The sequence below is a fragment of the Pseudomonas sp. KBN12P06040 genome (genome assembly GCF_037574965.1).
GTDB classification, from domain to species: domain Bacteria; phylum Pseudomonadota; class Gammaproteobacteria; order Pseudomonadales; family Pseudomonadaceae; genus Pseudomonas; species Pseudomonas aeruginosa.
The window spans coordinates 4,152,617-4,208,075 of sequence record NZ_JBBELS010000001.1; the positions used below are offsets into that span (position 1 = coordinate 4,152,617).

The 55,459-nt window shown below is 69.5% G+C and carries 51 protein-coding genes, 1 pseudogene and 1 riboswitch (2 of these 53 cut by a window edge); of the genes and pseudogenes, 24 read left to right on the forward strand and 28 right to left on the reverse strand.

The features are described from left to right. Positions 1–81, reverse strand: the start of a protein-coding gene (rnd, locus tag VQ067_RS19475) for a ribonuclease D (RefSeq protein WP_003086813.1). 1,044 nt of this gene lie to the left of the window's left edge; only the first 81 of its 1,125 coding nucleotides appear in the window; it begins with the start codon at positions 79–81; its stop codon lies beyond the left edge, outside the window. A 140-nt stretch (positions 82–221) separates the two neighbouring features. Here rnd and VQ067_RS19480 point away from each other — a divergent pair, with 140 nt between their 5' ends. After that, positions 222–1,283 carry an SMP-30/gluconolactonase/LRE family protein gene (locus VQ067_RS19480; RefSeq protein WP_033990195.1) on the forward strand — a complete coding sequence of 354 codons (1,062 nt, stop codon included), beginning with the start codon at positions 222–224 and terminating at the stop codon, positions 1,281–1,283. Positions 1,284–1,583: 300 nt separating this feature from the next. Further along, positions 1,584–2,438, forward strand: coding sequence for a sulfurtransferase (locus tag VQ067_RS19485; protein ID WP_033954477.1), 855 nt, complete (start codon positions 1,584–1,586; stop codon positions 2,436–2,438). Positions 2,439–2,459: 21 nt separating this feature from the next. Here the strand turns inward: VQ067_RS19485 and VQ067_RS19490 are convergent, their stop codons facing one another. Next, positions 2,460–3,299, reverse strand: a complete 840-nt coding sequence (locus VQ067_RS19490; RefSeq protein WP_003116035.1) for an alpha/beta hydrolase family protein — start codon at positions 3,297–3,299, stop codon at positions 2,460–2,462. 111 nt (positions 3,300–3,410) lie between these two features. Between VQ067_RS19490 and VQ067_RS19495 the strand changes: the two genes are divergently transcribed. From VQ067_RS19495 to VQ067_RS19505, 3 genes are all read left to right on the forward strand, one after another. Further along, on the forward strand, positions 3,411–4,004 hold the full coding sequence (locus VQ067_RS19495; protein WP_023092061.1) for a TetR family transcriptional regulator: 594 nt from the start codon (positions 3,411–3,413) through the stop codon (positions 4,002–4,004). A 221-nt stretch (positions 4,005–4,225) separates the two neighbouring features. Continuing rightward, on the forward strand, positions 4,226–4,705 hold the full coding sequence (locus VQ067_RS19500) for a hypothetical protein (protein WP_003082640.1): 480 nt from the start codon (positions 4,226–4,228) through the stop codon (positions 4,703–4,705). A 205-nt stretch (positions 4,706–4,910) separates the two neighbouring features. Next, positions 4,911–6,185: an outer membrane protein transport protein gene (locus VQ067_RS19505; protein WP_003133490.1), complete on the forward strand. Its 1,275-nt coding sequence runs from the start codon at positions 4,911–4,913 to the stop codon at positions 6,183–6,185. Between the two features lie 54 nt (positions 6,186–6,239). Here VQ067_RS19505 and VQ067_RS19510 read toward each other — a convergent pair whose 3' ends face one another. The 3 genes from VQ067_RS19510 to VQ067_RS19520 all read right to left on the reverse strand — a co-directional run bounded on the left by VQ067_RS19510 (position 6,240) and on the right by VQ067_RS19520 (position 8,681). Continuing rightward, positions 6,240–6,794 (reverse strand): glutathione peroxidase, encoded by a 555-nt coding sequence (locus VQ067_RS19510; protein WP_003086801.1) that lies wholly within the window; start codon positions 6,792–6,794, stop codon positions 6,240–6,242. Between the two features lie 164 nt (positions 6,795–6,958). Continuing rightward, positions 6,959–8,158, reverse strand: a complete 1,200-nt coding sequence (locus VQ067_RS19515; protein WP_004348787.1) for an MFS transporter — start codon at positions 8,156–8,158, stop codon at positions 6,959–6,961. A gap of 73 nt (positions 8,159–8,231) precedes the next feature. Beyond that, positions 8,232–8,681 carry a MarR family winged helix-turn-helix transcriptional regulator gene (locus VQ067_RS19520; protein ID WP_003082614.1) on the reverse strand — a complete coding sequence of 150 codons (450 nt, stop codon included), beginning with the start codon at positions 8,679–8,681 and terminating at the stop codon, positions 8,232–8,234. Between the two features lie 130 nt (positions 8,682–8,811). Here VQ067_RS19520 and VQ067_RS19525 point away from each other — a divergent pair, with 130 nt between their 5' ends. Further along, the gene (locus VQ067_RS19525) at positions 8,812–10,632 is read left to right on the forward strand and encodes an acyl-CoA dehydrogenase C-terminal domain-containing protein (RefSeq protein ID WP_003109278.1); all 1,821 of its coding nucleotides are present in this window, start codon (positions 8,812–8,814) and stop codon (positions 10,630–10,632) included. A 30-nt stretch (positions 10,633–10,662) separates the two neighbouring features. Here VQ067_RS19525 and VQ067_RS19530 read toward each other — a convergent pair whose 3' ends face one another. Then, the gene (locus tag VQ067_RS19530) at positions 10,663–11,223 is read right to left on the reverse strand and encodes a TetR/AcrR family transcriptional regulator (protein ID WP_003109279.1); all 561 of its coding nucleotides are present in this window, start codon (positions 11,221–11,223) and stop codon (positions 10,663–10,665) included. Positions 11,224–11,341: 118 nt separating this feature from the next. Between VQ067_RS19530 and VQ067_RS19535 the strand changes: the two genes are divergently transcribed. Next, complete coding sequence (locus VQ067_RS19535; RefSeq protein ID WP_033954474.1) at positions 11,342–12,847, forward strand: MFS transporter; 1,506 nt, start codon at positions 11,342–11,344, stop codon at positions 12,845–12,847. Here VQ067_RS19535 and VQ067_RS19540 read toward each other — a convergent pair. From VQ067_RS19540 to VQ067_RS19595, 12 genes are all read right to left on the reverse strand, one after another. Further along, positions 12,810–13,547, reverse strand: a complete 738-nt coding sequence (locus VQ067_RS19540; RefSeq protein WP_003158254.1) for an adenosylcobinamide-GDP ribazoletransferase — start codon at positions 13,545–13,547, stop codon at positions 12,810–12,812. The genes VQ067_RS19535 and VQ067_RS19540 overlap by 38 nt on opposite strands. Before the next feature lie 2 nt (positions 13,548–13,549). Further along, the gene (cobC, locus tag VQ067_RS19545; RefSeq protein WP_033990199.1) at positions 13,550–14,134 is read right to left on the reverse strand and encodes an alpha-ribazole phosphatase family protein; all 585 of its coding nucleotides are present in this window, start codon (positions 14,132–14,134) and stop codon (positions 13,550–13,552) included. Beyond that, positions 14,131–15,186 (reverse strand): nicotinate-nucleotide--dimethylbenzimidazole phosphoribosyltransferase, encoded by a 1,056-nt coding sequence (cobT, locus tag VQ067_RS19550; protein WP_033990201.1) that lies wholly within the window; start codon positions 15,184–15,186, stop codon positions 14,131–14,133. Before cobT ends, cobC begins: the two co-directional genes overlap by 4 nt. Continuing rightward, positions 15,183–15,704 (reverse strand): bifunctional adenosylcobinamide kinase/adenosylcobinamide-phosphate guanylyltransferase, encoded by a 522-nt coding sequence (cobU, locus tag VQ067_RS19555; protein WP_019484513.1) that lies wholly within the window; start codon positions 15,702–15,704, stop codon positions 15,183–15,185. Before cobU ends, cobT begins: the two co-directional genes overlap by 4 nt. Next, positions 15,697–17,169 carry a cobyric acid synthase gene (locus VQ067_RS19560; RefSeq protein WP_033941070.1) on the reverse strand — a complete coding sequence of 491 codons (1,473 nt, stop codon included), beginning with the start codon at positions 17,167–17,169 and terminating at the stop codon, positions 15,697–15,699. The genes cobU and VQ067_RS19560 overlap by 8 nt, the downstream gene beginning before the upstream one ends. Further along, the gene (cobD, locus tag VQ067_RS19565) at positions 17,162–18,157 is read right to left on the reverse strand and encodes a threonine-phosphate decarboxylase CobD (protein ID WP_003158252.1); all 996 of its coding nucleotides are present in this window, start codon (positions 18,155–18,157) and stop codon (positions 17,162–17,164) included. The genes VQ067_RS19560 and cobD overlap by 8 nt, the downstream gene beginning before the upstream one ends. Beyond that, a complete protein-coding gene (cbiB, locus tag VQ067_RS19570; RefSeq protein ID WP_003111871.1) occupies positions 18,150–19,088 on the reverse strand; it encodes an adenosylcobinamide-phosphate synthase CbiB in 939 nt (312 codons plus the stop codon). Before cbiB ends, cobD begins: the two co-directional genes overlap by 8 nt. Beyond that, complete coding sequence (gene bluB, locus VQ067_RS19575; RefSeq protein WP_003082592.1) at positions 19,085–19,741, reverse strand: 5,6-dimethylbenzimidazole synthase; 657 nt, start codon at positions 19,739–19,741, stop codon at positions 19,085–19,087. The genes cbiB and bluB overlap by 4 nt, the downstream gene beginning before the upstream one ends. A 1-nt stretch (position 19,742) precedes the next feature. Beyond that, positions 19,743–21,050, reverse strand: a complete 1,308-nt coding sequence (locus tag VQ067_RS19580; RefSeq protein WP_003086772.1) for a cobyrinate a,c-diamide synthase — start codon at positions 21,048–21,050, stop codon at positions 19,743–19,745. A gap of 31 nt (positions 21,051–21,081) precedes the next feature. Then, on the reverse strand, positions 21,082–21,693 hold the full coding sequence (gene cobO / locus VQ067_RS19585; RefSeq protein WP_003086769.1) for a cob(I)yrinic acid a,c-diamide adenosyltransferase: 612 nt from the start codon (positions 21,691–21,693) through the stop codon (positions 21,082–21,084). 63 nt (positions 21,694–21,756) lie between these two features. Continuing rightward, the gene (btuB, locus tag VQ067_RS19590; RefSeq protein ID WP_033990203.1) at positions 21,757–23,607 is read right to left on the reverse strand and encodes a TonB-dependent vitamin B12 receptor; all 1,851 of its coding nucleotides are present in this window, start codon (positions 23,605–23,607) and stop codon (positions 21,757–21,759) included. A gap of 96 nt (positions 23,608–23,703) precedes the next feature. Then, positions 23,704–23,911, reverse strand: a riboswitch (cobalamin riboswitch). A gap of 47 nt (positions 23,912–23,958) precedes the next feature. Then, positions 23,959–25,998 (reverse strand): FUSC family protein, encoded by a 2,040-nt coding sequence (locus tag VQ067_RS19595; protein ID WP_033990324.1) that lies wholly within the window; start codon positions 25,996–25,998, stop codon positions 23,959–23,961. 300 nt (positions 25,999–26,298) lie between these two features. On the opposite strand from VQ067_RS19595, the gene VQ067_RS19600 reads away from it, so the two are divergent. The 5 genes from VQ067_RS19600 (at position 26,299) to VQ067_RS19620 (ending at position 30,623) form a co-directional block, all read left to right on the forward strand. Further along, entirely contained in the window at positions 26,299–26,967 is a 669-nt protein-coding gene (locus VQ067_RS19600; RefSeq protein WP_003086767.1) for a GntR family transcriptional regulator, read from the forward strand. A gap of 116 nt (positions 26,968–27,083) precedes the next feature. Further along, complete coding sequence (locus tag VQ067_RS19605) at positions 27,084–28,028, forward strand: 4-hydroxyproline epimerase (protein WP_003107552.1); 945 nt, start codon at positions 27,084–27,086, stop codon at positions 28,026–28,028. Beyond that, positions 28,025–29,140, forward strand: a complete 1,116-nt coding sequence (gene lhpB, locus VQ067_RS19610; RefSeq protein WP_033990205.1) for a D-hydroxyproline dehydrogenase subunit beta LhpB — start codon at positions 28,025–28,027, stop codon at positions 29,138–29,140. The genes VQ067_RS19605 and lhpB overlap by 4 nt, the downstream gene beginning before the upstream one ends. After that, entirely contained in the window at positions 29,137–29,373 is a 237-nt protein-coding gene (locus VQ067_RS19615; RefSeq protein WP_014603678.1) for a (2Fe-2S)-binding protein, read from the forward strand. The genes lhpB and VQ067_RS19615 overlap by 4 nt, the downstream gene beginning before the upstream one ends. Beyond that, positions 29,370–30,623 carry an NAD(P)/FAD-dependent oxidoreductase gene (locus VQ067_RS19620; protein WP_033990207.1) on the forward strand — a complete coding sequence of 418 codons (1,254 nt, stop codon included), beginning with the start codon at positions 29,370–29,372 and terminating at the stop codon, positions 30,621–30,623. Before VQ067_RS19615 ends, VQ067_RS19620 begins: the two co-directional genes overlap by 4 nt. Here the strand turns inward: VQ067_RS19620 and VQ067_RS19625 are convergent. Continuing rightward, positions 30,620–31,522 carry a DMT family transporter gene (locus VQ067_RS19625; protein ID WP_033990209.1) on the reverse strand — a complete coding sequence of 301 codons (903 nt, stop codon included), beginning with the start codon at positions 31,520–31,522 and terminating at the stop codon, positions 30,620–30,622. The two genes, VQ067_RS19620 and VQ067_RS19625, sit on opposite strands and share 4 nt — an antisense overlap. Before the next feature lie 99 nt (positions 31,523–31,621). Between VQ067_RS19625 and VQ067_RS19630 the strand changes: the two genes are divergently transcribed. Further along, positions 31,622–32,488 carry a LysR family transcriptional regulator gene (locus tag VQ067_RS19630; RefSeq protein WP_003082572.1) on the forward strand — a complete coding sequence of 289 codons (867 nt, stop codon included), beginning with the start codon at positions 31,622–31,624 and terminating at the stop codon, positions 32,486–32,488. A gap of 137 nt (positions 32,489–32,625) precedes the next feature. On the opposite strand, the pseudogene VQ067_RS19635 reads toward VQ067_RS19630, so the two are convergent. Next, positions 32,626–32,775, reverse strand: a pseudogene (locus VQ067_RS19635) (HTH domain-containing protein); the annotation flags it as partial. 9 nt (positions 32,776–32,784) lie between these two features. Next, positions 32,785–33,729, reverse strand: a complete 945-nt coding sequence (locus VQ067_RS19640; protein ID WP_073665459.1) for a helix-turn-helix transcriptional regulator — start codon at positions 33,727–33,729, stop codon at positions 32,785–32,787. A 38-nt stretch (positions 33,730–33,767) separates the two neighbouring features. On the opposite strand from VQ067_RS19640, the gene VQ067_RS19645 reads away from it, so the two are divergent. The 10 genes from VQ067_RS19645 (at position 33,768) to VQ067_RS19690 (ending at position 44,769) form a co-directional block, all read left to right on the forward strand. Then, positions 33,768–35,210, forward strand: a complete 1,443-nt coding sequence (locus VQ067_RS19645; RefSeq protein ID WP_033990211.1) for an MFS transporter — start codon at positions 33,768–33,770, stop codon at positions 35,208–35,210. 41 nt (positions 35,211–35,251) lie between these two features. Then, positions 35,252–36,049: an AraC family transcriptional regulator gene (locus VQ067_RS19650; protein ID WP_023086476.1), complete on the forward strand. Its 798-nt coding sequence runs from the start codon at positions 35,252–35,254 to the stop codon at positions 36,047–36,049. Between the two features lie 257 nt (positions 36,050–36,306). After that, on the forward strand, positions 36,307–37,128 hold the full coding sequence (locus VQ067_RS19655; protein ID WP_003082561.1) for an ABC transporter substrate-binding protein: 822 nt from the start codon (positions 36,307–36,309) through the stop codon (positions 37,126–37,128). Between the two features lie 58 nt (positions 37,129–37,186). Further along, complete coding sequence (lhpI, locus tag VQ067_RS19660) at positions 37,187–38,929, forward strand: cis-3-hydroxy-L-proline dehydratase (RefSeq protein WP_031686050.1); 1,743 nt, start codon at positions 37,187–37,189, stop codon at positions 38,927–38,929. Further along, entirely contained in the window at positions 38,929–39,594 is a 666-nt protein-coding gene (locus VQ067_RS19665) for an amino acid ABC transporter permease (protein WP_031686052.1), read from the forward strand. Before lhpI ends, VQ067_RS19665 begins: the two co-directional genes overlap by 1 nt. Before the next feature lie 10 nt (positions 39,595–39,604). After that, positions 39,605–40,249: an amino acid ABC transporter permease gene (locus VQ067_RS19670; RefSeq protein WP_003082557.1), complete on the forward strand. Its 645-nt coding sequence runs from the start codon at positions 39,605–39,607 to the stop codon at positions 40,247–40,249. Beyond that, positions 40,246–40,968, forward strand: coding sequence for an amino acid ABC transporter ATP-binding protein (locus VQ067_RS19675; protein WP_003086746.1), 723 nt, complete (start codon positions 40,246–40,248; stop codon positions 40,966–40,968). Before VQ067_RS19670 ends, VQ067_RS19675 begins: the two co-directional genes overlap by 4 nt. A gap of 25 nt (positions 40,969–40,993) precedes the next feature. Next, positions 40,994–42,028, forward strand: coding sequence for a trans-3-hydroxy-L-proline dehydratase (locus VQ067_RS19680; RefSeq protein WP_033984982.1), 1,035 nt, complete (start codon positions 40,994–40,996; stop codon positions 42,026–42,028). 150 nt (positions 42,029–42,178) lie between these two features. After that, positions 42,179–43,096: a dihydrodipicolinate synthase family protein gene (locus VQ067_RS19685; RefSeq protein WP_003105052.1), complete on the forward strand. Its 918-nt coding sequence runs from the start codon at positions 42,179–42,181 to the stop codon at positions 43,094–43,096. Between the two features lie 92 nt (positions 43,097–43,188). Continuing rightward, positions 43,189–44,769: an aldehyde dehydrogenase (NADP(+)) gene (locus VQ067_RS19690; protein WP_033990213.1), complete on the forward strand. Its 1,581-nt coding sequence runs from the start codon at positions 43,189–43,191 to the stop codon at positions 44,767–44,769. Between the two features lie 103 nt (positions 44,770–44,872). Here the strand turns inward: VQ067_RS19690 and lhpD are convergent, their stop codons facing one another. Continuing rightward, complete coding sequence (lhpD, locus tag VQ067_RS19695) at positions 44,873–45,877, reverse strand: bifunctional delta(1)-pyrroline-2-carboxylate/delta(1)-piperideine-2-carboxylate reductase (RefSeq protein ID WP_003082545.1); 1,005 nt, start codon at positions 45,875–45,877, stop codon at positions 44,873–44,875. 239 nt (positions 45,878–46,116) lie between these two features. Here lhpD and VQ067_RS19700 point away from each other — a divergent pair, with 239 nt between their 5' ends. Beyond that, positions 46,117–47,742: a methyl-accepting chemotaxis protein gene (locus VQ067_RS19700; RefSeq protein ID WP_033957093.1), complete on the forward strand. Its 1,626-nt coding sequence runs from the start codon at positions 46,117–46,119 to the stop codon at positions 47,740–47,742. 12 nt (positions 47,743–47,754) lie between these two features. Here the strand turns inward: VQ067_RS19700 and aprI are convergent, their stop codons facing one another. From aprI to aprX, 6 genes are all read right to left on the reverse strand, one after another. After that, complete coding sequence (aprI, locus tag VQ067_RS19705; protein ID WP_003082543.1) at positions 47,755–48,150, reverse strand: alkaline proteinase inhibitor AprI; 396 nt, start codon at positions 48,148–48,150, stop codon at positions 47,755–47,757. A gap of 246 nt (positions 48,151–48,396) precedes the next feature. After that, positions 48,397–49,836 carry a serralysin family metalloprotease AprA gene (aprA, locus tag VQ067_RS19710; RefSeq protein ID WP_003159842.1) on the reverse strand — a complete coding sequence of 480 codons (1,440 nt, stop codon included), beginning with the start codon at positions 49,834–49,836 and terminating at the stop codon, positions 48,397–48,399. Positions 49,837–50,194: 358 nt separating this feature from the next. Continuing rightward, on the reverse strand, positions 50,195–51,640 hold the full coding sequence (aprF, locus tag VQ067_RS19715) for an alkaline protease secretion protein AprF (protein WP_003110827.1): 1,446 nt from the start codon (positions 51,638–51,640) through the stop codon (positions 50,195–50,197). Between the two features lie 3 nt (positions 51,641–51,643). Continuing rightward, on the reverse strand, positions 51,644–52,942 hold the full coding sequence (aprE, locus tag VQ067_RS19720; protein ID WP_003082540.1) for an alkaline protease secretion protein AprE: 1,299 nt from the start codon (positions 52,940–52,942) through the stop codon (positions 51,644–51,646). Then, positions 52,939–54,720 (reverse strand): alkaline protease secretion ATP-binding protein AprD, encoded by a 1,782-nt coding sequence (gene aprD, locus VQ067_RS19725; RefSeq protein WP_019485219.1) that lies wholly within the window; start codon positions 54,718–54,720, stop codon positions 52,939–52,941. The genes aprE and aprD overlap by 4 nt, the downstream gene beginning before the upstream one ends. A gap of 86 nt (positions 54,721–54,806) precedes the next feature. After that, positions 54,807–55,459, reverse strand: the 3' portion of a protein-coding gene (gene aprX / locus VQ067_RS19730; protein ID WP_003082538.1) for a type I secretion system-dependent protein AprX. The gene runs 592 nt beyond the window's last position; the window shows 653 of its 1,245 coding nt (coding positions 593–1,245); the start codon falls outside the window, past its right edge; its stop codon occupies positions 54,807–54,809.

Sequence of the window (55,459 nt, forward strand, 5' to 3'; positions counted from 1 at the left end):
GTACGGCTGTGTGCGCCATTCCCGGCATTGCTGCGCCAGGCTGGCATCATCGCGGATCCACTGGATTTCGGGCGCGGTCACGAACATCTCCTTGGTCAAGTGCGGCGCATTATATAGAGCCTCGCGCCCTGCGAGCATTCCGCTCGGCACCGCGCTTGCCGATGAACGTAGCGAATGTCCATACTCTGCCCCTTGTCCGACAATCCGAACAAGGGAACTGCATGAAGAAGCTCAGCGGAATAATCGTCCTCCTGCTGGCTGGCGCGGCTCTTTACCTGGCCCTGAAGACCAGCCCGATCGACCCGCTCGCCTGGGATGCCCCGGCCGCTCCGCAGATGACCGGGGTCCTCGAACCCAACGACACCCTGATGAAGGCCGAGCTGCTTGGCCAGGGCCAACTGCACGGCCCCGAGGACACCGCCGTGGACAGCCAGGGCCGCGTCTATGCCGGTCTCGCCGACGGCCGCGTGGTACGCCTGGACGCCAGCGGCAAGGTCGAGACCTTCGTCGACACCGGCGGCCGCCCGCTGGGCATGGACTTCGATGCCGCCGGCAACCTGATCCTCGCCGACGCCTGGAAAGGCCTGCTTCGCATCGATCCGCAGGGCAAGGTGGAAACCCTCGCCACCGATGCCGACGGCGTCCCCTTCGCCTTCACCGACGACCTCGACATCGCCAGCGACGGCCGCATCTACTTCAGCGACGCTTCCAGCAAGTTCCACCAGCCCGACTACATCCTCGACCTGCTCGAGGCCCGACCGCACGGCCGGCTGCTGCGCTACGACCCGTCCACCGGCAAGACCGAGGTGCTGCTCAAGGACCTGTACTTCGCCAATGGCGTGGCACTCTCGGCAAACGAGGACTTCGTACTGGTCAACGAGACCTACCGCTATCGCATCACCCGCTACTGGCTGAAAGGCGAGAAGGCCGGCCAGCACGAGGTGTTCATCGACAACCTGCCGGGCTTGCCGGACAACCTCCAGGGCGACCGCAAGGGTACCTTCTGGGTGGCCCTGCCGACCCCGCGCAAGGCCGACGCCGACTTCCTCCACCGGCATCCCTGGCTGAAGGCGCAGCTGGCCAAGCTGCCGCGCATGTTCCTGCCCAAGCCGACCGCCTACGGGCTGGTCATCGCCATCGACGAACAGGGCAGGATCGTCCGCAGCCTGCACGACACCAGCGGCCACCACCTGCGCATGATCACCTCGGCGAAGCCGGTGGGCGACCAGCTCTACTTCGGCAGCCTGGAAAACGATCGGATCGGCCGTCTGGCGATTCCCTGAAAAAGCCGAGGCGAAAAAAAGCCCGGCGCAAGCGTCGGGCCAAGCCAATCGGACAAGCGTCCCGAGGGATAGAACACAGGAGCGGGTATCTCGGAACGAGCCGATTCTGCATGTCTGGACAAATCCCCCGCTGCCGGGCGAGGCTGATGACCGAGTAGGAATCTTCCTCGCCTGGAGCCAGCCCTTTCCTTTCGCCATTTCTCCGCCTCGCCGCGCGACGCCGGGATGACGCGACGCGGTCCAAGGGGCATGATCCACCCATCCGCCACCGGCTTTGCTTCCCGACCCAAGGAGTCCGCGATGTCGTCCGCCCAACTGCTGACCGCGCACCAACTGGCCGCCCGCCTCAGCGAACCCGACCTGCTGGTCCTCGACTGCCGTTTCGCCCTCGAAGACCCGTCCTACGGTGCCCGCGTCTATCAGGAGAACCACATTCCCGGCGCGCATTTCGCCGACCTCGAACGGGATCTTTCCGCTCCCGTGCGCAAGGGCGTGACCGGTCGCCATCCGCTGCCGGATCCCACCGAGCTAGCGCTCAAGCTACAAGCCTGGGGCCTGCGCCAGGATAGCCAGGTGGTGCTCTACGACGACGGCCCCGGCGCATTCGCCGCCCGCGCCTGGTGGCTGTTGCATTGGCTGGGCAAGCGCGATGGGGTCTACCTCCTCGATGGCGGCCTGGCGGCCTGGAAGGCTGCGGGGCTGGCACTGACCAATGGCGAAAGCAGTCTTCGACCCGGCGATTTCCAGGGCCAGCCCGATGCCTCGCTGCTGATCGACGCCGCCACCCTCCAGGCCCAACTGGGCCAACCCGGACTGGCGCTGCTCGATGCTCGCGCGCAGCCGCGCTTCCGTGGCGAAGTCGAGCCCATAGATCCGGTCGCCGGGCACATTCCCGGTGCCCAGTGCGCCGCCTTCACCGACAACCTCGGCAGCGACGGCCGCTTCCTTCCGCCGGAACAATTGCACCAGCGGTTCTCCGCCCTGCTGCGCGGTCGCCCGGTGGACGAGCTGGTCGCCTACTGCGGCTCCGGCGTCACCGCCTGCCACAACCTGTTCGCCCTGAGCCTCGCCGGCTTCCCGCTTCCGCGCCTCTACGCCGGCTCGTGGAGCGAGTGGATCACCGACCCGCGCCGCCCGGTCGCCACCGGCGACTGACGCCATACGCTCGGACGCGGCTTACGCCGCGTCGGGCAGCTTCCTGAAGTAGTCGAGCAACTCCTTCTGCAACGCCTCGTTGCGGAACAGCCCGAAATGCCCGACCGCCCCCTCGGCCCGTCCCTTGCGACGCAACTCCAGGTGCGCCGCGGCATAGACCTGGTGAAGCTTTTCCGCCGCAGCCCAGGGCACGTAGTCGTCGTCCTCGAACAGGAAGCTGGCGACGGGGATGTCCAGCGCCTCGTAACCCTGCCGCTGCAATCCGAAGCGCGGTGCCAGGAGGTAGTCCGGCTGCCGCACCCAGCGCGCCCAGTCGCGCATGAAATGACTCGGCATATCCAGGCTGCCGAGGCCGAAGAAACGACTGGGAAAGCGTCGGAGCAGTCCGGTCAGTAGCGGCACCGCCACGCAGAACAGGCCGAACATCTGCCAGCGTTGCCTGCCTCGCCAGCGCCTCCAGTACGGAAACGAACCGGCGACGAACGCGGCGCCGCTCAATCCGCTGGCCTGACCAGCCAGACCGAGCAACTGCGCGCCGATGCTGTGGCCGACGAAATAGCGCGGTAGCTCCGGCGCGCGCGCTCGGCACCAGGCCAGCGCCGCATCGATGTCCTCGCGTCCCCAGTCGGCCAGGCGATAGCTAGCCACGGCAGGGTCGTCGCCTTCGCTGCCGCGGTAGCTGAACAACAGCACCTCGTAGCCGGAAGCCGCGGCCAGGACGGCGAAGCGCTGGTAGAAGGCGCGCCTGACGCCGAGCGCGCAGGCCACCACGATGCTCCCCTGCGCATCGCCGACGGCCGGGAAGTGGTCGCCGGCCAGGCGCACGCCGTCACGGCAGGCGATCTCCACTGCGGTACTCATTCGCGCTCTCCTTTGCCGTGCGGGTTCGAGCAGCCGGGACGGACGCAATGCTCGACGGATCGCCAGGCGTGCTAGCATGAACATACCGACGGTATGTAAGAAGGCAACAGTATGAATGTCAAGAGCAGGCAGCAGGAAAATGCCGAGGCGACCCGCGAGGCACTGCTGGAAAGCGCCCTCTCCGCCTTCATCGAACATGGCTACGGCGGCGTCTCCATCGACGCCATCGCCCGCGAGGCGCGCGTGACCAAGGGCGCGTTCTACCACCACTTCGGCAGCAAGCAGGAACTGCTCGCCGAATGCTACGAACGCCAGGTACGGACGATCGCCGAGGACCTGGACAGGGTGCCGGCGCATGTCGACAAGTGGGCGGAGGCCGCCGCACTGGCCGAGGCCTTCATCGACAGCGTGATGGCGCGCGGCAAGCGGCAACTGTCGCTGCAGGAGGTGATCACGGTCGTCGGCTGGGAGCGATGGAAACGCATCGACTCGCGCCATACGCTGCGCTACGTCGGGCGCCTGGTGGACGAACTGGCGGCCAGTGGCGAACTCAAGGACTACCGCCGGGAAACCCTGGTCGGCCAGCTCTACGGCTTCCTTACCCAGGCCGCGATGAGTCTTCGCGATGCACGCAACAAGCGGCAAGCGGCCAATGAAGTGAAAGCCATCCTCCGCGACTTCCTCTACAGCCTGCGCAGGGGCTGAGTATGCCGCCCAGCACAAGCGAAGCAAGGACGCGCCGGTTTAATTTCCAGCGGGCATATCAGCCGTTCTCTAAAGCTGGAAACAATTTAAAAACAGTCCTTTACAGCTGACTTGTTTCACTACACTTCAAATCAAGCGGCTAAGTCCGCTATCGGCGGGGCCATCGGAATAGAAGCTGCCAAACTGCCCGGCCCCGCCGATCCACCTTGCGCGAGGCCGTCATGGGTATTTCCGCCAACGATCTTTGCCAGCACGTGATACGCCCGACCCTGGACTACCTGTCCTGCCACAGCCCCGCCGCCGAAGCGCTGCTGCTGGGCGCGGCGGCCTGCCAGTCGGCGCTGGGGAGCGCCCTCGACGACCGCCGTGGCCACGGCCTGTACCGGATCGCCAGCGAACGCCACCAGCAGCTCTGGGACCAGTACCTGGCGCTGGACCCGGAGCGCGCCAGCCGGGTCCGCGGCCTGGCCAGCCAGCATGCCTTCCTTGCCGCGCCGCACCTGGAACTGACGGTGAACCTGCGCTACAGCACGGCCATCGCCTGGTCGCTGGTGGAAGCCGCGCGACTCCCGCTGCCCGACCAGCACGACCACCTCGCCCAGGCTCGCGTGTGGCGCCAGGTATTCCAGCCGCACGGTCGCCTGCACGAGTTCATCGACGCCTGGCAACGCTGCATCGGCAGCCTCAGCCAGGTCGCCTGACGGCGAATGGAAAAATCCCGCGTCCGAAACAGACCAACCGGTCAGAAAATTTTTTACATACAGACACGAACGGTTGCGCTACCTTCGCTTCACTGGCACCGGAGCCAACCGCTCTGTTCCGCACCCTGCGGAACTTCGGAACACTGGCGCCGGTCTGGGAATCTTGGTAGTTTGCGCGCCGTTATACACAGGAGTTGCTCCAACAATGAAAACAATATGGTTTAAAACCTCTCTCGCACTGACCATTAGCGCTGTCTCCACCTACACCCTCGCCAACGGCATCGCCATCAACGAACAGAGCGCCAGCGGCGCCGGCACCGCGTACGCCGGCCGCGCCTCGTCCGCGCTCGATGCCAGCACCATCTACGGCAACCCGGCCGGCCTGTCCAAGCTGAAACGCACCGAAGTCAGCGGCGGTCTGGCCATCGTCAAGGCCAAGGACGACATCAGCCAGGCCCACAGCACCGCCCAGGGCAGCAACAAGGGCGACTCGGTACCGCTGGCCGCCGTACCGTTCGGCTACTTCTCCACGCCGATCAACGAAGATTTCACTTTCGGCCTGGGCATCTACGTGCCCTACGGCATCATCAACGATTACGAAAACGGCTTCATGGGCAGCTCCCACGGCTCCTATAGCAAGGTGCAGGTGATCACCGTGCAGCCGACCATCGCCTGGAAGATCAACGACAAGGTTTCCGTCGGCTTCGGTCCGACCTTCAACCGCATCGACGGCCAGTTGAAGAACACCCTGGCCACCAATGGCCTGCTCGGCAGCAACGGCGATACCAAGATCAACATCAAGGGCGACGACACTGCCATCGGCTACAACGTCGGCGTGATGGTCGACCTGACCGACGACACCACCTGGGGCCTGACCTACCACTCCAAGGTCAAGTACCATCTGGGCGGCAACACCGAAGTGAAGAACGCTCCGGGTGCCCTGGGCCTGAACGGCAAGTACGACGCCAAGCTGGACATCACCCTGCCGGAATCGGTGGATACCTCCATCACCCACAAGTTCGACGACAAGTGGACGGGCTACCTGGGCGCCGTCTGGACCCGCTGGAGCCGCCTGGAGAAGATCGAAGTGCGCAACAGCGGCGTACCGGCGCTCGGCCAGGCCCTGGGCTTCAACACCATCGGCGAAGACCTGAACTGGCGCGACACCTGGTCCTTCTCGGTAGGTACCTCCTACCAGGCCACCCCGGAGTGGGTGCTGCGTACCGGCTTTGCCTACGAGCCCTCGCCGACCACCAACGAGGACCGCAACGTGCGCATCCCGGTGGGCGACCGCAAGGTCTTCACCGTCGGTGCCGGCTGGTCGCCGAACCAGGACCTGACCGTCGACGTGGCCTACGCCTACCTGTGGGAAACCACTGCCGGCGTCAACCAGGAAGGCAGCGCCCTGCAGCCGGCCTACAGCGCCAAGTACGACAACAGCGCGCATGGCCTGACCGCCCAGGTCACCTATCGCTTCTGATCGCACGCGCCAACGAAGAAGCCGGGCATTGCCCGGCTTTTTCATGCCTGCTCCTCAGGGCTGGCTGGCGATGGCTTTCTCGATGGCGGCCTGGAGCTGCGGATCGTCCGGGGTGGTCTTGCTGGAGAACTGCGCGACCACCCTGCCCTGGCGATCCACCACGTACTTGTAGAAATTCCAGCGCGGCGCCTGGCCGCTCTGCTCGGCCAACTGGCGGAACAGCGGGATCGCCTCGTCGCCGCGCACGTGCTGCGGCTGGGTCATGGCGAAGGTCACGCCGTAGTTGCCATAGCAGATCTTCGCGGTCTCGGCGGTATCCGCGGCTTCCTGCTTGAAGTCGTCGGAGGGTACCCCGAGCACTTCCAGGCCCTGCCCCTTGTAGCGCTGGTAGAGCGCCTCAAGCCCCTTGAACTGCGGGGTGAAGCCACAGTGGCTGGCAGTGTTGACCACCACCAGCGGCTTGCCGGCGTAACGCTGGCAAAGATCGATGCTTTCCTTGGAACGCAGCTTGGTCAACTGGCCCTGCAACAGTTCCGGGCAATCGGCGGCCCAGCCGCTCAGCGGCAGCCCGGCGAGCGCCAGGGCGGACAACAGCACGCGAGGTTTCATGGAATGGCTCCTTGGCGACGAATGTCCCAGCTTACCCTTCCCCGCGCCTATCGCCACCTATCAGCATGCGCCCATGCCCAGTTCCAGCAGCGCCAGTCCGCCACGCTGCCAGCCCCACCAGGCGAGTCCCAGCAGCGCCCCGGCGGCGAGCAGCCAGGCCAGCTTCACGCCGCGCCTCCGGCCACCTGCAGGCGCGCCACCGGACGCTCGCGCACCGGCCAGTTGAGCAGCGCCGCGAGCAGGCTTAGAAGGATCGACAACTGCCAGACCAGGTCGTAGCTGCCGGTGCGGTCGTAGACCACCCCGCCCAACCAGCCGCCGAGGAAGGCGCCCAACTGGTGGAAGAGGAACACGATGCCGCCGAGCATCGACAGGTTGCGCACGCCGAACAGGGTCGCCACGGTGCCGTTGGTCAGGGGCACCGTGGACAGCCACAGCAGCCCCATGGCCACGCCGAAGGCGTAGGCGCTGTAGACGCTCAGCGGCAGCCAGAGGAACAGCACGATCACTACCCCGCGCACCAGGTACAGCGCGGTCAGCAGGCGCGGCTTCGACCAGCGCCCGCCGAGCCAGCCGGCGATGTAGGTGCCGAACACGTTGAACAGCCCGACCAGCGCCAGCACCGTGGTGCCGACCTGCGCCGGCAGGTGCTGGTCGACCAGGTAGGCCGGCAGGTGTACGCCGATGAACACCACCTGGAAGCCGCAGACGAAGAAGCCCAGCGCCAGCAGCCAGAACCCGGAATGCGCGCAGGCCTCGCGCAGCGCTTCGCCGAGGCTCTGTTCGTGGCCCTGCGGCGGCAACGGGCGATCCTTCATCAGCCCGGCCAGCGGCACGATCAGCGCCACCAGCAGGCCCAGGGCGAGCAGGGCCGAGGACCAGCCCAGCCAGCCGATCAGGCCGAGGGTACCGGGCAGCATGGCGAACTGGCCGAAGGAGCCGGCCGCGCTGGAGATACCCATCGCCATGCTGCGCTGCTCCGCCGACACTGCGCGGCCGACGGCGCCGAGGATCACCGAGAACGAGGTGCCGGAAAGGCCCAGGCCGATCAGCAGGCCGGCGCTCAGCGACAGCCCACTGGCCGACTGCGAGAGTCCCATCAGGACCAGGCCGAGGGCGTACAGCAGGCCCCCGACCAGCACCGCCCGCGCCGCGCCGTAGCGGTCGGCGAGCGCCCCGGTGAACGGCTGGGCCAGGCCCCAGACCAGGTTCTGCAAGGCGATGGCGAAGGCGAAGACTTCGCGGCCCCAGCCGAAGTCGGCGCTCATCGGCGCGAGGAACAGGCCGAAACCATGTCGCACGCCGAGGGACAGGGCGAGGATCAGGGCTCCGGACAGCAGGATCCAGAAGGCGGCACGCGGCATGGGTCGCTCCATCTACGGGTATATACCCGCTTTATCGTGAACGAAGCGCCTCGGCGAGAGGCTTCGTCGGTTGTCAGTCCAGTCGCTCCAGTTCCACCAGCAACGCCGCCAAGGCGCCGCTGCGCTCCTCGCCAAGGCGCCCGGCGAGACGCCGCTGCGCGTCTTCCCAGGCCGGCGTTCCGCGTTCCAGGGCATCCAGCCCGGCAGGCGTCAGCTCGACCAGGCGGTTGCGCTGGTCCTCGCCACCGGTCAGGCGCAGCAGGCCGTCGCCTTCCAGCACCCGCAGGTTGCGACCGAGGGTGCTGCGGTCGAGTCCCATGGCTTCGGCGAGTTCGGAAATGCTCGGCCGGTCCAGGCGCCGCAGGTGCCGCAGCAGGGAAAACTGCGCCACCTTGAGGCCGGTATCGGCCAGCGCCTCGTCGTAGAAGCGGGAAACGCTGCGGGCGGCGCGACGCAGTTTGGTACAGAGGCATTGGGTCGGTAGCATGGATGCGTGTATATACCCGTACCTCTCGTCGGTCAAGCGGATTGTCCGAACTGCCAACGCCGTCTGTTGCCCCTGCCAAGGCCGGACGCCGGGCGCTGGCCTATAACTCGCGCTGTCAGCGGCGACCGGGAGCACCCGGCGCCCTCCATCCATCGCCGAGGTAGCCATGCCCGTTTACAAAGCCCCGCTGCGCGACACGCGCTTCCTGCTCAACGAAGTCTTCGATTTCCCCGAGCATTACCGCAACCTCGTCAACGGAGCCGAAGCCACGCCGGACATGGTCGATGCGATCCTCGGCGAATGCGCGAAGCTCTGCGAGGAAGTGATCGCCCCGCTCTACCACAGCGGCGACGAGGAAGGCTGCCACCTGGAGAACGGCGAAGTACGGACGCCGAAGGGCTACAAGGAAGCCTACGAGGCCTATGTCGCCGGCGGCTGGCAGGGCCTCTCGCACCCGGTGGAGTACGGTGGCCAGGGCCTGCCGATGAGCCTCGGCGCGCTCAAGCAGGAGATGATGGGCACAGCCAACTGGCCGTTCTCCATGTATCCCGGCCTCTCCCTCGGCGCGATGAACACCCTGATGCAGCACGGCACCGAGGAACAGAAGCAGACCTACCTGGTTCCGCTCACCGAGGGCCGCTGGGGCGGCACCATGTGCCTCACCGAGCCGCAGTGCGGCACCGATCTCGGCCAGGTGAAGACCCGCGCCGAGGCCAACCCCGACGGTAGCTACGCCATCAGCGGGACGAAGATATTCATCTCTTCCGGCGAACACGACCTGACCGAGAACATCGTCCACATCGTGCTCGCCCGCCTGCCGGACGCACCGAAGGGCACCCGCGGCATTTCCCTGTTCATCGTGCCCAAGTTCCTTCCCGGCGAAGGCGGCGCGCTCGGCCCGCGCAACGGCGTGAGTTGCGGCGCGCTGGAGAAGAAGATGGGGATCAAGGCCTCGGCCACCTGCGTGATGAACTTCGACGGCGCCACCGGCTTCCTCATCGGACCGCCGAACAAGGGCCTGGAATGCATGTTCACCTTCATGAACAGCGCCCGCATCGGCACCGCCATCCAGGGCGTGGCCACCGCCGAGCTGGCCTACCAGGGCGCCCTCGCCTACGCCCGCGAACGCCGCTCCATGCGCGCGCTCTCCGGGACCAAGGAACCCGACCAGGTCGCCGACAGCCTGATGCACCACGGCGACGTGCGGCGCATGCTGCTGACCCAGAAGGCCATCGCCGAAGGCGGCCGGGCGCTGGTCTACCTGGCCACCCAGTACGCCGACCGGATGATCCAGGGCATCCTCAGCAACGACGACGCCGAATACGAACGCTGGGACGACAAGCTCGGCTTCCTCACGCCGATCCTCAAGGGCTGCCTGACCGAACTCGGCCTGGAAAGCGCCAACCTCGGCATGCAGGTGTTCGGCGGCCACGGCTATATCCGCGAACACGGCATGGAGCAGATCGTCCGCGACGCGCGGATCGCCACCCTCTACGAAGGCACCACCGGCATCCAGGCCCTCGACCTGCTCGGCCGCAAGGTCCTGCTGATGACCCAGGGCAAGGCCGTGCGCGACTTCACCAGGGGCGTGGCCCGGTTCGCCGTCGACCTGCTGAAGAACGAGCCGCGCATGCGCGGCCGCGCCCTGGTGCTGCTCAAGCTCTGCGCCCAATGGAACCTGCTGACCCTGCGCATTGCCCTCACCGCGCGCAAGCAACGCGATCTGGTGAGCACCGCCAGCCACGACTATCTGATGTTCTCCGGCTACGCCACGCTGGCCTATTCCTGGGCCCTCCAGGAAGCCGCTGCGCGCCGGCGACTGCGCCAGGGCGGCAGCGAGTCGGCGGACTTCTACAAGGCCAAGATCGCCACCAGCGAGTTCTACTTCGCCCGCCTGCTTCCGCGCGCCAAGGGCCACGCGGCGGCGATGGCGAAGCCGACCGGTTCGATCATGGACCTGAAGAGCGAGCACTTCGCCTTCGACTGAGGCGACCACCCGCAGCGCGCCAGCGGAGCCTCAGTCTCCGCTGGCGCCAGCCGCCGTCAGCAACAACGCACGAACGTCGTCGAGCATCGAGTCCCACTCGTCCTGGCCAATGTCCATCAGGCGGAAGTAGCGCAACATGAAGGCGCCCTCCACCGCCAGGAACGCCAGGCGCGCACGGCGCCCCTCGGGTGCGGACAGGTCCAGGCCTTCCAACCGGCTGCGATACCACTGGTTGCTGCCCTCCAGATGCTCGGGCGTCTGGATCAGCGCCGCCATCAGCGCCGCCGCCTTGCTGCTGGACAACTCGTCCGAACGCTGGGTCGCCTCGGCATGCGCGCGAACCCGCGTCAGCGGCGTCGGCTGCTTCCCCGCCACCGCTTCGAACAGGCTGTCGTAGGCCTTGCCCCAGCGCTCGAAGATCGCGTCGATCAGCGCGTCCTTGGTACCGAAGCAGTACTGCACGCCGCCCTTGGTGATGCCCATTTCCTTCGCCACCGCATCGATGGTCAGGCCGGCCGCGCCCTCGCGGGCGATCACCGCCTCGGCGGCATCGAGCAACTGGTCGCGGTCGATCGTTCGTCGGCGTCCCATGGCTACCTCTTGAGTTTAAATCCATACGTATGTATTTATATTTTCACGCGTCCGCCCGTGGCGCGCAATTCCCGTTATCCACGGCGAGCGAAGAACCGTTCGCCACAGAGGTTATCCCATGTTCCGGCAGAACCGCTGGCTGGTCCTGGCCATCGTCTCCAGCGCCCTGTTCCTCATCATCATCGACATGACCGTGCTCTACACGGCCCTGCCGCGCCTGACCCACGACCTCGGTGCGACGGCCACGGAGAAGCTCTGGATCGTCAACGCCTATCCGCTGGTGGTCGCCGGCCTGCTGCCCGGCGCCGGCTTGCTCAGCGACCGCCTTGGCCACAAGCGGCTGTTCCTCGCCGGCCTGCCGCTGTTCGGCCTGGCCTCGCTGTGCGCCGCCTTCGCCCCCAGCGCCGCGACGCTGATCGCCGCCCGCGCCGGGTTGGCGGTGGGCGCGGCGCTGATGATGCCGGCGACCCTGTCGATCGTCCGCCATGTCTTCCAGGACGAACGCGAACGCGCCCTGGCCATCGGCATCTGGGCCTCCGTCGCCTCTGCCGGCGCGGCGCTGGGGCCGGTGGTCGGCGGCGTGCTGCTGGAGTTCTTCTGGTGGGGCTCGGTGTTCCTCATCAACGTCCCGGTGGTGGTCGTCGCTTTGTTGCTGGCGCTGCCGGCCATCCCGGCCTGCGGCGGCCAGTCGCGGCGCCCATGGGACGCCCTCGGCTCGCTGCAGGTGATGTTCGGCCTGGTCGGGGTGGTGTATGCGATCAAGGAACTCAGCACACGCGCCCCGGACTTCGGGCTGGCCGTCCTGGCCGCGCTCGGCGGCATGCTCTGCCTGTACCTGTTCGTCCGCCGCCAGCGCCGCGCCCGCGAACCGATGATCGACTTCGCGCTGTTCCGCAACCGGCGCTTCGCCCGCGGCGTCGCGGTGGCCCTGGTGGCGACCATGGCGCTGGTCGGCATGGAACTGGTGTTCAGCCAGCACCTGCAACTGGTGCAGGGCCTGACGCCGCTGAAGGCCGGCCTGTTCGTCCTGCCGATCCCGCTGGCCTCGCTGGTGGTCGGGCCGCTGGCCGGCTGGCTGGTGCCGCGCTGGGGCGAGAACCGGGTGATGTGCGCCTCCCTGCTGCTCGGCAGCGCCGGATTGCTCGGCCTGGCCCTGTCCTACCAGTCCGCCACCGGAGCGCAACTGGCCAGCCTGGTGCTGCTCGGCGTCGGCTTCGGCGGCGCGATGACCGCCGCCTCCACCGCGGTGATGCTCAACGTGGACGAACAGAGTTCCGGAATGGCGGCCGCCATCGAAGACGTGTCCTACGAACTGGGCGGGGTGATCGGCGTGACCCTGCTCGGCAGCCTGATGAGTTTCGTCTACGGGATGTCGCTGAGGCTGCCCTCGGCCGAGCTGCCGGCGCGGGTCCGCGACAGCCTCGACGACGCCCTGTTGGTCGCCGAGGGCCTGGCGCCGGAGGTCGCGTCGCGGCTCGTCGAGCTTGCCCGGCAGGCTTTCGACCAGGCCTTCGTCGCCGTGCTGCTGGCCGCCGCCGCGCTGCTCTTCCTCAGCGCCATGGCGGTCCTGCGCCAGCCGCGTCCGGCTACAGAGCCAGCGCCACCAGCACCGCACACTCGGTAAGTTCGACCAGCGCGCCGGCGGTGTCCCCGGTGGTGCCGCCGAGGCGCGCGAGGAAACGGCTGCGCAGCCAGGCGAAGAGCATCAGCGTCACCAGCAACGCCAGCAGGCCGGCCAGGCCGAACGCCAGGGCCAGGCCGAAACTCACCCCCAGCACCCACGGCAGGCTGCGCGCCGGCAGGTGCTCGGCGATGGCCTGGCCGAGGCCGCCGGGGCGCGCGTAGGGCGTGGTCAGGAACAGCAGCGGCAGGCTGCTGCGCGCCAGCCACGGGGCCAGCGGCAACAACCCGGCCTCGCCCTGGCCGAGCAGCGCCGCCAGGGCGGAGAACTTCAACAACAGGACCAGTACCAGGACCACCACCGCCACCGGGCCGCTGCGCGGGTCCTTCATGATCGCCAAGGTCCGCTCGCGGTCGCCCAACCCGCCGACCCAGGCGTCCGCCATGTCGGCCAGGCCGTCCAGGTGCAGCGCGCCGCTCAGCGCCACCCACAGGCTCAGCAGCAAGGCTGCCTGCAACAGCGGCGGCGTACCATCGAGCGACAGCGCCGCGGCGTACAGCACGACGCCGATCAGCACCCCGACCAGTGGATAGCAGAGCACCGCGCGGCCGAACTGTTCCGGCGTCGGCATCGCCGACAGGCGCACCGGCAGGCGGGTGAGGAACTGCAAGGCGACCAGCAGTGAGCGCAAGGCTTCGCGCATGGCTATTCCCCTTCCCGGCATTCGTGCCAGCGATCGTCGCCCTCTCCGGCGCGCAGGCCGAACAGTGCGCCATGACCGATGTCCACCTGCAGCAAGCGCTCGCGCGGCAGGCCACGGGCGCGGGCGAGCAACAGGCGCATGACGCCGCCATGGGTCACCAGCAGCACACGACGGCCGGCGTGACGCTGGCGCAGGCGTCGCTGGGCGGCCAGCACCCGCGCCTCGAACTCGGACAGCGGCTCGCCGCCCGGCGGGGTAAAGGCGTAGGGATCGGCCCAGAAGCGGCCGAGCGCCTCGCTGTGGCCGTCCATCAGGCTGGCCGCCGAGCGCCCCTCCCAAGCGCCGAAATGCAGTTCGCGCAGATCGTTTTCCAGTTCCAGCTCGATCCCCTGGCGCTGCGCCAGTTCCTCGGCGAAGGCGCGGCAACGTTGCAATGGCGAGCTGACCAGCAGGTCCCAGCGTCCGCCTTCCACCGCCGTGCGCATCTGCGCCCAGCCACGCGCGGTCAAGGCGTCGTCGAGGCTGCCGCGGAAACCGCCGCCGGACTCGGTTTCGCCATGCCGCAGGAGGTCCAGGCGCAGGCTCATGCCGGGCGGTCCGAGACCGCCGCTTCGGCGAAGGTCGCCATCCCCGCGTGCAGCGCGCAGGCCTGGCGCAGCAGCGGCACCGCCAGCGCCGCGCCGCTGCCCTCGCCCAGGCGCAGGCCGAGGTCGAGCAGCGGTTGCGCCGCCAGGGCTTCGAGCACATGCCGATGGCCCGGCTCGGCACCACTGTGGGCGAACAGCAGCCAGTCGCGGCAGGCCGGGTTCAGGCGCACCGCGCAGAGCGCCGCGACGCTGCAGATGTAGCCGTCGACCAGGGCGACCATGCCTTTCTGCGCGCAGGCCAGGTAGGCGCCGGCCAGCGCGGCGATCTCCAGCCCACCGAGACGGCGGAGGGTTTCGAAGGGGTCGGCGCGATGGGCGCCGTGCAGGGCCAGGGCGCGCTCGATCACCGCGGTCTTGTGCGCCACGCCGCTGGCGTCCAGCCCGGTTCCCGGCCCGACCAGCGCGCTCACCGGCGCATCCAGCAGCGCGCAGGCCATGGCCGCCGCCGCAGTGGTATTGCCGATGCCCATCTCGCCGCCGATGAACAGCTGGCTGCCGGCCTGCTCGGCGCGGCGCACGCTTTCGCGCCCGGCCTCGAGCGCCAGCAGGCACTGTTCGGCGCCCATCGCCGGGGCCTCGACGAAGTTCGCGGTACCCGCCGCCAGGCGCAGGTGGCGCACGCCGGGCAAGGCTTCCAGGGGGACGGCGGTGCCCAGGTCGACCACCTCCAGGCCGGCACCGAGTTCGCGCGCCAGCACGCTGATCGCCGCGCCGCCGCGGACGAAGTTGCGCAGCATCTCGCCGGTGACCGCCTGCGGATAGGCCGAGACGCCCTCGGCGACTACCCCGTGGTCGCCGGCGAAGACCGTCACCCAGAGCCTCTCCAGGCTCGGTCGTTCGCGCCCCTGCAACGCCGCCAGGTCGATCGCCACCTGCTCCAGGCGGCCCAGCGAGCCGCGCGGCTTGGTCAACCGGTCCTGGCGTTCGGCCGCGCGCCGGCGCATCTGCGGGTCCGCCCCGCGGCAGGTGTCGCGCCACCATTGCAGACTCATAGCGGTTCTCCTTTCAACGGCATGGGCAGGCCGGCGACGGTGAAGGTCACCCGTTCGCAGCGTTCGGCGATGGCCTGGTGCAGCCAGCCGGCCTCGTCGACGTAGCGCCGGCTGAGTTCGCCCAGCGGCACCACGCCGAGCCCGGTTTCGTTGCTGACCAGGATGATCCGCCCCGGCAGCGCGCCGAGACATTCCAGCAGTGCCTCGCGCTCGCCGTCGAGACGCTGGGGATCGTCGCAGAGCAGCAGGTTGGTCAGCCACAGGGTCAGGCAGTCGACCAGCAGGCAGCGTCCGGGCTCGGCCTCGCTGCGCAGCGTCGCCGCCAGCGCCAGAGGCTCCTCCAGGGTTCGCCAGTGGGCCGGGCGGCGCGCGCGGTGCTCGGCGATGCGCCGGCCCATTTCGCCGTCGCCGGCCTGGGCGGTGGCGATGTAGCTCACCGCCAGCCCGCTCTCGGCGGCCAGGCGCTCGGCCAGGCGGCTCTTGCCGGAACGGGCGCCGCCAAGGATCAGGTCACGCATGGGGTTCTCCGCAGAGGGCGAGCAATCGCCCGGTATCCAGGTGGCGCTCGACCAGGTCGGCGAGCCGCTCGATGTCGCGTTCGCGCAAGGCCTGGTAGTCCACCGCCTGGACCTCGCGCAGGCCGGCCCAGCGCAGCAGCGCCGAACAGGCCGCGGTGGATTCGAACAGGCCATGCAGGTAGGTGCCCATGACGTTCCCGTCGACGCTGCGGGCACCATCCGCGCGGCCATCGTCGAGCACCACCGCCGGCCGCGCCAGGGCTTCGCCACGGGTGACTCCGGCATGGATCTCGTAGCCCGACAGCGGCGCATCCTCCAGGCTCAGGCGGCCCTGTACGTTGCGCAATTGCTTGTCCGCCTCCAGGGTCGTTTCCAACGCCAGCAGGCCGAGGCCAGCGCTGCTGCCGGCCGCGCCTTCCAGGCCGAGCGGATCGTGCAGGCGCTCGCCGAGCATCTGCAGGCCGCCGCAGATCCCCAGCAGGCGACCGCCGTAGCGCAGGTGACGGAGGATCGCCTCGTCCCAGCCACGCTCGCGCAGCGCCGCGAGGTCGGCGCGCACGCTCTTCGAGCCGGGCAGGACGATCAGGTCCGCCGACGGCAGCGCCTGGCCGGGGCCGACGAAGCTCAACTCGACCTGGGGGTGCAGGCGCAGCGGATCGAAATCGGTGTGGTTGCTGATCCTCGGCAGCACCGGCACCACCACCTTCAGGCGCGGCCCGACCTTGGCCGCCTGGCGCGTGTCGATGGCGTCCTCCGCCTCCAGGTGCAGGTCGCTGACATAGGGCAGCACGCCGAGCACCGGCTTGCCGGTGCGCGCCTCCAGCCAGTCGAGGCCGGGTTGCAGCAGGGCGATGTCGCCGCGGAAGCGATTGATGACGAAGCCCTTGACCCGCTCTCGCTCCGAGTCGGAGAGCAGTTCCAGGGTGCCGACCAGGTGGGCGAAGACCCCGCCGCGGTCGATATCGGCGACCAGGATCACCGGGCAATCCACCGCTTCGGCGAAGCCCATGTTGGCGATGTCGTTGGCGCGCAGGTTGATCTCCGCCGGCGAGCCGGCGCCCTCCACCATCACCACCCGGTAGGCGGCGGCGAGCCGCCCATGGGAAGCCAGCACCGCTTCCATCGCCACGCGCTTGTAGTCGTGGTAGGCGGCGGCGTCCATGCTGGTCACCGCGCGGCCATGGATGATCACCTGGGCGCCGATGTCGGTGTTGGGCTTGAGCAGCACCGGGTTCATGTCGGTGTGCGGCGCCAGCCGGCAGGCCTGGGCCTGGACCGCCTGGGCGCGGCCGATCTCGCCGCCGTCGGCGGTGACCGCGCTGTTCAGCGCCATGTTCTGCGGCTTGAACGGCACCACCGCGACGCCGCGCCGGGCCAGCCAGCGGCACAGCGCGGTCACCAGGGTGCTCTTGCCGGCGTCCGAGGTGGTGCCCTGGACCATCAGGGTCCGCCCGCGATCACGCATGAGCAGGCTCCTTGAAGCCGAGCAGCGCGGCATCGAGCCGGGCCCAGGCGGCCTCGTCGGCGGGCAGGCCGAGGCGCAGGCTGGCCGGCTGCTCGAACTGGCGTGTGAGGATGCCGCGCCGCGCCAGGTAGTCGTGCAACGCCGCGCAGCGTGGATCGACCAGGCGCTGGAACAGCGCGCTGCCGCCCGCCGGCGGCCAGCCGTGGCGGCGCAGCAGTTCCTCCAGGCGCTGGCTGGCGGCCAGCAGGCGCTCGCGCTGCTGGCGCTGTTGCTGGCGGTCGCGCAAGGCGCTCTGGGCCACATGGCGCACCGGGCCATTGACCGTCCACGGACCGAGCTGCTCGGCCAGCGCCTGCAACAGCGGCCGTTCGCCGAGGGCGAAGCCGAGCCGCGCACCGGCCAGGCCGAAGAACTTGCCGAACGAGCGCAGCACGATCAATCCGGGCCGGTTGCTACAGGCCGCCAGGCTCGACTGCGGGGTGCAGTCCATGAACGCCTCGTCGACCAGCAGCCAGCCGCCGCGACGTTGCAGGCGGGCATGCCAGGCCAGCAGCTCGGCGGGCTCGAAGACCCGCCCGGTGGGGTTGTTCGGGTTGACCACCAGCAGCACGTCGAGGCTGTCGAGATAGGGCTCGACCTCGGCCTCGCCGATCTCCCGCACCAGGTGCCCGGCCTGGCGCCAGGCGTGGGCGTGCTCGGCGTAGCACGGCGACAGGACGCCGACCCGCCCGCCCCGCCGCAACCTTGGCAGGGCCTGGATCGCCGCCTGGCTGCCGGCCAGCGGCAATACCCGTTCGGCGCCGTAGTAGAGGCAGGCGGCGGCTTCCAGGCCGTCGTCGCTCTCCGGCAGGCGGGTCCAGGCCTGCTCGGGGATCGCCGGCAGCGGAAACGGCCAGGGCGCGATGCCGGTGGACAGGTCCAGCCAGTCCGCCAGCGGAATGTCGTAGCGGCGCGCCGCCTCGCGCAACCGCCCTCCATGTTCAAGCATGCAGCCACCCCATGGCCCAGAGTCCGGCCAGCACCAGCAGCCAGAGCAGCACGCCCTGGCGCACCAGCGCCAGGGCCCGATAGATGTCGCGGCCCTGCGGCTGCGGGCCGCTGCCGAGGAGCGGCCGCTGGTGCAGCTCGCCGTGGTAGATCGCCGCGCCGCCCAGGGACACGCCCAGCGCACCGGCGCCGGCGGCCATCACCGGGCCGGCGTTGGGGCTGTCCCATTGCGGCGCCTGCTCGCGCCAGCAGCGCAGGGCCTGGCGGGTGCCGCCGAGCAGCGCGTAGGTCAGCGCCACCAGCCGCGCCGGCAGGTAGTTGAGGATGTCGTCGATCTTCGCCGCGGCCCAGCCGAAGCGCTCGAAGCGCGCGTTGCGGTAGCCCCACATCGCGTCCAGGGTATTGCTCAGGCGATACAGCACCACCCCCGGCGCGCCGGCCACGGCGAACCAGAACAGCGCGGCGTAAACCGCGTCGCTGCCGTTCTCCAGTACCGATTCGGTGGCCGCGCGGGCGACCCCGGCCTGGTCCAGCTCGCGGGTATCGCGGCTGACCAGGTAGCCGACACGTCGCCGCGCCTCGTCCAGGTCGCCGGCGCGCAAGGCCAGCGCCACCGGTTCGGCGTGCTCGCCGAGGCTGCGCAGGCCGAGCGCGGCGTACAGCGCCAGGGCCTGGACCAGCCAGCCGAGGTAGGGAAGTTCAGCGAGCGCCCAGGCCAGCAGGGTCAGCGGCAGTACCGCGAGGACCCAGGCGGTCACCCCGTGGCTGCGCCAGCCGACCCCGGGATCGCCCTCGCCGGCCAGGCGCGAGCGATTGAAACGGCGCTCCAGGCGATCGGCCAGGCGGCCGAAGGCGACCAGCGGGTGCCAGCCCTGCGGCTCGCCGAAGCGCGCATCCAGCGCCACGCCGAGGATACCCAGCAGTGCGCTCATGCTCGCTCGCCCCAACGGTTCTGGTAGACCAGCTCGGCCAGCGGACGCGGTTCGCTCCAACCCTCCAGCGCCAGCATCGGCGCCGGGTAGAACTCCGCCACCGGGCCCAGGCAGAGCACCGCCACCGCCTCGCTGCCGGGCGGCAGGCCGAGCAACTCGCCCAGCGCGGCCGGATCGAACAGCGACACCCAGCCCATCCCCAGGCCCTCGGCGCGACTGGCCAGCCAGAGGTTCTGGATCGCGCAGGCGAGCGACGCCAGGTCCATCTGCGGCAGGGTCCGGCGACCGAACACATGGCGTTCGCGGTCGTCCATCAGGGCGGCGACCAGCAGTTCGGCGCAATCCAGCACGCCCTCGACCTTGAGCCGCATGAACTCGTCGGAGCGCTCGCCGAGGGCTTCGGCGGTGCGTCCGCGTTCCTCCTCGACCAGCCCGTGGATGGCCCGCCGCAACGCCGGCTCGGTGATACGGATGAAGCGCCAGGGTTGCATCAGGCCGACGCTGGGCGCCTGGTGCGCGGCCTCCAGCAGCCGCGCGAGCAGCTCCGGCGCCACGCTGCCGCCGCTGAAGTGGCGCATGTCGCGGCGCTCGGCGATGGCCCGGTAGACGGCGGCGCGTTCCGTGGCGCTGAAGGCGTGGGAAGAATCGGACATGTCAGTCGGCGTCTCGCGCGGGCGCCAGCAACGCGGCGGCGGCCTGCGGGTTGGAAGGCAGGTAGAAATGGATATAGGAAGCCGTCAGCCGGCCAAGACGGAACACCGCCTCCGCCGTGTTCCGGCCGTTCGGGCAGACGCCACGGGCCAGAGGCTCGACGGCGCAGTCGAGGGTCGAGTGATGGAAGGTATGCCCGCGCAGCCGCCCTTCCGGCAGCTCGACCTCCTGCAAGGCCAGGGCGGTCAGGCGCTTCTGCAGGCGCGCCCGGCCCGGCAGCAGGCCGAGCAGTTCGCCGCGCTCGCCGTCGGCGTCTTCCAGGCAGTCGAGCAGGTAGAGCATGCCGCCGCACTCGGCCAGCAACGGCTTGCCCGCGGCATGGTGGGCTCGGATCGCCTCGGCCATGGCGCGATTGCCCTGCAGGCGCCCCAGGTGCAGTTCGGGATAGCCGCCCGGCAGGTACAGGCTGTCCACGGCGGGCAACGCCTGGTCCTGCAGCGGCGAGAAGAACGCCAGTTCGGCGCCGAGTTCGCGCAGCAGGTCGAGATTGGCCTGGTAGAGGAAGGCGAACGAGGCGTCGCGGGCCACGCCGATGCGCACGCCTTCCAGGCTACGTTGCAGCGGCGCCGGAGCGGGCACCTCGAAGGTCACCGGCTCCGGCAGGTCGGTCTCGGCGCTGGCCCGCAAGGCGTCGGCGGCGGCGTCCAGGCGCACATCGAGATCGGCCAGTTCCTCGGCCTGGACCAGGCCCAGGTGGCGGCTCGGCAGTTCGAACTCGGCCGAGCGCGGCAGGCCGCCGAACCAGCGCATGCCAGGCGGCAGGCAATCGCGCAGGATGTCGCTGTGGCGCTGGCTGCCGACGCGGTTGCCGAGCACTCCGGAAAACGGCAGGTCCGGCTGGAAATGCGCCAGGCCGTAGGCCAGGGCGCCGAAGGTCTGGGCCATCGCCGCGCCGTTGATCACTCCCAGCACCGGCACGCCGAAACGCCGCGCCAGGTCTGCCGCCGAGGGGTTGCCATCGAACAGGCCCATCACCCCTTCGATGAGGATCAGGTCGGCCTCGCCGGCGGCCCGCGCCAGCAGGCGTCGCGCTTCGGCCTCGCCGACCATCCACAGGTCGAGCTGGTAGACCGGCGCGCCGGAGGCGCGAGCGAGAATCATCGGGTCGAGGAAGTCCGGTCCGCACTTGAACACCCGCACCCGTCGCCCCTGGCGCGCATGCAGGCGGGCCAGAGCGGCGGTGACGGTGGTCTTGCCCTGGCCGGAGGCCGGGGCGGCGATCAGCAGGGCCGGACAGCGTGCCTGGGTCATGGGCGAAGCGTCTCCGCGCATGGCGCCGGCATCAGAACTCCACTCCTTTCTGCGCCTTGATCCCGGCCTTGAACGCGTGCTTGACCAGGCTCATCTCGGTCACCGTGTCGGCGGCCTCGATCATCCCCGGCTGCGCGCCGCGGCCGGTCACCACCACATGCTGCATGGCCGGGCGCGCCTGGATGTCGGCGAGGACCCTGTCCAGTTCCAGGTAGCCGTGCTTGAGGGCGATGTTCAGTTCGTCCAGCACCACCAGGCCAACGTCCGGGTCGGCCAGCAATTGCGCGGCGACCTTCCAGGCCGCCTCGGCCTTGGCGATGTCGCGCTGGCGGTCCTGGGTCTCCCAGGTGAAGCCCTCGCCCATCACGTGATAGCTGACTTCCTCGGGGAAGCGCCGGAAGAAGGCTTCCTCGCCGGTGCTGGCGGCGCCCTTGATGAACTGCACGACACCGACCTTCATGCCATGGCCCAGGGCCCGCGCGACCATGCCGAAGGCCGAGCTGCTCTTGCCCTTGCCGTTGCCGCTATGCACCAGGAGCACGCCGCGTTCGTCGCGGGCCTGGGCGATCTTCTCGTCGACCACGGCCTTCTTGCGCTCCATCCGCTCGCGGTGGCGCTGGTCCTTCTCGGGGGATTCGTTCATCGTCGATCACTCCTTGCGGCGACGCGGCCGCGCCGTCGCCTCGTTCATTCGAAATACCCGGCCTCACAGGGCCTGGTAGCGCACGCTGAGGTAGACCGCCTGGCCAGGCTGGTTGTAGCCATACGCGGTTTCGTAGTCGGCACCGAACAGGTTGGCGATCCGGCCCTGCAGGCGCCATTCGTCGTTCAGCCGGTACTCGCTGCGCAGGTCGAGGGTGGCGTAGCCGCCCAGGCGCACCTTGTTGGCCGGGTCATCATAGCGTCGGCCTTCGGCGTGCACGCTGGCGCCCAGCGAAAGACGCTCGAAGCGCCGGTCCAGTTCCAGGTTGAACATCCGCCGCGCCCGGCGCGGCAGCTCGTTGCCGTCGTTGACGCCGCCGGAACGGTTTTGCGGGTCGAGGAAGGTTGCGTTGGCGTTCCAGTCCCAGCCCAGCCACTGGCTGCCGAGGACCAGTTCGACGCCACGGATGCGCGCTTCGTCGATGTTGTTCGGCTGCCCCCAGGGGCGCCCCGGCGCCGGACGCGGATCGTTGCCGATCAGGTCGTCGACGTTGGTACGGAAGGCATTCACCGCCCAGTGCCCCCAGCCATGCGTACCGCTCAGCCCGACTTCCAGGCTGCGCGAAGTCTCGGCGTCCAGGTCGGGATTGCCGTAGTCGGGGTAGTAGAGTTCGTTGAAGGTCGGCGCCTTGAACGCCGTGCCGTAGCTGACGGTGAAGCGCAGCGCGTCGCTCAGCGCGTAGCCCCAGGCGGCGCTGCCGGTATCGTGCACGCCGAACTGCTGGTTGTCGTCGCGGCGCAGGCTCAGTTGCCAATCCTGGCGACCGTACCGGCCGAGGTACTGGGCGAACCAGCCTTTGTTCAGCCGCGAGTCGACGCTGAAGGCTTCGCTGCTGCTGATCTCGTCCTTCTGCCAGTCGTAGCCGAGGGTCAGCACATGGCCTTCGGCCAGGGTCAGGTCGTTCTGCCAGGACAGGCTGTCGCGACGGGTATCGAAGCGCGAGTAGAAACGGCCATCCTGATAGGCATCAGCCTTGTCCTCGCTGCGCCCGGCCTGGAGGGTCACCAGCCAGGGATCGAACGGAGTGAAGCGGGCACGGCCGCCGACCAGGTTCTGCTCGCCGTCGGCGTTGGTATTGAAACCGGAGTTGCCGAAGACCTGGTCATAGTCGTTGTGCGACTTGGCCCTGAGCAGGGTGCCGTCGAGTTCCAGGCCATTGTCGAAGCGATAGCCGCCGCGCAGGTTGCCGGACAGGTTGCGGTAGCCGTCGCGGTCTGGCTCATAGCCCGCAGTACCGGCGCGCTTGGTATTGATCCCCGCCGTATCGAAGCTGCTCACCCCGAGGCTGTACCAGCCGTTGCCGGCGCCGCCGCTGACCCCGGCGCTACCCTCCAGGGTCTGATGGGTGCCGTAGCCGGCGGAGAAGAACGGCTTGGCGCCCTGGCCGTCGCCGCGCCGGGTGAAGATCTGGATCACCCCGCCGATGGCCTCCGAGCCGTACAGGCTGGAACGCGGCCCGCGGACCACCTCGATGCGCTCGATCAGCTCCACCGGCAAGTCCTGGAACGCGGTGAGGCCAGCGCTGGCCGAGCCGACCTTGATGCCGTCGATCAGCACCAGCACATGGTCGGACTCGGTGCCGCGCAGGAACAGCGTGGTGTTCTTGCCGAAACCGCCGTTGTTCGCCAGCGACACGCCGGGTACCTGGCGCAACAGCTCCGGCACGCTGCGCGCCTGGCTGCGCTCGATATCCTCGCGGTCGATGACGCTCACCGCCGCCAGGCTCTGGGAAGCGGTCTGGGCGGTACGGGTGGCGGTCACCACCTGGTCGGCAAGGCTGACCGGTTCGGCCAGGCTCAGGGAAGACGCGCCGCACAGCGCCACGGCTGCCGGGGTCAGGAAAACTCTGTTCATGCTCTGCGCTGCTCCGTCGCTCTCACCCGCGCGACCTGGGTTGAGGCAGACGGAGGACGAAGCGACGGCAGGAGACGTCCGACAGCGCCCTCCGCGATGCCGTGGGTGCGTCAGGCCGGTCTCCGGGCTCGCGAGCGAAGCGCTGGACGCTTCCAGCCGCGCCTTCCCATGCCTGAGCACAGTGGTCATCGAGCGGCTGTCTGATTCGCCTACCGTTGCGGGGGCAGCGCTGGCCTGGTTCCGACGGAACGCACCAGCTTCCCTGTTTCACCCCTTGCGGGGCACCTGTCGCAAGGCGCGCAGCTTAGTGGTTCGGGGCTTGCGCGGTCAATGTGGCCGGCCACCGCAGAACTAGCGCCCGGCTCCGGGGAGCGGGTCCGCGCGCAGCGCCGTCCCGGCCGGAGCATGGCTGCGGCACCACTGCCGCCAGGTAGCCTGCAACTGCACCAGCGCGGCGCCGGCCAGCTCGCCGCGTTCGCTGCCGGCCAGCGGGCTGGCGGCCAGGGCCTTGAGCAGGCGCGCGGTCGGCGGGTCGAGGGCGTGTTCACGCTCGGCCCGCGGGCCATCGCCCAGCAGCGCCAGGCGCAGGCGCCGCAGGTAGCGGTCGCGGGCCTGCGCCAGGGACGCCGGGACCTCCTCCAGGCACTGCCGCAGGTAGAGCAGCTCGTCGCCGAAGTCGAGTCCCATCAGGCCGTCCGACCAGGGCTGGCGGCGCCCCTCCGGTAAACGGTCGTAGCGCTGCGCCAGGCGGATCAGGCGATCCGCGGTGCGCCCGCCGAACCAGGCCTCGGCCTGCGCCGGCGAGCGCAGGGTGAGCCGCGCCAGGTCGCCGAGGGTGGCCTGCAGCATGCGCCGGTAATGGCGTTCGCCCGGCCGCAGGCTGACCAGGTTGAACACCAGCACGGCGAAGGCCACCCCAAGCACCGTCGACAGGGCGTTGTTGAGGAAGTGCGCGAGGTCGTAGCTCATGCTGTTGCTCGGCGCGACGTTCTTCACGAAGAAGATGCAGAACGGCGAGGCGATCCCGGCCAGGCTCGCCCGGTTCACGCACAGCGCGGCGAAGAACAGCGGTACGCCCAGGCCCAGGCAGAGCAGCGGGAAGCCGTCCACGCCGGGCAGGTAGAACAGTGCGACGAAGCCGGCCAGCGGGATCGACAGGAGGATCCCGCGAAGGAAGTTCAGGCCGGCCTGGGCCGGGTTGTCGCGGCTGGCGAAGAGACTCAGCACCACGCCGGTGATCGACACCGCGCCCAACCCACTCGGCCAGGCGCTGGCCAGCCAGAACGCGGCCACGCAGAGGAACGCCAGGGCGCTGCGCAGGCCGAACAGCACGCCGCGCTCGATGTCCCGGTGCCAGGCGATGGCGCCCGGCGCCTGGCGGGTGGGCGCGCCATAGACCAGCGCCTCGACGCTGCGCCCGGCCGCCCTCGCCTCGCCGAGCAGGCGTTCGAGGCAGACCAGGCACAGGTGCAACTGTCCGTGCGCCACGTCCAGCGCCAGGCGCAAGCGCTGCCGGCAGGCCTCGAACTCGGCCTGGCGGCCCTCGCGCAACAGTGCCTCGAGTTCTTCCAGCCAGGGCTGCAAGGCGTGCGCGCTGGCCGGATCGAGCAGCCTCCGCTCGCGAGCCACCTTGCGCGCCGCGCGCAGCAGGCCGAGCAGGTCGAGGCCTAGCACGCGCAAGGCCTGGGAGCGGGCGCGGCCGAGCGCACCCTCGAACCAGGCGTGGTCGCGCTGGGCGTCCGCCGCGGCGATCCGCCCCAGCGCCGCGAGCAGCTCGCCGCGTTCGTCGGCGCCGCGCAGCTCCGCCGCGGCCGCCTGCAAGCCGGCCTCCCAGGCCGCCTTGCCCTGGTTCGCCAACTGGCGTTCCAGGCGCCGCGGCCAGAGCAGTACATTCACCAGCGCCGCGCAGAGGATGCCCAGGCCGATCTCCGAGCAGCGGGCCACCGCCTGGTCGAACACCGTCGCCGGATCGGCGCTGGCCGGCAGGGCGACGATCGCCGCGGTGTAGCCGGCCAGGACGAAACCGTAGGACGCATGGTTGTGCAGCAGCGACGCGCCGGCGGTGCAGAACGCCAGCCAGAGCGCCATCAGCAGGAGGAAGGGCAGCGACGCCTGACCATAGAGCGCGACCATGCCGATGGACACCAGCGCACCGGCGCAGGTGCCGATCAGGCGGAACATGCCCTTGGCCAGGACCATGCCGCTATAGGGCTGGCTGACCACGAACACCGTCATCAATGCCCATTGCGGCTGCTCCAGCTCCAGGCTGAAGGCCAGGTACAGGGCCAACCCGCCGGCCAGCAGGGCCTTCACCGCGAACTGCAGTTCGTGCAGGCGCGGGCACAGCAGCACCTGCACCAGGTCGGAGGAAAAGAAGGAAGGCTTGGCCATCGCGGACGCCCCGAAATACATGAGCGAGCGAATTATTAGCAAGCTAATTTTCTATTGTCCAGCCTCTCCGTGAACTTTCCGGAAGAGCGTTTCGCCCTGCGAAACATGCGCCGCCGCCCGCATCTCTCCTGCGTGGGAGGCATCACGCCAAGGGCGTCCCGCAGCAGCACGGAGGCCCACTGGAGCCGACCAACACGCCTGCGCAGAAGGCGCCAACCGGCAGCGGCAGCCGCCGAACGTTCGTATACAATATCCCGCACGTTCCCAACGCCACGCAGGTTGCCCCGCTTGCCTCTCTCCATGCTCAACGCCCCTAACCTGGGCATCGCCCCTTCGGCCTCCGAGATCATCGCCAAGCACCTGCGCGAAGCGATCATCGCCGGGCATTTCGCCGAGGACGAACCGATCCGCCAGGACGACATCGCGCAACTCTTCAATGTCAGCAAGATTCCCGTCCGCGAGGCCCTCAAGCGCCTGGAAGCGGAAGGCCTGGTGCTGTTCCAGCGCAACAAGGGCGCGGTGGTGACGCGTATTTCCGAACCGGAACTGGCGCAGATGTTCGAAGTGCGGGTGCTGCTCGAGGCGCAGGCGATCCGCCTGGCGGTGCCGAATATGGACGAGACCACCTTCGCCCGCGCCGAGGCGATCTGCGCCGACTTCGTCGGCGAAGACAACGTCGGCCGCTGGGCCGAACTCAACTGGCAACTGCACGCCTGTCTCTACGAACCGGCACAGCGGCCGTTCCTGGTCAACCTGATCCGCTCCATCCACGACAAGCTGGAACGTTACCTGCGCATGCAGATGAGCCTGTCCGAAGGCAAGCAGCGCGCCGACCAGGAACACCGCGAGATCGTCGCCGCCTGTCGCGCCGGCGATGCTGAACGGGCCGCGGCATTGATCGAGGCACATATCGTCGGGGTCTGCCGGACCCTCTACGAACACCTGCCGAACCGCCCGGCCAGCACCTGAGCCGGGCCATCCCGGCTATGCCGCTTTCGTCACTCGCCTGAGCGAAAACCCTCAAGCGCCCCGCCCCGCCGAAACGCCACCCTGTGGCGCATACCCCGGCACAGGCGAGGGCCACCATGCAACGCATCCGCATCATCGATTCGCATACCGGCGGCGAGCCCACCCGCCTGGTCATCGGCGGCTTTCCCGATCTGGGCCAGGGCGACATGGCCGAGCGCCGGCGCCTGCTCGGCGAGCGCCACGACGCCTGGCGCGCCGCCTGCATCCTCGAGCCGCGCGGCAGCGACGTACTGGTCGGCGCCCTGCTCTGCGCACCGGTCGATCCCGAAGCCTGTGCCGGAGTGATCTTCTTCAACAACAGTGGCTACCTCGGCATGTGCGGCCACGGCACCATCGGCCTGGTCGCCTCGCTGGCACACCTCGGGCGGATCGGTCCCGGCGTGCACCGCATCGAGACACCGGTCGGCGAGGTCGAGGCGACCCTCCACGAGGACGGCTCGGTCAGCGTGCGCAACGTGCCGGCCTACCGCTACCGTCGCCAGGTCAGCGTCGAAGTGCCCGGCATCGGCCGGGTCAGCGGCGACATCGCCTGGGGCGGCAACTGGTTCTTCCTGGTCGCCGGACACGGCCAGCGCCTCGCCGGCGACAACCTCGACGCCCTCACCGCCTACACCGTCGCCGTCCAGCAGGCGCTGGACGACCAGGACATCCGCGGCGAGGACGGCGGCGCCATCGATCACATCGAACTGTTCGCCGACGACCCCCACGCCGACAGCCGCAACTTCGTGCTCTGCCCCGGCAAGGCCTACGACCGCTCGCCCTGCGGCACCGGCACCAGTGCCAAGCTGGCCTGCCTGGCCGCCGACGGCAAGCTGCTGCCCGGCCAGCCCTGGCGCCAGGCGAGCGTGATCGGCAGCCAGTTCGAGGGGCGTTACGAATGGCTCGACGGCCAGCCCGGCGGGCGTATCGTGCCGACCATCCGCGGCCGCGCCCACGTCAGCGCGGAAGCCACCCTGCTGCTGGCGGACGACGATCCGTTCGCCTGGGGCATCCGCCGGTGAACGCCGAGGTCATCGTGGTCGGCGCCGGCATCGTCGGCAGCGCCTGCGCCCATGAACTGGCGCGTCGCGGCCTCGACGTACTGGTGCTGGACAGCCGCCGCGGCGGTGCCACCGCGGTGGGCATGGGGCACCTGGTGGCGATGGACGACAACCCGGCCGAACTGGCCCTCAGCGATTACTCGATCCAGGCCTGGCGCACCTGGGCGGCGGATCTGCCGGAAGACTGCGCGTACCGCAATTGCGGTACCCTCTGGCTGGCCGCCGACGCCGCCGAACTCGCCGAAGCCGAGCGCAAGCGCCAGGCCCTGCTGGCCGCCGGCGTCGCCTGCGAGATGCTCGACGCCGCGCGCCTGCGTGACCTGGAACCGGTCTTGCGGCCAGGCCTCGCCGGCGCCCTGAAGGTGCCGGGCGACGGCATCCTCTACGCGCCCAACGCGGCGCGCTGGCTGCTCGAACGAGCCGGCCCGCGCCTGCGTCGATTGCACGCCGAAGTCAGCGAAGTGGACGGCAGCCGCCTGCGCCTGGCCGACGGCCGCTGGCTGAGCGCCGAGGCGCTGGTGCTGGCCAACGGCATCCATGCCGGCGAGCTGTGCGCGGAGCTGCCGATCCGCCCGAAGAAAGGCCACCTGCTGATCACCGACCGCTATCCCGGCACCCTCCGCCATCAACTGGTGGAACTCGGCTATGTCAGCAGCGCCCACGCCAGCAGCGGTACCTCGGTAGCCTTCAACGCCCAGCCGCGCCCCACCGGGCAGGTCTTCCTCGGCTCCTCGCGGCAGTTCGACACGCTCGACCCGCAGGTGGAAGGCCCGGTGCTGGCGCGCATGCTGCGGCGTGCCCTGGACTACCTGCCGGGGCTCGCCGGCCTCAATGCGATCCGTGCCTGGACCGGCTTCCGCGCTGCCACTCCGGACGGCCTGCCGCTGCTCGGCGAGCACCCGGCGCAGCCGGGCCTGTGGCTGGCGGTCGGCCACGAGGGCCTGGGCGTGACCACCGCGCCGGGCAGCGCGCGCCTGCTCGCCGCCCAGTTGTTCGGCGAAACGCCGCCGCTGGATCCCACGCCTTATCTGCCGCAACGCTTCCTCTCCAGCTCCGGGAGTGCCCGGCCATGATCGAACTGTTCATCGACCGGCGTCCGCTGCGGGTCGCCGTCGGTACCAGCGTGGCGGCCGCCCTCGCCCTCGGCGGCGACGGCTGCTCCCGCAGCGCGGTCGGCGGCGGGCGGCGCGCGCCGTTCTGCGGCATGGGCGCGTGCCAGGAATGCCGGGTATTGATCGACGGTCGGCGACGCCTGGCCTGCCAGACCGTCTGCCAACCCGGCATGCGCGTGGAGACCCAGGCATGAGCGCCGACTACGACCTGCTGATCGTCGGTGCCGGCCCCGCCGGCCTGGCCGCAGCGCTGGCCGCCGCGCCGAGCGGCGCGCGCATCGCCCTGGTCGACGACAACCCGGCCGCCGGCGGACAGATCTGGCGCGACGGCCCGCGTGCCAGCCTGCCGCCGCGTGCCCATCAGATGCGTCAACGCCTGGCCGGGCACGCCAATGTCGAGTACCTCCCGGCGACCCGGGTGGTCGCCTGCGGTCCCGGCAGGCGCCTGTTGCTGGAAGACCCGCAACGTGGCTGGCAGGTCGGCTACCGACGCCTGGTCCTCTGCACCGGCGCCCGCGAACTGCTGCTGCCTTTTCCCGGCTGGACCCTCCCCGGCGTCACCGGCGCCGGCGGCCTGCAGGCGTTGGCCAAGGGCGGCCTGCCACTGGCCGGCCAGCGCCTGGTGGTGGCTGGCTCCGGCCCGCTGCTGCTGGCCAGCGCCGCCAGCGCCAGCCAGTGCGGGGCGCGCCTGCTGCGCGTCGCCGAACAGGCGCCGGCGAGAACCCTGGCCGCCTTCGCCGTACGCCTCCCGCGCTGGCCCGGTAAGCTGTGGCAGGCCGCCGGCCTGTTCGCCCGTAGCTACCGCGCCGACAGCTACGTGCTCGCCGCCCTCGGCGAGGAGCGCCTGGAAGCCGTGCGCCTGCGCGAAGGCGGTCGGGTCCGCGAGATCGCCTGCGAACGCCTGGCCTGCGGCTTCGGCCTGGTGCCCAACGTGCAACTCGGCCAGGCCCTCGGCTATCGCCTCGACGGCCAGGCGCTCGCCGTCGACGAATGGCAGGCCGGCAGCCTGCCCGACCACTACGCCGCCGGCGAATGCACCGGCTTCGGCGGCAGCGAACTGGCCCTGGTGGAAGGCGCCATCGCCGGCCATGCCGCCGTCGACGAGCGCGACGCGGCTCGCCGCCTGTGGCCACGACGGCGACGCTGGCAGGGCTTCGCCGACACCCTGGCGCGACACTTCGCCCTGCGTGCCGAACTGCGTGAACTGGCGGAGGCGGATACCCTGGTCTGCCGTTGCGAAGACGTCCCCTTGGCCGCGCTGGCCGGGCATGCCGGCTGGACCGAGGCCAAGCTGCACAGCCGTTGCGGCATGGGCGCCTGCCAGGGGCGGATATGCGGCGGCGCCGCGCAATTCCTGTTCGGCTGGACGCCTCCGGCGCCGCGTCCGCCGTTCAGCCCGGCGCGCCTGGAGACCCTGGCCTGCTGGCAGGGCGACGCCGGCTAGCGACGCTCGGCGCGATACAGCCAGCCGAGGCCGGCCAGCGACAGCAGCAGGCCACCCAGCAGCATGGGTGTCAGCGGCTCGGCGAACATCCAGTGCGCCCATAGCAGGGTCAGCGCCGGGCTCAGGTACAGCGCCGCGCTGCCGCCCTGTGCGGAAAGATGGCGCAGGCCCAGCCAGTACAGGCCGTAGCCGCCGAAGGTGGGCAGCAGCACCAGCCAGGCGAGCCCGAACAGGAATCCGCCGGACAGCGGCGGCCGCAGGCTACCCTCCGCCAACGCCAGGCCGGCGAACGCCGGCAGCGCGGCGCCGATCTGCACGAACAGCACCACGGCCAGCGATCCCGGCGCGTCATCCCAGCGCTTCTGCAACAGGGTGGCCAGGGCCAGCGCCAGCATGCCCAGCAGCGGCAGGCCGTAGGCCCAGCCCGGCGCCCGCCCCAGCGCCAGCGCCGCATGCCCGGCCCAGAGCACCCCGGCGACGCCCAGGGCGATCCCCGGCCACTGCCCCGGCCGCGTTCGCTGCCCCGGCAGGACCAGCGCCAGCAAGGCCACCAGCAGCGGCAACAGGTCGGCCATCAGCGCCGCCACGCCCGGCGAGACGCCGAGTTCGATGGCCTTGGCGATCGGCGCTATGTAGCCCGCGTAGGCCAACGCCCCGATCAGCGCCTGGCGCCGCCACTGGCGCGCCGACAACCGGCGCAGCCCGGCCCAGGCGAAGGGCAGCAGCAGCGCCAGGCAAACGGCGAAGCGCCAGAAGCTGGTGAGGAACACCGGCGCCTGTTCCATGGCATAGCGGTAGCCGACGAAGCCGGAACTCCAGGCCAGTACCATGCCCAGTTGCACGGCCAGCAGGCGGGTCGCCTCGGGCATCGCTCGCGGGGTGCAGGTGGTCGCGCGCATCGCTCGCCTCCGTCGGTCAGGTTCGAGTCGAGGCTAGGCGGCCTCCGCCGCTACTATCAAACGAAACTATCTGCACCAGTCATGCAGGAAATCGGAACCATGAGCGCCAACCTGGATATCGAGCTGCTGCGTACCTTCCATGCCATCCTGCGCTTCGGCCGTTTCCTCGCCGCGGCCAGCCACCTCAACCGCAGCCCCTCGGCGGTGAGCACCCACGTCCGGCGCCTGGAGGAACTGGCCGGCGGCCGGCTGTTCGAGCGCGACAACCAGTCGGTGCGGCTGACCCCGCTGGGGCAGCGGTTCCAGCGCCAGACCGCCGAGCTGCTGGAGACCCACGACCGCGTGCTCGCCGGGTTGCGCAGACGGGAAGAGCCGCTGCGGGTGCGCTTCGGCATTTCCGAGGAATACGCCGGCAAGCTGCTCGGCCGCCTCCTGCCGCGCCTCGGCGCGGAACTGCCGGCGCTGGAGCTGGAGGTGCTCACCGACGCCAGCGGCAGGCTGGCCGGACGCCTGCGGCGCGGCCAGCTGGACCTCGCCCTGCTGGTGCAAGCGCAAGACGAAACCCCGTACGACGGGCATTCCCGCGAGATCGGCGGCACCCAGCCGGTGTGGGTCGCCGGCCACGGCCTGCGGATCGATCCGCAACGCCCGCTGCCGCTGGCCCTGCACGGCCAGGGTTGTCCCTATCGGCAGGCGCTGCTGGAAGCCCTCGGCGCGACGGGCCGGCGCTGGCGCACGGTGGTCAGCAGTCCCGGCGCGGCGGCGCTGGAAGCGGCCATCGAAGGCGGCCTGGCGATCGGCGTGATCGACCGTGCGCGGGTCGGCCCGACGATGCGCGTGCTGGGGCCGGCGGAGGGCTTCGCCGAACTGCCCGCCCACCGCATTCGCCTGGCCTTCGCCCCGGGAGAGCGGCCGCCGGCGCTGGAGCGCCTCGGCGAACTGATCGCCGAGGAGTTCCGGCTCTGAGCCGCTACAGCGCCGGGCGCTAGACCCGCAGGCGGTGGCCGTCTGTCAGTCTCCGGCAGCAGTCGCTCACTGCGCGGCGATGCTTTCCCGTTCACGCCACTCGCGCAGCAACGCCTGGCGCCGGCGCCGCCCTCGATGTGCGCGCCCTGCTGTCGCAGGGTGGCGATATCGCGGTAGAGCGTGCGCAGGCTGATCCCCAGTTCGCCGGCGAGCACATGCCCGGCCACCGGGTAACGATGCCGGCGCAGAATCTGCAGCAGGTCGAGCAGGCGCTGGCTACGGGACAGGGCGCCGACTCACAGTTGCTCCAGGCAGTCGCGGGCGTGGTCGTCGAGGGGGACGAAGACCAGCAGGCGATCGCCGTTCTTCGGCGCCGACCACCAGTTGGTCTGCTGCAGTTCGAATTCGCCGCAGCGCGCATGACGGAAGCGCTTGAGCTGGTTTTCGATACCCATCACCTCATTGCGCCGCCAGATCTCGCGGAACTCCGCCGAAACCTCCAGGCAGCGCTGCAACTGCCGCTCCCACAGCGGATCGCCCATGCGCTCGACCATTGCCGCGCGGAAGAAGCCGACCATCCGCGGCAACGCCTCCTCGCGGTTGGCCATGCAGTAGCGCCAGCGCTCGTGGGTCAGCGCCAGGTAGATGCAGTTGCGGTCTTCCTCGGGGATCTCCGCCAGGTCGATGCCCACCAGCCGGCAATAGGCGCGGTTGTAGCCGCGGATGTCGAAACGGGCGTTCTGCACCATGGCCGGCAACGGGTCGAGGGCATCGAGGATGGCCTGGGTGGCGGCCGAGGGCTTCTCGCAGACCGCCCGCCGCGCCGAGGTCGGCGCGGCCAGCCCGGCGAGGTTGAACAGGTGGTGGGTTTCCGTCTCGTTGCACAGCAGGGCCCGGGCGATGGCTCCGATCACCTGCTCCGAGGCGCGTACCGCGCGGCCCTGCTCCAGCCAGGTGTACCAGGTCACGCCGACCCCGGCGAGCTGCGCCACCTCCTCGCGACGCAGGCCCGGCGTGCGTCGGCGGCCGAGGCGGGAAATACCGACCCGCTGCGGCTCGATGCTTTCCCGCCGGCGGCGCAGGAAGGCCCCCAGCTGTTCGGCGCGGGACGGCTGCGCGGGGCTTTCCGCAGAGTGGCTGGCAGGGGCGTCGAGGGGCATGGCGAAGTCCTCCGGAGGGCAGACGGGTAGCGCCAATACCAGGATAAGCAAGAACTGGTACCGGGTTAGCCAGAAGCGCATGCTGCCAGCCCACTCCCTTCCGCACAAGGACTCCGCCCATGCCCAGCACCGTCTCGTCGTCGCGGCTCGGCCTCGCCGGGCTCTGCATCCTGCTGGCGGGGCAACTGTTGCCGATGATCGATTTCTCCATCGTCAACGTCGCCCTCGACGCCCTCGCCCATTCCCTCGGCGCCAGCGAAACCGAACTGGAACTGATCGTCGCCGTCTACGGCGTGGCCTTCGCCGTGTGCCTGGCGATGGGCGGCCGGCTTGGCGACAACTACGGCCGTCGCCGCCTGTTCGATCTCGGCGTCGCCCTGTTCGCCGTCGCCTCGTTGCTTTGCGGGCTGGCCGGTTCGGTCTGGCTGCTGCTGGTGGCGCGCGCCCTGCAGGGCGTCGGCGCGGCGCTGATCGTGCCGCAGATCCTCGCCACCCTGCATGTCAGCCTCAGCGGCCACGCGCATTCCCGCGCGCTGGCCGCCTACGGCGCCATCGGCGGCCTGGCCTTCGTCGTCGGCCAGGTGCTCGGCGGCTTCCTGGTCTCCGCCGACATCGGCGGCCTCGGCTGGCGCAGCGTGTTCCTGATCAACCTGCCGATCTGCCTCGGTATTCTCCTTTGCAGCCGCCGCTGGGTACCGGAGACCCGCGCCGAGCATGCCGCCCGCGTCGACGCGCCGGGCACCCTGCTGCTCGCCGCGCTGATCCTCTGCCTGCTGCTGCCGCTGGCTCTCGGCCCATCGCTGCACTGGTCCTGGCCCTGCGCCCTGCTGCTGGCGGCGGCGGTGCCGCTGCTGGCCTGGCTGTGGCGCACCGAGCTGCGCCAGGAACGCCGCCAGGCCTGGCCGTTGCTGCCGCCATCGCTGCTGCGCCTGCCGAGCATCCGCTTCGGCCTGTTGCTGGCGATCCTGTTCTTCGCCTGCTGGAGCGGCTTCATGTTCGCCCTTGCCCTGGCCCTGCAGGCCGGCGCCGGTCTCTCGCCGGTGCAGGCCGGCAATGCCTTCATCGCCCTCGGCGCCTCCTACTTCGTCTCGGCGCTGCTCACCGCCCGGGTGGCGGCGCGGATCGGCCCGGTACGCCTGCTGCTGCTCGGCTGCGTCATCCAGATGTGCGGCCTGCTCGGCCTGATGCTGACCCTGCAACGGGTCTGGCCGCAGCCGGGCATCCTCAACCTGGCGCCGGCGACCCAGGTGATCGGCTTCGGCCAGGCGTTCATCGTCAGCAGCTTCTTCCGCATCGGCCTCTCGGAGGTGCCGACCGCCCAGGCCGGCGCCGGCAGCGCCATGCTCGCCACCGTCCAGCAGGCCTCCCTCGGCCTCGGCTCGGCGCTGCTCGGCGCGGTGTTCGCGCACAGGCTGGAGCGCCATGGCGACTACCTGGAAGCGACGCAGACGACCCTGGCCGTCGAGTTCGTCCTGATGACGCTGCTGCTCGGCGCCACCTGCCTCTTCTACCTGCGCCGCGTGCGCACGGTGCCATTGCGCTGCGACTCGCCGGGCAACTGAGGCGCGCGGCCGGGCCCTGTTCCCGGCCGCCGGCGCCCCGTATGCTGGCGCGGTCCCCCAACCAGGCCTTCGCCCCGATGCACGACCTGCTCGCCGCCCCGCCCCCCGCCGACCTCGCCAGCCTGCTGGCCAGCCTGCGCCAGGTCGAGGCGCTGCTCGACGCCATGCCCGGCGTGGTGTTCTTCGTCAAGGACGAGCGCGCCCGCTATGTCCTGGTCAACCGCACCCTGGCACGCCGCTGCGGCGTGAAGGACAAGGCCGAACTGCTCGGCCGCAGCGCCGACGAGGTCTTCCCTTCCAGCCTCGGTCCGCTCTATGCCGAGCAGGATCGGCGCGTGCTGCGCGGCGGCGCGACGCTGGAGAACCAGTTGGAGCTGCACCTCTATCCCGGTCGCCAGCCGGGCTGGTGCCTGACCCACAAGCAGGCGCTGCGCGATGCCGACGGGGCGATCATCGGCATGGCCGGCATCTCCCACGACCTGCCGGCGGCGCAGTCGGCGCACCCGGCCTACGGCCGGCTGGCGGCGGTGGACGCGCATATCCGCGAGCACTACGACCAGCCGCTCAGCCTCGCCGATCTCACTGCCATCGCCGGGCTCTCGGTGGCGCAACTGGAGCGTCACTGCAAGCGCATCTTCCAGCTCACCCCACGGCAGATGATCCACAAGGCGCGGCTCGGCGCCGCCTCGCAACTGCTCGCCGGCGACGCGCCGATCACCGAGATCGCCCTGCGCTGCGGCTACACCGACCACAGCGCCTTCAGCCGCCAGTTCAAGGCGCTCACCGGACTCTCGCCGAGCCAGTACCGCGAGACCCATCGCCAGCCCCGAAAAGCGTAACGCCTCGCCCCGCCACGGGGCGGCGGTAGCAATCCTGCTCCCTTTTGTAACACCGCCGGCCGCGCCCGAGCGGGGCGCAGTCCGGCGCGGCATGGCACAGCGACGCGCCAGCCAAAGCGGTCGCGCTCCAGCGAAGGATTTTTTATCGGCGTCGGACGAGGTTCTGGCACAGCCATTGCTCACTTAAAATATCGTATACGAAATCACAAATACGGGATTTGCCGCCCTCCCACTCAACCGCATCGCCAGAGGCCCCCATGAATACCAAGAAGACCCTTGCCCTAGCCCTCACCGCTGCCCTGGGCTGCTCCCTCGCCGGTCTCGCCCAGGCCGACAAGCTCGACGACATCATCGAGTCCGGCAAGCTGCGCTGCGCCGTCACCCTGGACTTTCCGCCGATGGGCTCGCGCGATGCGCAGAACAACCCGGTGGGCTTCGACGTCGATTACTGCAACGACCTGGCGAAGGCCCTGGACGTCAAGGCGGAGATCGTCGAGACGCCCTTTCCCGACCGCATCCCGGCGCTGGTGTCGGGTCGCGCCGACGTGATCGTCGCATCCACCTCGGACACCCTGGAGCGGGCCAAGACCATCGGCATGAGCATCCCCTACTTCGCCTTCGTCAAGGTGGTACTGACCCGCGAGGACACCGGCATCGCCAGCTACGAGGACCTCAAGGGCCGCCCGGTCGGCGGCACCGCCGGCACCTTCGAGGCGCTGGCCCTGGAGAAGGACAGCAAGGCCTGGGGCGACGCCAAGGGCAGCTTCCGCGCCTACCAGTCCGAGGCCGACACCGCCCTGGCGATCAGCCAGGGGCATATCGACGCCACGGTCGTCTCTTCCACCGTCGCCGCCTCGTGGATCAAGTCGGGCAAGTACAAGGGCCTGAAGATCGCCGGTGACGCGCCCTATGACATCGACTACGTGGCCCTCGGCGCCAAGCGCAACGAATACGGCCTGCTCAACTACCTGAACCTGTTCATCAACCAGCAGGTGCGCACCGGCCGCTACGCCGAGCTGGCGCAGAAATGGGTCGGCGGCACGGCGCCGGAGCTGACCACCAGCGCGGTCTACCGCTGAAGCCGAGGGCGCGGTCCGCCGTCGGGCCGCGCCGTTTCCCCCCGTCCTGGATGCGCCGATGAAGCACGCACACCTCATCGTTCCCCGTACCCTGGTCGCCGGCAGCGCGTCCGGCGAACTGCTGTACGCACCGACCGGCCTGAGCTTCTGGGGCGGCGTCGACCCGCGCAGCGCGGAAGTGATCGACCGCCACCACCCGCTCAGCGGCCGCCGTCTGCACGGCAGGCTGCTGGCGATTCCCGGCGGGCGCGGCTCCTGCACCGGCAGCAGCGTACTGCTGGAACTGATCCTCGGCGGATGCGCGCCGGCGGCGATCCTCCTGCGCGAACCGGACGAAATCCTCGCCCTCGGCGCGATCGTCGCCGAGGAACTGTTCGGCCGCTCGCTACCCATCGCCTGTCTCGGCGAGCGCTTCGACGAACTCGCCGCCTATCCCTGGGCGCGCCTGGCCGACGGTCGCCTGGAACTCCACCGCGATGCCCCGCCGCCGCTGGAGGCCCGGCCCGCCGAAGCGCTGGCGACCGATGCCGGCCCGCGACTGGACGCCTTCGACCAGGCCCTGCTCGCCGGCGAACACGGCGAAGCCGCGCGCCTGGCGATGCGCATCGTCCTGCGCATGGCGGCGTTGCAGGGCGCGCAACGGCTGGTCGAGATCCAGCGCGCGCACATCGACGCTTGCATCTACACCGGCCCGGCCGGCCTGCGCTTCGCCGAGACCCTGCGCGACCTCGGTGCCCGGGTGCGGGTACCGACCACCCTCAACGCCATCTCCGTGGACCAGCGCCGCTGGCGCGAACAGGGCGTACCCGCCGCCCTCGGCGAGCCAGCCGCGGCCCTGGCCCAGGCCTATCTCGACATGGGCGCGCAGCCCAGCTTCACCTGCGCGCCCTACCTGCTCGACGACAGCGCGCGTGCCGGCGAACAGATCGTCTGGGCCGAGTCCAACGCGGTGCTCTTCGCCAACAGCGTGCTCGGCGCACGCACCAACAAGTACGCCGACTTCATGGATATCTGCTGCGCCCTCACCGGTCGCGCGCCGCTGGCCGGCTGCCACCTCGACGAGCAGCGCCAGGCGCGGGTACTGATCGAAGTGGAAGACCTCGGCAGCGTCGACGATGCCTTCTACCCTACCCTCGGCTACCTCTGCGGCCTGCTCTGCGACGGACAGATCCCGGCGATCGACGGCCTGCGGCAGCGGCAGCCGGACCGCGACGCGCTCAAGGCCTTCGGCGCGGCGCTGGGCACCAGTTCCTCGGTGCCGATGTTCCACGTCATCGGCGTCACCCCGGAAGCCCCTGACCTGGCCAGCGCCTTCGGCGGCCGCGCGCCGCGGCGGACCCTGCGGGTCGGTCGCGAGCGCCTGCGCGACGCCTGGCGCGAGCTGGACAGCGCCGACGAGACGCGGATCGACCTGGTGGCGCTGGGCAACCCGCACTTCTCCGCCAGCGAATTCGCCCAGCTCGCCGCGCTCTGCCACGGCCGCCGCAGACACCCGGAGGTAGCGCTGGTGATCACCAGCAGCCGGCAGGTCGTCGCCCAGGCCGAAGCGGCCGGGCACCTGGCGACGCTGCGGGCGTTCGGCGCGCGGCTGGTCACCGACACCTGCTGGTGCATGCTCGACGAACCGCTGGTGCCGCCGGGCGCGCGCACCCTGATGACCAACTCCGCCAAGTATGCCCACTACGCCCCCGGACTGGTCGGCCGCCAGGTGCGCTTCGCCGGCCTCGCCGGCTGCGTCGAGGCCGCCGTCGGCGGACGGGCCCCCGCCGGGCTGCCCGCCTGGCTGAGCGAGGACTGCTGATGTTCGACTACACCTTCCACTGGCGCTCGGCGTTCAACGCCCTGCCGGAGATGCTCGCCGGCAGCCTGGTGACGCTCCAGGTCACCGCGCTGTCGATGCTCTTCGGCATCCTCATCGCCCTGCTCCTGGCCTTCGCCCGGCTCGGCGGCAACCGCCCGCTGCGCGCCGCCGCCGGGGCCTGGATCTCCATCGCGCGGAATACCCCGGCGCTGTTCCAGATCTACATCCTCTACTTCGGCCTGGGCTCCTTCGGCCTGCACGTCAGTTCCTGGTTCGCCCTGCTCGCCGGGATCACCTTCAACAACGCCGGCTACCTCGCCGAGACCTTCCGCGGCGGCCTCCAGGCGGTGCCCGAGACCCAGTTGCGGGCGGCCCGCTCGCTGGGCATGAGCGCGCCGCAGGCCTATCGCCTGGTGGTGATCCCGCAGCTGCTGCGGGTGGTGTTCTACCCGCTGACCAACCAGTTGGTCTGGGCCATGCTGATGACCTCCCTCGGCGTGGTGGTGGGCCTGACCGACGACCTCACCGGCGTCACCCAGGCGCTCAACGTCAAGACCTTCCGCACCTTCGAATACTTCGCCCTGGCCGCCGTCCTCTACTTCGCCATGGCCAAGTTGCTGGTGCTGGCCGCCCGCCTGCTGGGCTGGCGCCTGTTCCGTTACTGAGGGGAATGCCGTGTTCACCACCAGCCTCACCGCCAACGACCTGCTGTTCCTCCTGCAAGGCGCCTGGACCACCCTCGCCATCACCGCCATGGCGATGCTGATCGGCACCCTGCTGGGCGTCGTCTTCGGCCTGCTCCGCGCCCTGCTGCCACGCGCCAGCCTGCCGCTGGCGGCGCTGCTCGACGTATTCCGCAGCGTGCCGCTGCTGATCCAGTTCGTCCTGCTCAATTCCTTCAAGAGCATCCTCGGCCTCGACTGGAGCGCCTTCGCCGTGGCCTGCCTGGTGCTCGGCGTGTACGCCGCCGCCTACTGCACCGAGGTGGTCCGCGGCGGCGTCCTCTCGGTACCGCCGAGCGTGCGCCGGGCCGCGCGTTCGCTGGGCCTGAGCTATCGCCAGGACCTGTTCCACATCGTCCTGCCGATGGCCGCCCGGGTGGCCTTCCCCGGTTGGGTCAACCTGACCCTGTCGGTGATGAAGGACACCTCGCTGGTGCTCTGGATCGGCATCGTCGAACTGCTGCGCGCCTCGCAGACCATTGTCACGCGCATCCAGGAACCGCTCTTCGTGCTCTGCATCGCGGGGCTCGTCTATTACCTCATGAGCTGGGTGGTCGCGCGACTCGGCGCCCGGCTGGAACGGAGATGGCAGCAATGATCGAGATCAGCGGCGTGCACAAGGCCTACGGCCAGTTCGAGGTGGTCAAGGGCGTCGACCTGAGGGTGGACAAGGGCGAGGTGCTGTCGATCATCGGCGGCTCCGGTTCCGGCAAGTCGACCCTGCTGATGTGCATCAACGGCCTGGAGCCGATCCAGCGCGGCAGCATCCGCGTCGACGGCATCGACGTGCATGCCCGCGGCACCGACCTCAACCGCCTGCGGCGGAAGATCGGCATCGTCTTCCAGCAGTGGAACGCCTTCCCCCACCTGACCGTGCTGGAAAACGTCATGCTCGCGCCGCGCAAGGTGCTCGGCAAGAGCCGCGCCGAAGCCGAGGCGATGGCGCTGAAGCAACTCACCCACGTCGGTCTCGGCGACAAGCTCAAGGTCTTCCCCCAGCGCCTTTCCGGCGGCCAGCAACAGCGCATGGCGATCGCCCGGGCGCTGGCGATGTCGCCGGACTACATGCTGTTCGACGAAGCCACCTCGGCGCTCGACCCGCAGTTGGTCGGCGAGGTGCTGGACACCATGCGCCTGCTCGCCGAAGAAGGCATGACCATGGTCCTGGTCACCCACGAGATCCGCTTCGCCCGCGACGTGTCCGACCGGGTGGCGTTCTTCCGCAATGGCCTGGTCCACGAGATCGGCACCCCCGACCAGGTGATCGGCAACCCGCAGCGGCCGGAGACGGTGGAATTCCTCCGCTCGGTGCTCTGAGCCCGCCCCCGCACAGGAGATAGCCATGCGTTCGCAGCGGATCGTCCACATCGTCAGTTGCCATGCCGAAGGCGAGGTCGGCGACGTGATCGTCGGCGGCGTCGCCGCGCCGCCCGGCGCCACCCTCTGGGAACAGTCGCGCTGGATCGCCAGAGACCAGGACCTGCGCAACTTCGTCCTCAACGAACCGCGCGGCGGAGTGTTCCGCCACGCCAATCTGCTGGTGCCGGCCAAGGACCCGCGCGCGCAGATGGGCTGGATCATCATGGAGCCGGCCGACACCCCGCCGATGTCCGGTTCCAATTCGCTGTGCGTGGCCACCGTACTGCTCGACAGCGGCATCCTGCCGATGCGCGAACCGCTGACCCGGCTGCTGCTGGAAGCGCCGGGCGGGCTGATCGAGGCCCGCGCGGAATGCCGCGACGGCAAGGCCGAGCGGGTGGAAATCCGCAACGTGCCGTCGTTCGCCGACCGCCTCGACGCCTGGATCGAAGTCGAGGGCCTCGGCTCGCTACAGGTCGACACCGCCTACGGCGGCGACAGCTTCGTCATCGCCGACGCCCGGCGCCTGGGCTTCGCCCTGCGCGCCGACGAGGCCGCCGAGCTGGTCGCCACCGGCTTGAAGATCACCCACGCGGCCAACGAACAACTGGGCTTCCGCCACCCGACCAACCCGGACTGGGACCATCTGTCCTTCTGCCAGCTGGCCGCGCCGCCGGAGCGCCGCGACGGTGTCCTCGGCGCGAGCAACGCGGTGATCATCCGCCCCGGCAAGATCGACCGCTCACCCTGCGGCACCGGCTGCTCGGCGCGGATGGCGGTGCTCCAGGCGAAAGGCCAGCTGCGGGTCGGCGAACGCTTCGTCGGGCGCTCCATCATCGGTTCGGAATTCCACTGCCACATCGAGTCGCTGACCGAACTCGGCGGCCGTCCGGCGATCCTGCCGTGCCTGTCCGGGCGGGCCTGGATCACCGGCATCCACCAGTACCTGCTCGACCCGGACGATCCCTGGCCGCAAGGCTATCGGCTGTCCGACACCTGGCCCGGCGGCCACTGCTGACCACCCCGCCCGACCGCAGGCAGCGGCCGGGCGGAAACCGATCCGGCGCGTACCGGATCGCCCACGACGGCGAACGCTGCCGTCGCCCTGTGACTCGGACCGCAGCGGTCCGACTGAATTCGTATACGAAATACGAAGAAAGGAGAAACCATGAGCAAGCACGTCAACTGGAGCGGCGTATTCCCCGCGGTCACCACCCAATTCAACGCCGATTTCTCGGTGAACCTGGAGGAAACCCACACGGTCATTTCCAACCTGGTGCGCGACGGCGTGTCCGGGCTGGTGGTATGCGGCAGCGTCGGCGAGAACACCTCGCTGACCATCGAGGAGAAGATGGCCGTCACCGAGGTCGCCAAGGATGCCTCCGGCGGCCGCGTGCCGGTGATCTGCGGGATCGCCGAGTTCACCAGCGCCGGCGCGGCGAAGGTGGCCAAGGCGGTGGAGCGGGTCGGCGTCGACGGCATCATGGTGATGCCGGCGCTGGTCTATTCCTCCAAGCCGCACGAGACCGCCGAGCATTTCCGCAGCGTGGCCAGCGGCACCGACCTGCCGGTGATGGTCTACAACAACCCGCCGATCTACCGGAACGACGTCACCCCGGACATCCTGGTTTCCCTGGCCGACTGCGAGAACATCGTCTGCTTCAAGGACAGCTCCGGCGACACCCGCCGCTTCATCGACGTACGCAACCAGGTGGGCGAGCGCTTCATCCTCTTCGCCGGGCTCGACGACGTGGTCCTGGAAAGCGTGGCGGTGGGTGCCCAGGGCTGGATCTCGGGAATGTCCAACGTGTTCCCGAAGGAAGGCGAGACCATCTTCCGCCTGGCCAGGGCCGGGCGCTTCGCCGAGGCGATGCCGATCTACGAGTGGCTGATGCCGATCCTCCATCTCGACGCCCGTCCCGACCTGGTGCAGTGCATCAAGCTCTGCGAGCAACTCGCCGGTCGCGGCAGCGCCCTCACCCGTCCACCGCGCCTGGCCCTGCGCGGCGCCGATCGCGAGCACGTCGAGCGGATCATGGCCAAGGCCCTGGCCAGCCGGCCGGCGCTGCCGGACGTCGGCTTGTAGCCGGCGCCGCGCCCTCGCCGCCTCGCTCCCCAGGGAGCGGCCGGCGAGAGCCAGCGGCAGAGCATTCCGTCCACCGTCCCCAGGGAGGCCCCATGCCCAGCATCCTCGGTCACAACTACGTCGGCGGCGCTCGCAGCGCCGCCGGCAACCTCATCCTGCGCAGCCTCGACGCCGACAGCGGCGAAGCGCTGCCCTACGCCTTCGTCCAGGCCACCGAGGCGGAGGTCGACGCCGCCGCCCGCGCCGCCGAACGCGCCTATCCAAACTACCGGCAACTGTCCGCCACGCGCCGCGCCGGATTCCTCGAGGCGATCGCCTCGCGCCTCGACGCCCTGGGCGACGACTTCGTCGCCCTGGTCCGTCGCGAGACCGCGCTGCCCGCTGCACGTATCGAGGGCGAACGGACACGTACCGCCAACCAGTTGCGGCTGTTCGCCGAAGTCCTGCGGCGTGGCGACTTCCACGGCGCGCGCATCGATCGCGGACAACCCGGGCGTACCCCGCCGCGCCCCGACCTGCGCCAGTGGCGAATCGGTCTCGGCCCGGTGGCGGTGTTCGGTGCCAGCAACTTCCCGCTGGCCTTTTCCACCGCCGGCGGCGACAGCGCCGCCGCCCTGGCCGCCGGCTGTCCGGTGGTGGTCAAGGCCCACGGCGGACACATGGCCACAGCCGAATGCGTGGCCGACGCGATCCTCCAGGCGGCGGCCGACAGCGGCATGCCGGCCGGGGTATTCAACATGGTCTACGGCAACGGCGTCGGCGAGGCGCTGGTGCGCCATCCGGCCATCCGCGCGGTCGGCTTCACCGGTTCGCTCAAGGGCGGGCGCGCACTGTGCGACCTGGCAGCGGCGCGGCCGCAGCCGATCCCGGTGTTCGCCGAGATGAGCAGCATCAATCCGCTGGTGGTGCTCCCCGAAGCCCTGCGCCGGCGCGGCCGGCAGGTGGCGGAGGAGCTGGCCGCCTCGGTGACGCTCGGCTGCGGCCAGTTCTGCACCAAGCCGGGCCTGGTGCTTGGCCTGCGCTCCCCCGGCTTCGACGCCTTCGTCGCGGCCCTGGGCGAGGCACTGGCCGCCAGGCCGGCACAGAGCATGCTCAACGCCGGCACCTTGCGCAGCTATGTCGAAGGACTGCAACGCCTGGAGCGCCACCCCGGCATCCGGCGCCTGGCCGGCGCGCCACAGGAAGGGCGGCAGGCCCATCCGCAGTTGTTCAAGGCCGACGTGGGCCTGTTGCTGGAAGGCGACGAACTGCTCCAGGATGAGGTGTTCGGCCCGGCCACCGTGGTCGTCGAGGCAGCCGACGAGGAACAGCTTGCCCGCGCGCTGGACAACCTGCACGGCCAGTTGACGGCGACCCTGATCGGCGAAGCGGACGACCTCGCGGCGTTCGCCGGGCTGGTCCCGCTGCTCGAAGGCAAGGCCGGGCGCTTGCTATTCAACGGCTATCCGACCGGCGTCGAGGTGTGCGACGCCATGGTCCACGGCGGCCCCTACCCGGCCACCTCCGACGCTCGCGGCACCTCGGTGGGAACCCTGGCCATCGAACGCTTCCTGCGCCCGCTGTGCTACCAGGACTACCCCGACAGCCTGCTCCCGGACGCCCTGAAGAACGCCAACCCGCTGGGCCTGCTGCGCCTGGTCGATGGCCGGAGCACGCGCGAGGCCCTGGATTGAGCACGCCTGGAAGCCTGGATGGCGGATAACGCCGTTGGCGCTATCCGCCCTACGCAGTCGTCCTCGCTGCGCCACGCTGTCCGGTCGGCCCCTCGCCTTGCGCTCACTCCAGCAACGCCAGCAGCTCCCGGTGCAACGCCTCGGGAATCGTCACGCCGTCCCTGGCGCTGCGTTCGCGCGCTTCGAAGCGTCGCTGCGAGGGCAAGCGCGCGCCCTGTTCGACGATGCCTTCGAACAGCGTCTCGGCGCGCGCCAGGTGCTCCTCCGCCGAGGCGCCGAGCATGCGCCGCGGATCGATGGCGATCAGCAGTTCGCCACCGTAGGGAGAAGAACGGCTGCCCTCGTCGTAGGCCAGCGACTCGGCACTGGTCAGGTCGCCGATCAGCGGACCGGCGAGCAGTTCGACCATCGCCGCCAGGGCCGAGCCCTTGTGCCCGCCGAAAGTGAGCATGGCGCCTCGCAACGCGGCGCTGGCATCGGTGGTCGGCTCGCCCTGCTCGTCCACCCCCCAGCCCAGCGGGATCGGCTTGCCGGCGCGTTCGTGCAACTGGATCTCGCCACGCGCCACGGCGCTGGTGGCGAAGTCGAAGACGAACGGCGGGCCGTCCGGACGCGGCCAGCCAAAGGCGATCGGGTTGGTGCCGAAGATCGGCTTGCGTCCGCCCGCCGGCGCCACCCAGGCATGACTCGGCGTGGTCGCCAGGGCCACCAGGCCCGCCTCGGTGAGTGCCTCGACCTCAACCCATAGCGCGGAGAAATGCACACAGCGGTTCACCGCCATCGCCGCGATGCCCTGGCTGCGGGCCTTCTCCAGCAGATGCGGCAGCCCCAGCCGGAATGCGCACTGGGAGAACCCGCCATGGGCGTCGACCCGCAGCAGGCCGGGAGCGATGTCGTGCAGTTCCGGCTCGGCGTCGGCGGATACCTTGCCGGCCTTCAGGGTGGCGATGCAGCCGAGCAACCGCCAGATACCGTGGGACGCGCATTCGTCACGCTCCCCCGCCACCAGGGTATCGGCCACCGCCTGTACATGGGCTTCGCTGAAAGCGTGCCGGCGCAGGATGCGCACGGCCAGCTCGCGGACCTCGTCCAGCGTCATTCGGATCACGGGCTTCTCCTTGTTCAACCAATCCCTAGGGTGGCCTGCCGCGACAGCCTTCTCTTGACCTCAATCGACCCTGAGCATGCCGAAAACGGCACAACCGGCTCGAGCACATCGAAAACTTACAGAAAATTCCTATCAATCATGTAAGGCAATTCCAAATAGCCCCGCAGCCCCTCAAGAAACCCCTCCGCGCCCCGCTACAGGCCCAAGCACCTTCCCACAGCCCGGTCGGAGACCACCCCATGCTTCTTCGTCGTATCGCCATCACCCCACGCGCCGTCATCGGCTTCGCCATCCTCGCCTCGCTGCTGGTGGCGCTCGGCCTCTTCGCGCACAACCGCATGGGTTCGCTGAACCGCGCCGCCAGGGATATCGGCGAGGTCTGGCTGCCCAGCGTCGAAGCCTCGGCCCAGCTCAGCGGCCTGATGAGCGAACTGCGCCTCGGCGAGATGAACCACGTGCTGCTGCACGACGCCACGCGCATGCGCCAGCAGGAACAACGGATGGACGAGGTCATCGCTACCCTCGCCAGGGTGGAAAGGGAATACCGCCCCTTGCTGGTCCTGGACGAGGAGCGCGCGTTGCTCGACCAGTTCGTCCAGCGCCAGCAGGAATACCTCGAAGGACACGCCGCCCTGCTCGCGCTGTCCCGTGACAACCGTACCGACGAAGCCAGCGTGCTGATGGGCGGGGCCCAGTTGCAGCGCTACGAGCAGGTGCAGCGGACCCTGAAGCAACTCATCGCCCTCGACCGCGAGGCCGCCCGCGCCTCCACCGCCGAAGCCGCCGATGTCTACTCCCGGGCCTCCACCGCGATCCTCGCGGTGCTGCTGGTGGCCCTGGCGGCCAGCGTGACGATCGCCTGGCTGCTGACCCGCAGCATCGTCGTGCCGATCCGCCAGGCGGTGTCCTGCGCCGACCGCATCGCGGCCCGCGACCTGACTGGCGAGATCGCCAGCGACGGCGACGACGAGCCGGCGCAACTGATGAAGGCCATGCGCAGCATGCAGGCCAGCCTGCACGACACCATCGAGCAGATCGGCGATTCCGCCGCGCTGCTGGCCGCCGCTGCCGAGCAACTGAACGCGGTGACCGAGGAAGGCAACCGGTCGCTGGCCCGGCAGAACGATGAGATCGAGATGGCCGCCACCGCGGTCAACGAAATGAGCGCGGCGGTCGAGGAGGTCGCGCGCAACGCCAGCTCCACCGCCGAGGCCTCCAGTCTCTCGGAACGGGCCGCCGGCAACGGCCGCGCACGGGTCGGACAGACCGTCCGCTCGATCCGCCAGATGAACACCGAGATCGGCCAGACTGCGCGCCTGGTGGAGGGCCTGGCCAGCCAGGCGCAGGACATCGGCAAGGTGCTCGACGTGATCCGCGCCATCGCCGAGCAGACCAACCTCCTCGCCCTCAATGCCGCCATCGAGGCCGCCCGCGCCGGCGAGCAGGGCCGCGGATTCGCGGTGGTCGCCGACGAAGTGCGCGCCCTCGCCCACCGCACCCAGCAATCGACCCATGAGATCGAAGGCATGATCGCCAGCGTCCGCGAGGGCACCGACACCGCGGTGTCCGCGATGCGCGAGAACGACCAGCGCGCCCGGCAGATGCTCGACGAGGCCGAGGCCGCCGACCACACGCTGGGCGAGATCGCCGAGCACGCCACGCGGATCAACGAGCGCACCCTGGTGATCGCCAGCGCTGCCGAGGAGCAGGCCCACGTCGCCCGCGAGGTCGATCGCAACCTGGTGAACATCCGCGACGTTGCCGTGCAGACCACCCAGGGCGCCGAGCAGACCCGCGGCGCCAGCCACGAGCTGTCGCGCCTGGCCAACGACCTCAAGGGCATGATCGGTCGCTTCGTGGTCTGACCCGCAGGCGAGCTAGGGCGTCGCGCGGCGCAGCACCAACTGCCCGCCGTCGCCCTTCTGCACCCGGTAGTCGCCCTCGCCCTGGCGACCGAGGAGCATCAGGGTCAGGCCGCCGCGTTCGAGCAGCGCGATCCCGGCCGGGGTAGGCCTCCAGGCGCGCGGCTCGCTGGGCAGCCAGCGCGTGAGGCAGGCGGTATCGCCGCCCAGGTCGTAGCCACTGGCTTCCGCCACTTCGCTGTCGCGCAGCTCCAGGTGGCAGATCGCGGGCGCCTCGTCCTGCTGCAGGGTCCATTGCCCGGCGAGATCGGAAGCGCTGAGAAGAATCAGACTGCTGGCCATACTGATACCTGTGCTGAAAAAACCGCAGAGCAAGCAAACCATCCTGGAGAGCTTCGCGCTTGCCGACATCGAGAGATCTCCTTCAAGCCTGGAACATCGGATAACACGGCGAAGGCCGCCCGCCATCCTCGCTTCGAACGCCAGCGCGCGCCAGGCGCCGCGGGCCTCCGTTCGTCCGCCGGGTCGCCGGCCCACGGGCGCGCCACAGTTCACAACTTCGCTCCTGTGGAAGACACCTATCAATTCGAACAGTGCCCGGCCGGCCGAAGGGCCGCGGTTCGTACCGCCGCACCGAACCGCGCCCGTATCAGCGCGTCAGACGACGATGTCGGCCTGGGTCGCCTGGCCGATCAGATTGATCGCGAAATCGGCATGGGCATCCCCGCTGAAGTCGATCGCCAGGCTGCCGGCCTTGCTCGCCGCGTCGTAGGACAGGATCGCCTGGCCGGCCTTGCCGGCGAAGGCGTCGACGTATTGCAGCACCAGCCCGCCGTTGACGAAGGCGTCCAGCCCGGACAGGTCGATCTTGTCCTGGCCGCTGACGAAGTCGCGCAGGGTATCCGGCGCCGCCGCGGAGGACTCGGCGATATCGCCGTAGACGAAGGTGTCGGCTCCCGCGCCACCCCACAGCTGGTCCGCGCCGAGGCCGCCGTAGAGGATGTCGTTGCCGGCGCCGCCCTTGAGCACGTTGGCCACGTCGTTGCCGATCAACAGGTCGCTACCCGAGCCGCCGATGGCGTTTTCCACGGTGACCCCGGCAGCGATCGACACATTGCCCTTCAACCCGCCGACATCGGACAGCGCCTTCTCGTTGAGGTTGATCTTCTGGTTCTGGCTGAAGCCGGAGAAGTCCAGGGTGTCGTTGCCGCCGGCGTCCCACACCGAGAACACCAGCTTGGAACTGGACGAGGTGGCGCTGTAGAAGTCGCGCTCGGTGTTGGAGTTGAAGCCGTACACCGTGTCGCCGGTGCGGGTGGTCAGGTTGGCCCCGTAGAGCTTCTGGATCGCCGCGATGTCGTCCAGCAACGGTGCCGAGGAATAGGCGCCCTTGAAGTCCTGGCCGGTGTTCTGCTCTTCCCAGTAGCTCATCACCGAATAGGCGCGGGTGTCCTCAGCGTAGGTAGCGTCGGCGTAGGTGGGATCGCCCTCGCCGGCGTTGTAGTCGCCGGGGTGGCTCAGGCCCAGGGTATGGCCGATCTCGTGGGTCAGCGTCTGGCGTCCGTAGTTGCCGTTGGCCGGATTGACGTTGGCGCTGTAGCTGCTGTTGATCAGGTACCAGGATTGTCCCTTGAGCGCATCCGGTACATCCGGCAGGAAGGCGAACGCCGCACCGCCGACACTACTGCTGAAGTTGCCGAAGGTCAGGTCGCCCTGATCGCCCTGGCCGGCGTCGACGAAGTGGATATTGGTGACGTCCGCCCAGGATTGCAGCGACAACTTGGCCTGAGCCTGCTGCTGCGCGGAAAAGGCGCTGAACTTGCCCAGCGAGTAGATATCGCTGACATACTTCCACGGCGTATTGAAGAAGTCGTTCGGCTTGGTCAGGAACGAATAGGACAGGGTCAGCACCGAGTCGCCCGGTGCTTTCTGCCAAGACGCCTGTTCGCGGAGGATCTGCTCCGCCGCCTGGTCGACGGTATAGGACGGATGGCCATTGACCAATTCGTCCCCGCCCCGCGCATAGGCATGCAGGAAGTTGTCTACCTGGGTATACGCATCGCTACGACCTTTCAATGCAAGAGAATTGCTGGACATTGTCATATCCCTTTAAGTTGTAAAGGAAATAACTCGGATACAATTATCGGATGGATAATTGCAGTTATCGGCCAGATCAGGCCGAAGTCCAAACTGACACAGCTCATTTTCCAATGTCCACAGGTTTCATGAAAAAAATTAAGCTGCACTTAAAGCATATGCACGAACGAATTCCGCATATATGAAATCATGCAGGAAAGATAAACTACCGAAGACACTGGAATATTATAAAAACCGTTTCATATAAATAGCGCCTTATTGAAAAAACAATTCCATGCGTATTGTTCGACCTCTGTCGACCCGCCCGGGACATCGACTTCACGCCAGGCGAACAATTGCCCGCACGTCCTTCGCGGTCTCAATTGAGCGCGCTCCGGTTTTCCTCCGTATCGGTCTTCGACAGGGTGTGCAGCGGCGCCGGGCAATCCGTCGTCGCGCAGTCGCGGCGGCGCGCCGGCGTCTCGCCGGAAACGAAGTTCGCCGCCACCAGTTCCAGGTCGGCTTCGTCCAGCACCCCGGCGTAGAAACGCAGGCGTGCCCAGGCCGTGAGGTAGTCGTACTTGGCCTTGGACAGCTCGTTCATCGCGCTGTACAGCGCCTGCTCGGCGTTCAGCAGGTCGAGGTTGACCCGCACCCCGGCGGCGATGCTCTTGCGCGTGGCCATCACCAGCGTCCGCGCCGAATCCACGGTCATCTCGTAGGCGCGGATCTTCGCCGCGCTGCTGCTGCTCTGGTTGTACATCTTGCGCACCTGGTTGAGGGTCTCGCGGACCTTGTCGTCCAGGTCGTAATGGCTCTTCTCCATGCGATGCGTGGCCTGGCGCGTCGCCGCCAGGGTCTCGCCGCCGGAGAACAGCGGAACGCTCAACTGGATGCCGACGCTGTCGGTTTCGTAGCGCTGGTTGTAGGTGTTCTCCGAACCGGACTTGGACTTGCCGGTGCTGGCGTACAGGCCCAGGCGCGGCAGGAAGTCGGCGCGGTTCTGCTCGACCTCGTAGCGGGCCACGTCCACCGCGTGGCGCAGCGAGGCCAGCTCGGGATTCTCGGCCAGCGCCAGGTCGCGCCAGGCGGTGTAGCTGGCGGGGCTCAGCGGGCGCACCTGGAAGCGTTCGCCGAGCGGCGCCAGGTCGGCGATCTCCAGCGGCGCTCCGACCAGTCGCTCCAGTTCGCGCAGGGCGGCATCCTGGCTGTCCCGCGCCTCGATTTCCTGGGCCTGGGCCAGGTTGAAGCGGGCCTGGGTCTCCAGGGTGTCGGTGCGGGTGCCGTTGCCGCGCTCGAACTGGCGCTGGTTGAGCTGGAACTGCTCGCGGTAGGAGCGTTTCTGCGCCCGCGCCAGTTCGATCTGGTCCTGGGCCAGCAGCGCGCCGGTATAGGCCTCCAGGACCCGGACCAGCAGTTCCTGGCTCTGGCTGCGGAAGCGCTCGTCGGACAGCAGCGCCTGGGCCACGCCCTTGCGGTAGCGGCTGAAGGCCTCGTAGTCGAACAACGGCTGTTGCAGGCTGAGGGTGGAGACGTAGCTGTCGTAGTCGCGGTCTTCCTTGAAATCGCCGCGGGTGGTGGTCTGGGTCACATCGGACCAACTGCGCCCACGGTTGTAGCTGTACACCAGGCGCGGCAGCAGCGCCGCGCGGCCGAGCGCACGGTATTGCCTGCCAGCCTCGTGCTCCTGGATCGCGGCCTGGAACTGCGGGTCGTTCTCCAGGGCCAGGTGATAGCCGTCCAGCAGGCCGAGGGCGAAGGCATCCTCGCGCAGCAGCAACAGGAAGGCGCCGAACAGCCAGGTCATCAGGCGGCGCATGGTCATCGGTCAGTTCTCCGCCAGCGCCACGTGGGCGCGGTCGAACAGGGGCTTGAACAGGTAGTTGAGCAGCGAGCGCTCGCCGGTGCGGACGAACACCTGCACCGCCATCCCCGGGCGGATCTGCAGGCCCTTCAGCTTGCCCATCGCGGCCGCGTCGACCTGGGCGCGCAGCGCGTAGTAGGGCTGCTTGTTCTGCTCGTCGAGCAGGCGGTCGGCGCTGACCATGGTCACCTCGCCGGTGACCCGTGGGGTCTTGCTCTGGTTGAAGGCGGTGAACAGCATCTCCACCGGCAACCCGCTGTGGATCCGGTCGACCAGGTTCACCGCGAGCTGGCCCTCCACTTCCAGGCTGTCGCTGTTGGGCACGATGTACATCAGCAATTCGCCGGGGCCGATCACCCCGCCATCGGTGAACACCTTCAAGCCGGCCACGTAGCCGCTGACCGGCGCGCGGATCTCGGCGTGCCGCAGTTCGTAGCGCGCCGAGGACAGCTCCTCCCAGAGCGTCCGTGCATTGACCTGGGTTTCCGCCAGTTGCCCGTTGACTTCCTTGCGGTACTCCTCCTCGCGTTGGGCGATGCGCATCTGCGCCTCGGCGATGCTCTGGCGGATCTGCCCGAAGCGACCGCTGCTCTCCGATAGCCGGGCGTTCACCTCGGCCAGTTGGCGCTCCTGTTCGAGCAACTGGTTGCGCGGCATGTAGCCTTCCTCGGCGAGGTCGCGCGCACCGCTCAACTGGCTGTTCAACAGGCGTTGTTGCAGGCGCTGGTTGCCCTCGGTCTGGCGCAACCCTTCGAGCTGGGCGCGCAGCCCCTCGATGTTCGCCCGCAATGCGGAGAGTTCGTTGGCCAGCGCGGTCTGGCGGCTGTGCAGCAACTGCCGCTGCAACTCCAGGCGCTCGCCGAGGGTCGGCAGCGGGGCCTGCTCGGCCAGCCCCGCGGGCATCTCCAGGGTCCGCCGGCCGTCGTATTCGGCCTGTAGGCGCGCCTGGTTGAGCCGCGCGTTGGCGTACCGGTTGAGCAGCGAATCGACGTTGGCCCGGGCCTGGGTCGGTTCCATGCGGATCAGCGGCTCGCCCGCCTCCACATGCTGGCCGTCGCGCACCAGGATGTGCTTGACCACCCCGCCCAGCGGATGCTGCACCGACTTGCGCTGGCCGGAGATGATCACCGTGGCCGGCACCGCCACGCCCTGGTCGAGCGGCGCGAAGGCGGCCCAGAGCAGCGCACCGCCGAAGCCGAACAGGACCAGCAGCCAGCCCAGTCGCGCATAGGCGTTCTCGTCGCGTTTCACCGTGCGGGTCATTCCACACCTCCCTGGCGCGGCGCGGCCACCACCTGCGGCGCGCCGTAGCCGGCCACCCGGTAGTCCGCGCGCTGCTGCGACGCCGACGCGGCGCGCTGGTTGTTCAAGGCGGCGAGCACCTGGTCGCGCTCGCCGTACAGGTGCAACTGGCCGGCGTTCAGCGCCAGCAGGCGGTCGGCGCAACCCAGCACGCCGGCCCGGTGGGTGATCAGCAGCACCGTGCAGCCACGCGCCTTGAGCGCCTGGATCGCCGCCAGCAGCGCCTGCTCGCCGCTGTCGTCGAGGTTCGAGTTGGGTTCGTCGAGCACCACCAGGGTCGGCGCACCGTACAGCGCCCGGGCCAGGGCGATGCGCTGGCGCTGGCCGCCGGAAAGCCCGGCGCCGCCGACGCCGAGCACGGTGTCGTAGCCCTGCGGCAGGCGCAGGACCAGTTCGTGGACCCCGGCCAGGCGCGCCGCCTCCACCACCTTGTCGGCCTGCACCTCGCCGAAGCGGGCGATGTTTTCCGCCACCGTGCCGGCGAACAGTTCGATGTCCTGCGGCAGGTAGCCGATGCGCGGGCCGAGGGTCTCGCGCTCGTACTGGCGGATCTCGGCGCCGTCCAGGCGCACGCTGCCGTGCAGGGTCGGCCAGATGCCCAGCACTACCCGCGCCAGGCTCGACTTGCCGGAGCCGGACGGACCGATCACGCCGACCACCGAGCCGGCCGGGATCGCCAGGGTCAGGCCACGCAGGGTGCGCGCCTCGCTGCCGGGCGGCGCCGCGTCCAGCGATTCCAGCAGCAGGTGGCCACGCGGCTCGGGCAATTCCATGCGCCGCTCGCGGGCGGGGAATTCGTCGAGCAGGCCGCTCAGCCGGCGATAGGCATCGCGCGCCGCGCCCCACTGCTTCCACACGCCGATCAGTTGGTCGATGGGCCCCAGCGCACGGCCCATCAGGATCGAGCCGGCGATCATCATCCCCGGGGTGATGCGTCCCTCCACCGCCAGCCAGGCGCCGAGGCCGAGCACCAGGGATTGCAGGGCGATGCGCAGGTACTTGCTCAGCGCGTTGATCCGCGCCGCGCGCTCGCTGGCCAGGCTCTGCTGGTCGAGGAACGCCTGGTGCAGCCGTTCCCAGCGCCCGCGCATGCTACCGAGCATGCCCATCGCCTCGATCACCTCGGCGTTGCGCAGGTTGTTGCTGGCCAGTTGGCCGGACTTGATCGACAACTCGCCGGCCTTGGCCAGCGGCGCACGGGTGGCGCGTTCGTTGAACCAGGCGAGGGCCATCAGGGCCAGCGCGCCGACCAGCGAGAGCAGGCCGAGCCAGGGGTCGAAGAGGAAGATCACCAGCAGGTAGACCGGGAACCAGGGCGCGTCGAAGAAGGCGAACAGCGCCTGGCCGGTGATGAACTGGCGCAGGGTGGTCAGGTCGTGCAGCGCCTGGCTGGCCTCCTGGCCGCCGGCGCGCAGGTTGCGTTCGAAGGCGGCGGCGTATATCCGCCCGTGCAACTGGCCGTCGAAGCGTTCGCTGACCCGCACCAGGACGAAGCTGCGCAGCGCCTCCAGCGCGCCCATGAAGACGAACACGCCGAGCGCCATCAGGGTCAGCATCAACAGGGTGACTTCGTTGGCCGAGGACAGCACGCGGTCGTACACCTGCAGCATGTACAGCGAGGGCACCAGCATCAGCAGGTTGATCACCCCGGAGAACGCCGCCACGCTGCGCAACGCACTGCGGCTGGCCGCCAGGGCCTGTTTGATTTCGTTGGTAACGCTGGAACCGAGCCTTGCCATCGAGCGCGCTCACTTCTGCCACGACTGCCGCTGGAATCCCGAATGAGCCCGGATGGCACCTCCCTGTGCCGGGCGTTCCCTCGCCGTCAGGCGGCCAGGGCCTGATGCTCCGGCGCCGGGTCGGCGCCGATCAGCTGGATTGTCGGCGGCGCCGCTTCGCCGCCGTGGCCGAGCAGCGCCGCGAGCACCTTGCCGGCACCGTCCAGGGCGCTGTGCGCGGTATCCCCGGCGATCCCGGCGACGATCGACAGGTCATTGTCGAGGTCATGCACCAGCTCGATCTGGCCCTTCGGCCCGACCCCGGCGACATCGACACCGGCAATCGTTTGCGCATACAGCTTGCTGTCGAAGTGCAGGTCCAGCGTCGGCAGCGAGACGCCGATGTCCTTGACCACCGGCACGTAGCCGAGGATGCCGCCGACGATGGGCAGGTCCTTGAGGGTCACCTCGTTCCAGCTCAGCAGCTTGACCTCGTTGTAGCTACCCAGCTCCAGGGTGCCGCCGAGATTGGCCACGCCGAGGTTGTAGCTGGGTCCGGCGATACCGTAGAACTTGGCGCTGAAGCCTTCCTTGTCGACCGAGCCGACCACTCCCAGGCCGCCGAGGTTGAGCGGCGCCAGCACCGGCACCAGCGGCGCGGTGATCGGATTCAGCGCCAGGGCTGCGGTGACCAGCGGAGTCAGCGGCGTCTCGCCGCCGAAGGTCAGGCCTTGCTCGGTGAAGGAGACGTTGATCGGCA

Bases quoted from the DNA above. Each gene is read 5' to 3' on its own strand.
- VQ067_RS19515 (WP_004348787.1), bottom strand. From the start codon at position 8,158: ATGCCGCGTGCCGCCTTCTGGATCCTGCTGTCCGGAGCCCTGATCCTC.
- VQ067_RS19690 (WP_033990213.1), top strand. From the start codon at position 43,189: ATGCCCAGCATCCTCGGTCACAACTACGTCGGCGGCGCTCGCAGCGCC.
- VQ067_RS19540 (WP_003158254.1), bottom strand. From the start codon at position 13,547: ATGCGCGAAGCCTTGCGCTCACTGCTGGTCGCCTTGCAGTTCCTCACC.
- cobT (WP_033990201.1), bottom strand. From the start codon at position 15,186: ATGAGTCTGCAATGGTGGCGCGACACCTGCCGCGGGGCGGACCCGCAG.
- VQ067_RS19495 (WP_023092061.1), top strand. From the start codon at position 3,411: ATGAATGTCAAGAGCAGGCAGCAGGAAAATGCCGAGGCGACCCGCGAG.
- VQ067_RS19530 (WP_003109279.1), bottom strand. From the start codon at position 11,223: ATGGGACGCCGACGAACGATCGACCGCGACCAGTTGCTCGATGCCGCC.
- aprA (WP_003159842.1), bottom strand. From the start codon at position 49,836: ATGTCCAGCAATTCTCTTGCATTGAAAGGTCGTAGCGATGCGTATACC.
- aprE (WP_003082540.1), bottom strand. From the start codon at position 52,942: ATGACCCGCACGGTGAAACGCGACGAGAACGCCTATGCGCGACTGGGC.
- cobU (WP_019484513.1), bottom strand. From the start codon at position 15,704: ATGCGTGACCTGATCCTTGGCGGCGCCCGTTCCGGCAAGAGCCGCCTG.
- VQ067_RS19485 (WP_033954477.1), top strand. From the start codon at position 1,584: ATGTCGTCCGCCCAACTGCTGACCGCGCACCAACTGGCCGCCCGCCTC.
- VQ067_RS19625 (WP_033990209.1), bottom strand. From the start codon at position 31,522: ATGCGCGCGACCACCTGCACCCCGCGAGCGATGCCCGAGGCGACCCGC.
- VQ067_RS19600 (WP_003086767.1), top strand. From the start codon at position 26,299: ATGCTCAACGCCCCTAACCTGGGCATCGCCCCTTCGGCCTCCGAGATC.
- VQ067_RS19480 (WP_033990195.1), top strand. From the start codon at position 222: ATGAAGAAGCTCAGCGGAATAATCGTCCTCCTGCTGGCTGGCGCGGCT.
- VQ067_RS19650 (WP_023086476.1), top strand. From the start codon at position 35,252: ATGCTGGCGCGGTCCCCCAACCAGGCCTTCGCCCCGATGCACGACCTG.
- VQ067_RS19505 (WP_003133490.1), top strand. From the start codon at position 4,911: ATGAAAACAATATGGTTTAAAACCTCTCTCGCACTGACCATTAGCGCT.
- VQ067_RS19645 (WP_033990211.1), top strand. From the start codon at position 33,768: ATGCCCAGCACCGTCTCGTCGTCGCGGCTCGGCCTCGCCGGGCTCTGC.
- VQ067_RS19580 (WP_003086772.1), bottom strand. From the start codon at position 21,050: ATGACCCAGGCACGCTGTCCGGCCCTGCTGATCGCCGCCCCGGCCTCC.
- VQ067_RS19640 (WP_073665459.1), bottom strand. From the start codon at position 33,729: ATGCGCTTCTGGCTAACCCGGTACCAGTTCTTGCTTATCCTGGTATTG.
- VQ067_RS19675 (WP_003086746.1), top strand. From the start codon at position 40,246: ATGATCGAGATCAGCGGCGTGCACAAGGCCTACGGCCAGTTCGAGGTG.
- VQ067_RS19665 (WP_031686052.1), top strand. From the start codon at position 38,929: ATGTTCGACTACACCTTCCACTGGCGCTCGGCGTTCAACGCCCTGCCG.
- cbiB (WP_003111871.1), bottom strand. From the start codon at position 19,088: ATGAGCGCACTGCTGGGTATCCTCGGCGTGGCGCTGGATGCGCGCTTC.
- VQ067_RS19525 (WP_003109278.1), top strand. From the start codon at position 8,812: ATGCCCGTTTACAAAGCCCCGCTGCGCGACACGCGCTTCCTGCTCAAC.
- cobO (WP_003086769.1), bottom strand. From the start codon at position 21,693: ATGAACGAATCCCCCGAGAAGGACCAGCGCCACCGCGAGCGGATGGAG.
- VQ067_RS19680 (WP_033984982.1), top strand. From the start codon at position 40,994: ATGCGTTCGCAGCGGATCGTCCACATCGTCAGTTGCCATGCCGAAGGC.
- VQ067_RS19685 (WP_003105052.1), top strand. From the start codon at position 42,179: ATGAGCAAGCACGTCAACTGGAGCGGCGTATTCCCCGCGGTCACCACC.
- VQ067_RS19500 (WP_003082640.1), top strand. From the start codon at position 4,226: ATGGGTATTTCCGCCAACGATCTTTGCCAGCACGTGATACGCCCGACC.
- lhpI (WP_031686050.1), top strand. From the start codon at position 37,187: ATGAAGCACGCACACCTCATCGTTCCCCGTACCCTGGTCGCCGGCAGC.
- VQ067_RS19655 (WP_003082561.1), top strand. From the start codon at position 36,307: ATGAATACCAAGAAGACCCTTGCCCTAGCCCTCACCGCTGCCCTGGGC.
- aprF (WP_003110827.1), bottom strand. From the start codon at position 51,640: ATGACCATGCGCCGCCTGATGACCTGGCTGTTCGGCGCCTTCCTGTTG.
- aprI (WP_003082543.1), bottom strand. From the start codon at position 48,150: ATGTCGGCAAGCGCGAAGCTCTCCAGGATGGTTTGCTTGCTCTGCGGT.
- VQ067_RS19615 (WP_014603678.1), top strand. From the start codon at position 29,137: ATGATCGAACTGTTCATCGACCGGCGTCCGCTGCGGGTCGCCGTCGGT.
- btuB (WP_033990203.1), bottom strand. From the start codon at position 23,607: ATGAACAGAGTTTTCCTGACCCCGGCAGCCGTGGCGCTGTGCGGCGCG.
- cobD (WP_003158252.1), bottom strand. From the start codon at position 18,157: ATGCTTGAACATGGAGGGCGGTTGCGCGAGGCGGCGCGCCGCTACGAC.
- VQ067_RS19490 (WP_003116035.1), bottom strand. From the start codon at position 3,299: ATGAGTACCGCAGTGGAGATCGCCTGCCGTGACGGCGTGCGCCTGGCC.
- bluB (WP_003082592.1), bottom strand. From the start codon at position 19,741: ATGTCCGATTCTTCCCACGCCTTCAGCGCCACGGAACGCGCCGCCGTC.
- VQ067_RS19630 (WP_003082572.1), top strand. From the start codon at position 31,622: ATGAGCGCCAACCTGGATATCGAGCTGCTGCGTACCTTCCATGCCATC.
- VQ067_RS19510 (WP_003086801.1), bottom strand. From the start codon at position 6,794: ATGAAACCTCGCGTGCTGTTGTCCGCCCTGGCGCTCGCCGGGCTGCCG.
- cobC (WP_033990199.1), bottom strand. From the start codon at position 14,134: ATGAGCCTGCGCCTGGACCTCCTGCGGCATGGCGAAACCGAGTCCGGC.
- VQ067_RS19560 (WP_033941070.1), bottom strand. From the start codon at position 17,169: ATGCGTGATCGCGGGCGGACCCTGATGGTCCAGGGCACCACCTCGGAC.
- aprD (WP_019485219.1), bottom strand. From the start codon at position 54,720: ATGGCAAGGCTCGGTTCCAGCGTTACCAACGAAATCAAACAGGCCCTG.
- VQ067_RS19605 (WP_003107552.1), top strand. From the start codon at position 27,084: ATGCAACGCATCCGCATCATCGATTCGCATACCGGCGGCGAGCCCACC.
- VQ067_RS19595 (WP_033990324.1), bottom strand. From the start codon at position 25,998: ATGGCCAAGCCTTCCTTCTTTTCCTCCGACCTGGTGCAGGTGCTGCTG.
- VQ067_RS19535 (WP_033954474.1), top strand. From the start codon at position 11,342: ATGTTCCGGCAGAACCGCTGGCTGGTCCTGGCCATCGTCTCCAGCGCC.
- VQ067_RS19700 (WP_033957093.1), top strand. From the start codon at position 46,117: ATGCTTCTTCGTCGTATCGCCATCACCCCACGCGCCGTCATCGGCTTC.
- VQ067_RS19620 (WP_033990207.1), top strand. From the start codon at position 29,370: ATGAGCGCCGACTACGACCTGCTGATCGTCGGTGCCGGCCCCGCCGGC.